47 protein-coding genes and 1 other RNA gene (1 of these 48 cut by a window edge) are annotated in these 57,294 nt (G+C 64.4%); 16 read left to right on the top strand and 32 right to left on the bottom strand.

Going from position 1 to position 57,294, the window contains the following annotated elements; all coding sequences use genetic code 11:
• Both BLT66_RS01830 and BLT66_RS01835 read left to right on the top strand, forming a co-directional pair.
• Positions 1-56, top strand: the end of a protein-coding gene (locus tag BLT66_RS01830) for a universal stress protein (protein ID WP_092755056.1). 367 nt of this gene lie to the left of the window's left edge; 56 of the gene's 423 nt are visible here — the last part of the coding sequence; its start codon lies off the left edge, out of view; it ends in the stop codon at positions 54-56.
• A 323-nt stretch (positions 57-379) separates the two neighbouring features.
• Positions 380-1,600 (top strand): GAF domain-containing sensor histidine kinase, encoded by a 1,221-nt coding sequence (locus tag BLT66_RS01835; RefSeq protein WP_092755059.1) that lies wholly within the window; start codon positions 380-382, stop codon positions 1,598-1,600.
• 105 nt (positions 1,601-1,705) lie between these two features.
• Here the strand turns inward: BLT66_RS01835 and BLT66_RS01840 are convergent, their stop codons facing one another.
• Complete coding sequence (locus tag BLT66_RS01840) at positions 1,706-2,071, bottom strand: hypothetical protein (protein WP_092755062.1); 366 nt, start codon at positions 2,069-2,071, stop codon at positions 1,706-1,708.
• A gap of 318 nt (positions 2,072-2,389) precedes the next feature.
• On the opposite strand from BLT66_RS01840, the gene BLT66_RS01845 reads away from it, so the two are divergent.
• Positions 2,390-3,388 (top strand): AraC family transcriptional regulator, encoded by a 999-nt coding sequence (locus BLT66_RS01845; RefSeq protein WP_092755065.1) that lies wholly within the window; start codon positions 2,390-2,392, stop codon positions 3,386-3,388.
• Positions 3,389-3,543: 155 nt separating this feature from the next.
• Positions 3,544-4,560 (top strand): helix-turn-helix transcriptional regulator, encoded by a 1,017-nt coding sequence (locus BLT66_RS01850; RefSeq protein ID WP_092755068.1) that lies wholly within the window; start codon positions 3,544-3,546, stop codon positions 4,558-4,560.
• 99 nt (positions 4,561-4,659) lie between these two features.
• On the opposite strand, the gene BLT66_RS01855 is transcribed toward BLT66_RS01850, so the two are convergent.
• The 7 genes from BLT66_RS01855 to BLT66_RS01885 form a co-directional block, all read right to left on the bottom strand.
• A complete protein-coding gene (locus BLT66_RS01855) occupies positions 4,660-5,613 on the bottom strand; it encodes a branched-chain amino acid ABC transporter permease (RefSeq protein ID WP_176954944.1) in 954 nt (317 codons plus the stop codon).
• A 27-nt stretch (positions 5,614-5,640) separates the two neighbouring features.
• A complete protein-coding gene (locus BLT66_RS01860) occupies positions 5,641-6,525 on the bottom strand; it encodes a branched-chain amino acid ABC transporter permease (RefSeq protein ID WP_092755074.1) in 885 nt (294 codons plus the stop codon).
• Between the two features lie 70 nt (positions 6,526-6,595).
• Positions 6,596-7,810 carry an ABC transporter substrate-binding protein gene (locus BLT66_RS01865; protein WP_092755077.1) on the bottom strand — a complete coding sequence of 405 codons (1,215 nt, stop codon included), beginning with the start codon at positions 7,808-7,810 and terminating at the stop codon, positions 6,596-6,598.
• A gap of 36 nt (positions 7,811-7,846) precedes the next feature.
• Entirely contained in the window at positions 7,847-8,560 is a 714-nt protein-coding gene (locus BLT66_RS01870; protein ID WP_092755080.1) for an ABC transporter ATP-binding protein, read from the bottom strand.
• Positions 8,557-9,309, bottom strand: a complete 753-nt coding sequence (locus BLT66_RS01875) for an ABC transporter ATP-binding protein (RefSeq protein ID WP_092755083.1) — start codon at positions 9,307-9,309, stop codon at positions 8,557-8,559. Before BLT66_RS01875 ends, BLT66_RS01870 begins: the two co-directional genes overlap by 4 nt.
• Before the next feature lie 30 nt (positions 9,310-9,339).
• Positions 9,340-10,974 (bottom strand): acyl-CoA synthetase, encoded by a 1,635-nt coding sequence (locus BLT66_RS01880; RefSeq protein ID WP_092755086.1) that lies wholly within the window; start codon positions 10,972-10,974, stop codon positions 9,340-9,342.
• 195 nt (positions 10,975-11,169) lie between these two features.
• Complete coding sequence (locus BLT66_RS01885) at positions 11,170-12,033, bottom strand: LysR substrate-binding domain-containing protein (protein WP_092755089.1); 864 nt, start codon at positions 12,031-12,033, stop codon at positions 11,170-11,172.
• A 105-nt stretch (positions 12,034-12,138) separates the two neighbouring features.
• Between BLT66_RS01885 and BLT66_RS01890 the strand changes: the two genes are divergently transcribed.
• On the top strand, positions 12,139-12,858 hold the full coding sequence (locus BLT66_RS01890; RefSeq protein ID WP_092755092.1) for a haloacid dehalogenase type II: 720 nt from the start codon (positions 12,139-12,141) through the stop codon (positions 12,856-12,858).
• A 56-nt stretch (positions 12,859-12,914) separates the two neighbouring features.
• Here BLT66_RS01890 and BLT66_RS01895 read toward each other — a convergent pair whose 3' ends face one another.
• From BLT66_RS01895 to BLT66_RS01910, 4 genes are read right to left on the bottom strand one after another with little or no spacing between them, the layout of a single operon-like run.
• Positions 12,915-14,075 carry an extracellular catalytic domain type 1 short-chain-length polyhydroxyalkanoate depolymerase gene (locus BLT66_RS01895; protein WP_092755095.1) on the bottom strand — a complete coding sequence of 387 codons (1,161 nt, stop codon included), beginning with the start codon at positions 14,073-14,075 and terminating at the stop codon, positions 12,915-12,917.
• A 38-nt stretch (positions 14,076-14,113) separates the two neighbouring features.
• Positions 14,114-15,559: an exodeoxyribonuclease I gene (sbcB, locus tag BLT66_RS01900; protein WP_092756971.1), complete on the bottom strand. Its 1,446-nt coding sequence runs from the start codon at positions 15,557-15,559 to the stop codon at positions 14,114-14,116.
• Positions 15,560-15,572: 13 nt separating this feature from the next.
• Positions 15,573-16,022 (bottom strand): ribonuclease HI, encoded by a 450-nt coding sequence (gene rnhA / locus BLT66_RS01905; protein WP_092755098.1) that lies wholly within the window; start codon positions 16,020-16,022, stop codon positions 15,573-15,575.
• Between the two features lie 49 nt (positions 16,023-16,071).
• The gene (locus tag BLT66_RS01910) at positions 16,072-16,866 is read right to left on the bottom strand and encodes a methyltransferase domain-containing protein (protein WP_176954945.1); all 795 of its coding nucleotides are present in this window, start codon (positions 16,864-16,866) and stop codon (positions 16,072-16,074) included.
• On the opposite strand from BLT66_RS01910, the gene gloB reads away from it, so the two are divergent.
• Together gloB and BLT66_RS01920 are read left to right on the top strand one after the other, a co-directional pair.
• The gene (gloB, locus tag BLT66_RS01915) at positions 16,865-17,632 is read left to right on the top strand and encodes a hydroxyacylglutathione hydrolase (RefSeq protein WP_092755104.1); all 768 of its coding nucleotides are present in this window, start codon (positions 16,865-16,867) and stop codon (positions 17,630-17,632) included. The two genes, BLT66_RS01910 and gloB, sit on opposite strands and share 2 nt — an antisense overlap.
• A complete protein-coding gene (locus tag BLT66_RS01920; protein ID WP_092755107.1) occupies positions 17,632-19,146 on the top strand; it encodes a transglycosylase SLT domain-containing protein in 1,515 nt (504 codons plus the stop codon). Before gloB ends, BLT66_RS01920 begins: the two co-directional genes overlap by 1 nt.
• Positions 19,147-19,150: 4 nt before the next feature.
• Here the strand turns inward: BLT66_RS01920 and BLT66_RS01925 are convergent, their stop codons facing one another.
• From BLT66_RS01925 to gudD, 8 genes are all read right to left on the bottom strand, one after another.
• Positions 19,151-20,197, bottom strand: a complete 1,047-nt coding sequence (locus tag BLT66_RS01925; RefSeq protein WP_092755110.1) for an ABC transporter substrate-binding protein — start codon at positions 20,195-20,197, stop codon at positions 19,151-19,153.
• 365 nt (positions 20,198-20,562) lie between these two features.
• The gene (recR, locus tag BLT66_RS01930) at positions 20,563-21,153 is read right to left on the bottom strand and encodes a recombination mediator RecR (RefSeq protein ID WP_092755113.1); all 591 of its coding nucleotides are present in this window, start codon (positions 21,151-21,153) and stop codon (positions 20,563-20,565) included.
• An 83-nt stretch (positions 21,154-21,236) separates the two neighbouring features.
• Positions 21,237-21,569, bottom strand: coding sequence for a YbaB/EbfC family nucleoid-associated protein (locus tag BLT66_RS01935; protein ID WP_092755116.1), 333 nt, complete (start codon positions 21,567-21,569; stop codon positions 21,237-21,239).
• 20 nt (positions 21,570-21,589) lie between these two features.
• The gene (dnaX, locus tag BLT66_RS01940) at positions 21,590-23,389 is read right to left on the bottom strand and encodes a DNA polymerase III subunit gamma/tau (protein WP_092755119.1); all 1,800 of its coding nucleotides are present in this window, start codon (positions 23,387-23,389) and stop codon (positions 21,590-21,592) included.
• Positions 23,390-23,431: 42 nt separating this feature from the next.
• On the bottom strand, positions 23,432-24,709 hold the full coding sequence (locus tag BLT66_RS01945; protein WP_092755122.1) for a glycerate kinase type-2 family protein: 1,278 nt from the start codon (positions 24,707-24,709) through the stop codon (positions 23,432-23,434).
• A 1-nt stretch (position 24,710) separates the two neighbouring features.
• Positions 24,711-25,622 (bottom strand): 2-hydroxy-3-oxopropionate reductase, encoded by a 912-nt coding sequence (locus BLT66_RS01950; RefSeq protein ID WP_092755125.1) that lies wholly within the window; start codon positions 25,620-25,622, stop codon positions 24,711-24,713.
• A gap of 51 nt (positions 25,623-25,673) precedes the next feature.
• A complete protein-coding gene (locus BLT66_RS01955) occupies positions 25,674-26,462 on the bottom strand; it encodes an HpcH/HpaI aldolase family protein (RefSeq protein WP_092755128.1) in 789 nt (262 codons plus the stop codon).
• A gap of 248 nt (positions 26,463-26,710) precedes the next feature.
• Entirely contained in the window at positions 26,711-28,045 is a 1,335-nt protein-coding gene (gene gudD, locus BLT66_RS01960; RefSeq protein WP_092755131.1) for a glucarate dehydratase, read from the bottom strand.
• 175 nt (positions 28,046-28,220) lie between these two features.
• Here gudD and ffs point away from each other — a divergent pair.
• Positions 28,221-28,316, top strand: an RNA gene (gene ffs, locus BLT66_RS01965) — signal recognition particle sRNA small type.
• A gap of 456 nt (positions 28,317-28,772) precedes the next feature.
• On the opposite strand, the gene BLT66_RS01970 is transcribed toward ffs, so the two are convergent.
• Together BLT66_RS01970 and BLT66_RS01975 are read right to left on the bottom strand one after the other, a co-directional pair.
• Positions 28,773-29,618, bottom strand: coding sequence for a THxN family PEP-CTERM protein (locus BLT66_RS01970; protein ID WP_092755134.1), 846 nt, complete (start codon positions 29,616-29,618; stop codon positions 28,773-28,775).
• A 599-nt stretch (positions 29,619-30,217) separates the two neighbouring features.
• A complete protein-coding gene (locus BLT66_RS01975) occupies positions 30,218-33,913 on the bottom strand; it encodes a patatin-like phospholipase domain-containing protein (RefSeq protein WP_092755137.1) in 3,696 nt (1,231 codons plus the stop codon).
• Between the two features lie 159 nt (positions 33,914-34,072).
• Between BLT66_RS01975 and BLT66_RS01980 the strand changes: the two genes are divergently transcribed.
• Both BLT66_RS01980 and BLT66_RS01985 read left to right on the top strand, forming a co-directional pair.
• Positions 34,073-34,963, top strand: a complete 891-nt coding sequence (locus BLT66_RS01980; RefSeq protein ID WP_092755140.1) for a DMT family transporter — start codon at positions 34,073-34,075, stop codon at positions 34,961-34,963.
• A 188-nt stretch (positions 34,964-35,151) separates the two neighbouring features.
• Positions 35,152-36,186, top strand: coding sequence for a sensor domain-containing diguanylate cyclase (locus tag BLT66_RS01985; protein WP_092755143.1), 1,035 nt, complete (start codon positions 35,152-35,154; stop codon positions 36,184-36,186).
• 52 nt (positions 36,187-36,238) lie between these two features.
• Here the strand turns inward: BLT66_RS01985 and BLT66_RS01990 are convergent, their stop codons facing one another.
• The 3 genes from BLT66_RS01990 to BLT66_RS02000 all read right to left on the bottom strand — a co-directional run bounded on the left by BLT66_RS01990 (position 36,239) and on the right by BLT66_RS02000 (position 40,108).
• Positions 36,239-38,437, bottom strand: a complete 2,199-nt coding sequence (locus BLT66_RS01990) for a cadherin-like beta sandwich domain-containing protein (RefSeq protein WP_092755146.1) — start codon at positions 38,435-38,437, stop codon at positions 36,239-36,241.
• A 195-nt stretch (positions 38,438-38,632) separates the two neighbouring features.
• Positions 38,633-39,076, bottom strand: a complete 444-nt coding sequence (locus BLT66_RS01995) for a type II 3-dehydroquinate dehydratase (RefSeq protein ID WP_092755149.1) — start codon at positions 39,074-39,076, stop codon at positions 38,633-38,635.
• Positions 39,077-39,100: 24 nt separating this feature from the next.
• A complete protein-coding gene (locus BLT66_RS02000) occupies positions 39,101-40,108 on the bottom strand; it encodes a TRAP transporter substrate-binding protein (protein WP_092755152.1) in 1,008 nt (335 codons plus the stop codon).
• Between the two features lie 215 nt (positions 40,109-40,323).
• On the opposite strand from BLT66_RS02000, the gene BLT66_RS02005 reads away from it, so the two are divergent.
• Positions 40,324-41,106: an IclR family transcriptional regulator gene (locus BLT66_RS02005; protein ID WP_092755155.1), complete on the top strand. Its 783-nt coding sequence runs from the start codon at positions 40,324-40,326 to the stop codon at positions 41,104-41,106.
• 41 nt (positions 41,107-41,147) lie between these two features.
• On the opposite strand, the gene BLT66_RS02010 is transcribed toward BLT66_RS02005, so the two are convergent.
• Positions 41,148-42,392 carry a TIGR03862 family flavoprotein gene (locus tag BLT66_RS02010; protein WP_176954946.1) on the bottom strand — a complete coding sequence of 415 codons (1,245 nt, stop codon included), beginning with the start codon at positions 42,390-42,392 and terminating at the stop codon, positions 41,148-41,150.
• Between the two features lie 124 nt (positions 42,393-42,516).
• Between BLT66_RS02010 and BLT66_RS02015 the strand changes: the two genes are divergently transcribed.
• Both BLT66_RS02015 and BLT66_RS02020 read left to right on the top strand, forming a co-directional pair.
• A complete protein-coding gene (locus BLT66_RS02015) occupies positions 42,517-43,290 on the top strand; it encodes a response regulator (protein WP_218922545.1) in 774 nt (257 codons plus the stop codon).
• Positions 43,291-43,295: 5 nt separating this feature from the next.
• Positions 43,296-45,254, top strand: coding sequence for a hybrid sensor histidine kinase/response regulator (locus BLT66_RS02020; RefSeq protein WP_092755164.1), 1,959 nt, complete (start codon positions 43,296-43,298; stop codon positions 45,252-45,254).
• A gap of 9 nt (positions 45,255-45,263) precedes the next feature.
• On the opposite strand, the gene BLT66_RS02025 is transcribed toward BLT66_RS02020, so the two are convergent.
• Positions 45,264-45,704 (bottom strand): globin family protein, encoded by a 441-nt coding sequence (locus BLT66_RS02025; protein WP_092755167.1) that lies wholly within the window; start codon positions 45,702-45,704, stop codon positions 45,264-45,266.
• Positions 45,705-46,056: 352 nt separating this feature from the next.
• Here BLT66_RS02025 and BLT66_RS02030 point away from each other — a divergent pair, with 352 nt between their 5' ends.
• On the top strand, positions 46,057-46,347 hold the full coding sequence (locus tag BLT66_RS02030) for a hypothetical protein (RefSeq protein ID WP_092755170.1): 291 nt from the start codon (positions 46,057-46,059) through the stop codon (positions 46,345-46,347).
• Positions 46,348-47,065: 718 nt separating this feature from the next.
• Here BLT66_RS02030 and BLT66_RS02035 read toward each other — a convergent pair.
• The 4 genes from BLT66_RS02035 to BLT66_RS02050 form a co-directional block, all read right to left on the bottom strand.
• Positions 47,066-47,854: a transporter substrate-binding domain-containing protein gene (locus tag BLT66_RS02035; protein WP_092755173.1), complete on the bottom strand. Its 789-nt coding sequence runs from the start codon at positions 47,852-47,854 to the stop codon at positions 47,066-47,068.
• A 72-nt stretch (positions 47,855-47,926) separates the two neighbouring features.
• Entirely contained in the window at positions 47,927-51,196 is a 3,270-nt protein-coding gene (locus BLT66_RS02040) for a UvrD-helicase domain-containing protein (RefSeq protein WP_092756972.1), read from the bottom strand.
• 5 nt (positions 51,197-51,201) lie between these two features.
• Positions 51,202-52,413, bottom strand: coding sequence for an MFS transporter (locus tag BLT66_RS02045; RefSeq protein ID WP_255406722.1), 1,212 nt, complete (start codon positions 52,411-52,413; stop codon positions 51,202-51,204).
• A gap of 11 nt (positions 52,414-52,424) precedes the next feature.
• The gene (locus tag BLT66_RS02050) at positions 52,425-53,057 is read right to left on the bottom strand and encodes an HAD family hydrolase (protein WP_092755179.1); all 633 of its coding nucleotides are present in this window, start codon (positions 53,055-53,057) and stop codon (positions 52,425-52,427) included.
• Between the two features lie 214 nt (positions 53,058-53,271).
• Between BLT66_RS02050 and gcvA the strand changes: the two genes are divergently transcribed.
• Entirely contained in the window at positions 53,272-54,234 is a 963-nt protein-coding gene (gcvA, locus tag BLT66_RS02055; RefSeq protein ID WP_092756973.1) for a transcriptional regulator GcvA, read from the top strand.
• A gap of 2 nt (positions 54,235-54,236) precedes the next feature.
• Here the strand turns inward: gcvA and BLT66_RS02060 are convergent, their stop codons facing one another.
• Positions 54,237-56,771 (bottom strand): PD-(D/E)XK nuclease family protein, encoded by a 2,535-nt coding sequence (locus BLT66_RS02060; RefSeq protein ID WP_255406723.1) that lies wholly within the window; start codon positions 56,769-56,771, stop codon positions 54,237-54,239.
• Between the two features lie 136 nt (positions 56,772-56,907).
• On the opposite strand from BLT66_RS02060, the gene trxA reads away from it, so the two are divergent.
• On the top strand, positions 56,908-57,240 hold the full coding sequence (gene trxA, locus BLT66_RS02065; protein ID WP_092755182.1) for a thioredoxin TrxA: 333 nt from the start codon (positions 56,908-56,910) through the stop codon (positions 57,238-57,240).
• Positions 57,241-57,294 lie beyond the last annotated feature (54 nt).

The following is a 57,294-nucleotide window of genomic DNA, read 5'->3' on the forward strand; positions in this document are numbered from 1 at the left end:
CGGTGGCCACCCAGGTGCTGGCGCACTGCAACGTGCCGGTGCTGCTGGTGCGCTAAAAACAGCGCATTTTTTAAGCATTAAATCACCCTCTAGCGCAGGTAACACCTGCACCAGACGCTCCTGTTTTTGACATCAAAAACAGGAGCGTTTTTGTTTTGGCCTTGGCGCGAGCCGCATCGTACGATCCGTCCACCGATACCTGCGCTTTTTTGCCAATGCTTGCGCTTTTGCCGCATAGCGTTTGCCGGCATGGCGGAGAATGAATCTGCTGACCGGTCTGTGCAGGTGTATGCAGCTTTTCCTTATCTTTGGGAAAGCCGCAGCTGGCGTTTTACATACCAATGTTGTTTGCTATAAAAATAGAAAGCTAGTGCGCGGTATGGACGATTCTGCTGAAGAAATAAGTCGTGACGTAGCCTTGGTAGGCCGGATTGAATCAGTTCCAACGCTGCTGCGGGTGCTGTGCGAGATCACCGGCATGGGCTTTGCCGCAGTGGCCCGGGTGACCGATGGCACCTGGATCGCCTGCTCGGTACGCGATGAAATCAGCTTCGGGCTGCTGCCCGGCGGCCAGCTGGATGTCAACACCACCCTGTGCAAGGAAGTGCGTTTTTCCCGCACCCCGGTGGTGATCGACCAGGCCAGCACCGACAGCCGGTACTGTGACCACATCACACCGCGCACCTATGGGATTGAAAGCTATGTGTCAGTGCCCATCGTGCTGTCCGACGGCAGCTACTTCGGCAACCTCTGCGCCATCGACCCCCGTCCGGCCAAGGTGTCCGAGCCGCGCATCGTGGCCATGTTCCACCATTTCGCGACGCTGATCGCGGTGGAGTTGGAAAACGCGCGCCGCCAGTACCTGGTACAGGCCGCGCTGCTGGGCGAGCGCGCCGCCAGCGAACTGCGCGAGCAACTGATCGCCATCCTGGGCTACGACCTGCGCACGCCCATCAGCCTGATCGCCCTGAACAGCCAACGCTTGCTGGCCAAGGCCCAAGACCCTGCGGCGGTGGCCCGTATTGCGGGTGATATCCACGCGGGGGTGAAACAGGTCTCCACCCTGATCGACCACGCGCTGGACTTTGCGCGGGGCCGCCTGGGCTGCGCGATCCATGTGAAACCCGCGCTCGTGGAGCGCATGGACGAGGCCTTGTTCAGCGTGGTCACTGAAATACAGACGGGTTTTCCTGGCCGTGAGATCGAATGCCAGTTCGACATATCCCGGCCCGTGCAGGTGGACCGTTTCCGGGTGCTGCAACTGGTGGCGAATCTGCTCAGCAACGCGCTGGTCCATGGTGCGCCCGACAGCCCGGTGCAACTCAAGGCCACCACCACGGCAGACAGCCTGGTGCTGCAGGTCAGCAACCAGGGCCCACCCATTCCGCACGGCAGCCTGGACAAGGTTTTTGCCCCGTTCTGGCGCAGCGGCACCTCGGCGCAGCGCGAAGGGCTGGGCCTGGGTTTGCACATCTGCGCGCAGATCGTCCAGGCCCACCAGGGTCGCCTGGGCGTAAGCTCTTCTGCCGACGCGGGCACCGTGTTCACCGCCACCTTTCCGCAAGCAGCCGCAGGCCCGGCCAACGCGCTGCTGCAATAAGAAGGTTCTACGGTTGAAGCAGCTGCTCCGGCACGTGTGCGGCGTCACGTGCGCTTGGATAGGAACGGCCATTTCTGGCTGTTCTAAATCGATGTTGCGGCCTACTTAAAGCGGCTCATCCGGCATCATAAAGATGAAAGGCCGGTCCGTTGAAGGCGCGTCGATATTCAGGATCTCGTCGGTCTGGCCATCTTGTCGCACCATGAAAAGCTTGCATCCCAGTGCCCCCGCACGCCCAACCGAGAACTGAAAATTCGACGTGCATCCCTGTGCCAGATGCAGGTCGAGCTCTAGCAGCAGCCGCGGATCAGAGTCCGCTGCAAGGTTTGCGAAATCTCGCACCAATTGCGTCAGTGCAGCAAATAAAGCGGTGTGCTGGGCGTGGTCTAGATGGAGGACGCGTCGTGGCATGGTACTGAAATCAATCGAGCCCTTGAACGGAGGAACTGGAAATTTGCTATCTCCGCCCATGGTCTAAAACCTCGCCCATTCTTGGACGCTCCAAAGCTACTGAAGAAATGCATTTTTTGGTGGCCTTTAAAGGTTCTAAATGGTTTGAGGACGCAATCGGTCATCTGGGTGAAAACGGCGCCTACGTCTGGGCGGGTCAAATGCCTGGATGCCGCGCTGGCAGTGTCTCAAGAGGCGCAAAGCGCGCCTAGCGCCGAGTGACCAGGCAGCAACAACCATCTGCGAAATTGCGTATTCGCTTTCGTTTTCACGCAAGTTTTTTTACCCAGGCCTGGAGGCCACTCCCGTGGCAGGCCGGGGCGCTAACATGGCCCGACCATGACCGAAACCGATGCACCAGCACCCAGCCAAGTCTTTCGTCTGAACTACCGCACGCACGATGTCGACGAGTTCAGGGGCTTTCTGTCCTCACACCATGCTGTCGTAAAGGTCGAGCCATTCGGCCCAGAGCTGTTCACGGCTGAAGCCCATGCCGTCATGATGGATGGCCTGTGTATTTCACGATCCATGCACTCCACCGGCATGGGGCTGACTTTCGACGGTGTGTTTGATGGCTATGGGCTCACGCTTCCCGGATCGGGATTACTGGCAGTCCATGTAGCACGGCGGGGCTTTCTGGAAAGCAAGCCGGATGGGGGACTGATGGTGGATTCCACCTCCGTCACGCGCACCGTGTTCGGGCCGGATACCACCTTGAACCGGATAACGGTTGGCACCAACGAGATGCATCGCAGGCTGACCGACATGTTGGACCAACCCATCCTGCGACGCATTCGGTTCGCACCGGACGTAAGCCTTGCATCGCCCGCAGCCGGTTTGGCCGCCACCCTGTCGCAGCTGGTCCATGAAGGTGTCGACGGTGATGCCGTTTTACTGAAATACCCCGCAGCCCTCACCAGCTTGCGTGAGGCCATCCTGCATTTGCTGCTGGAGGGCATGCCGCACAGCTATTCCGAGCAAATGTCCCGTCAGGCGCGCATGCCCAGCCCGGGGCACGTCAAACGCGCCATTGACTTCATGGCGGCCAATGCCGCCAGCCCCCTGCGCCTGAGCGATATTGCCTTGGCATCGGGCACCAGCGTGCGGTCATTGCAGGGTGGCTTCATGCGGTTTCGCGGCATGTCGCCCATGGCGCATTTGCGCCACATCCGCCTGCATGGGGTGCGGTCGGATCTGTTGGCGGCGGGCGCGGGTGCGACGGTATCGCACATTGCCCACACCTGGGGCTTCCCTCACCTGTCGTCGTTTTCTACCTTGTACATGCGCGCTTTTGGCGAGCTGCCCTCCGCCACACTGCGTCGCGCCAGCAAGGGCTAGGAACCCTAGTGTGGTTTACAGGGTTCTGCTGCCCAGTGACCTGCCCCCAACAAGCATTTGTGAAATTGCGCATCAGCTATCGTTTTTGCGCAATTTATCCCCGTTCCGCTGGGGGTTTTTAAAGCTGGCGGCTTGGGTGCCGGTATCGTCTACGCATGCCTGACACCGCAGCACCAACCCAACCCCTTCGCCTGCGCTTCCAATCCCAGGATATCGACGAGTACCGGGCCATCGTATCCGCGCACCACGCGCCAGTGCGTGCCGGTTCGCTGAGTCCCTCGGGGTTCACCGTGCAAGCGGATGCGGTGATGACGGAGGGCATTTGCGTGTCGCAGGTGGTCTGCCCCACCGGGGTCGAATGGGCTTTCGAAAGCGAGTTCGATGGCTACTGCCTGGCGCTTCCCACCGCCGGGTCATTCGCTGTTCGCATGGCGGGGCGTGGCAGCCTGCAGACCCGGCCTAGCGTGGGCGTGATGATGGACTACAGCGCGGTAACCCACTCGGTGCTGGGGCCGGGCACCAGCCTGCCTCGCATTACCATTACCACGCAAGAGATGCACAGCAGGCTGGCAGACATGATTGACCAGCCTGTGCTGCGCCGCATCCAGTTTGCGCCAGAAGTGTGCCTGGTGTCCCCCGCCGCCCATCTGGCCGCATCCCTTTCACGTTTGATTTTTCAGGGCGTGGAGGGTGATGCCCCCTTGCGCAAATACCCTGCCGCGCTGACCAGCCTGCGCGAAGCGATCCTGAATTTGATCCTAGAAGCCGTTCCGCATAGCTACGGCCAGCAGATGTCGCGCCAGGCGCATCTGCCCAGTCCCGGCCACGTCAAACGGGCCATTGACTTCATGGCAGCCAATGCGGCCAGGCCCTTGCGCCTGAACGACATTGCCATGGCATCGGGTACCAGTGTGCGCTCGCTGCAAGGCGGGTTTATGCGCTTTCGCGGCATGTCGCCCATGGCGTATTTGCGCAATATCCGGCTGCACGGCGCCAGAGCCGAACTGCTCGCGGGGGGTGCCGGTACTTCGGTGTCACACATCGCCTACACCTGGGGCTTTCCCCATCTCTCGTCGTTTTCTACGGTGTACGTGCGGGCCTTTGGCGAGCGGCCATCGACCACTCTGCGGCGGGCCACAGGCGGCACGCACCAGGAGTTTGGCCGACGCTAGAAAAAGGGCCAAATTTCCGGCATGAAATAAGGCTCTTGCGCTTACTTGGTGTGCATGAGACGCTCCTGTTTTTGACTTCAAAAACAGGAGCGTTTTGCTTTAATGACCGCTGTGGTTGGCCGCCGGCTTCTTGCCGAACAAGGCGCCGATCTCGCCCACCACGCCACGGCGGAACAGCAGCACGCAGACCACAAAGATCGCGCCCATGATGACGGTGACCCAGGAGCCCACCTTGTCGGCCAGCAGGTTCTCCAGGCTGACGATGGTGAAGGCCCCGGCCACCGGCCCGAGTATCGTGCCCAGCCCGCCCAGCAGGGTCATCAGCACCACCTGGCCCGAGGTATGCCAATGCACGTCGGCCAGCGAAGCCAGCTGGAACACCAGCGATTTCATGGAGCCCGCCAGGCCGGCCAGCGAGGCCGAGATCACAAAGGCCAGCAACTTGAACCGGGCCACGTCATAGCCCAGCGAGATGGCCCTCGGCTCGTTGTCGCGGATGGCTTTCAAAATCTGGCCGAACGGCGAGTGGATGGTGCGATGGATCAGCCAGAAGCCGGCCAAAAACACCGCGAACACAAAGAAGTACATGGCGATGTTGTCGTTCAGATCGACCACCCCGAACAGCTTGCCGCGCGGAATGCCCTGCATGCCGTCTTCCCCGCCAGTGAACGGCATCTGCAGCGCCACAAAGTAGACCAGCTGCGCCAGGCCCAGCGTAATCATGGCGAAGTAAATGCCCTCGCGGCGGATCGCCAACAGGCCAAACAGCGCTCCCAGCACGCCGCCAAACGCGGCCCCCGCCAGCAGGCCGAGTTCGGGCGACAGGCCCAGGTCGCGGCACAGGTAGCCGGTGATGTAAGCCGAGCCGCCGAAGAACGCAGCATGCCCGAACGACAGCAGGCCGGCAAAGCCCAGCAGCAGATTAAAGGCGCAGGCAAACAGGGCAAAGCACAGCAGCTTCATCAAAAACGTGGGGTACAGCACAAAGGGTGCGACGCAGCCCGCGGCGATCAGCACCGAAAATAAGGCAATAGTGCGCTGGCGTTCAGTCATAGCGTTCATTCCAATCCATCTCGACTTTTAGGCTTGCTTGCCAAACAGGCCTGCGGGTTTGACCAGCAGCACCAACACCATGACCACAAAAATCACCACCGCCGAGGCCTCGGGGTAGAACACCTTGGTCAGCCCTTCGACCACGCCCAGCCCCAGGCCGGTGAGGATGGCGCCCAGGATCGAGCCCATGCCGCCAATCACCACCACCGCGAACACCACGATGATCAGGTTCGAGCCCATCACCGGGTTGACCTGCATGATGGGCGCCGCCAGCACGCCGGCAAACGCCGCCAGTGCCGCGCCCACCGCATAGGTGGCGGTCAGCAGCACCGGCACATTGATGCCCAGGGCCTGCACCAGGTCGGGCCGCTGGGTGGCGGCGCGCAACGTGGCGCCCAGGCTGGTGCGTTCGATCGCATACCAGGCGCTGAAGCACACGGTGAGTGCCGCCACCACCACCCAGGCCCGATAGATCGGCAGGTACATGAAGCCCAGGTTGAAGCCGCCCTGCAGCAGCTCGGGCACCTCGTATGACTGGCCCGACACGCCAAAGTAATTCTTGAAAACGCCCTCGGCAATCAAGGCCAGACCGAAGGTCAGCAGCAGGCCATACAGATGGTCCAGCTTGTACAAATGGCGCAGCATGGTGCGCTCGATCAGCACCGCCACCAGCCCCACCACCAGCGGCGCCAACAGCAGCGCCACCCAGTAGTTGATGCCCAGGTAGGTAAAGGCCAGCCAGGCCACAAAGGCCCCGACCATGTACTGCGCGCCATGGGCGAAATTGATGATGTTGAGCAGGCCGAAAATGATGGCCAGGCCCAGGCTCAGGATGGCATAGAACGAGCCGTTGATCAGCCCCAGCAGCAGCTGGCCAAAAAACGCGGGTGACGGTATGCCGAAGATGTCCATAGCGGGTGTTTCCCTCTTGCCTGGTGTTGCAAAAAAATCCGGGACCGCGAGCGGCCCCGGGGGAATCAACTTATTTCTTGATCAGGGCGCAGCGCGATGCCGACAAAGGCTGGAAGGCCTCGGCCGCGGGGATCACCGCCTTGACCTTGTAGTAGTCCCACGGCGTCTTGGATTCGGCCGGGGTCTTGACCTGCATCAGGTACATGTCGTGCACCATGCGGCCGTCTTCGCGGATGCTGCCGTTCTTGGCGAAGAAATCGTTGATCGGCGTTTTCTTCATCTGCGCCATCACCTTGGCCGTGTCGTCGCTGTTGATGGCCTTGACCGCCTTCAGGTAGTGCATGGTGGACGAGTACTGGCCCGCCTGCACCATGGTCGGCATGCGCTTGTGCTGGGCGAAGAAGCGCTTGGACCAGGCCCGGGTGTCGTCGTTCAGGTCCCAGTAAAAGCCTTCGGTCAGGTACATGCTCTGGGTGGTCTTCAGGCCCAGCGAATGGATGTCGGTAATGAACATCAGCAAGCCGGCCAATTGCTGCTTGGGCGTGATGCCGAACTCCGCTGCCTGCTTGATGGAGTTGATGGTGTCGCCACCCGCATTCGCCAGGCCGATGATTTGCGCTCCCGAGGACTGGGCCTTGAGCAAAAAGGACGAAAAGTCCGAGGTGGGGAACGGATGGCGTACACCGCCCACCACTTCGCCGCCATTGGCCTTGACCACGTCCGATGCGTCTTTTTCCAGCGCATGGCCAAACGCGTAGTCGGCCGTCAGGAAGAACCATTTCTTGCCACCGGCCTTGGTTACCGCCTTGGCCGTGCCATTGGCCACCGCATAGGTGTCGTAGGCCCAGTGCACGGTCACGTCGTTGCAGCTCTCGTTGGTGATGGCGGTAGAGCCGGCGCCGTTGATGATGGCGATGCGGTTCTTTTCCTTGGCGATCTTCTGTACCGCCAGCGCGGTGGAGGACGTGACCAGCTCGGTCACCACGTCGACCTTGTCGCGCTCGATCCACTCGCGCGCCTTGTTGCTTGAGATATCGCCCTTGTTCTGGTGGTCGGCCGACACCATTTCGACCTTGAACGTGGGCTTTTCTGCGGCCACGAAGTCGTCGATAGCCATCTTGGTGGCGATCACCGCGCCGTTGCCGGCCAGGTCGGAATAGGTGCCCGACAAGTCGGTCAGCACGCCGATCTTGACGATGCCATCCGACACCTGGGCCTGGGCCGCGGTTGCCAATAGCAGCGACAGACCTGCAGCTTGGGCAAGGGGTTTGAGTTTGAATTTCATGGGGAGTCTCCTCTGGTCAACATTGAAAAAATGGAATCACACCCCTAGCAGGGCTTGCATTGCACTGGTCTTGGCTGCCAGCTCATCTTTTTGCACCACCATGGCCACCTGGCCATGCTCCAACACATAGTGCCGGTCCGCCAGGGGCGCGGCGAAGCGGAAGTTCTGCTCCACCAGCACGATGGTGTAGCCACGGGTCTTCAACAGGCGGATCACCTCGCCGAGCTTTTTGACGATCACCGGCGCCAGGCCTTCGGTGATTTCATCCAGCAGCAAGGTCTTGGCGCCGGTGCGCAGAATCCGCGCCATGGCCAGCATCTGCTGCTCGCCACCCGACAGCCGGGTGCCCGGGCTGTTGCGGCGCTCGTGCAGATTGGGGAACAGCGCGTAGATCTCGTCCAAGGTCATGCCACCGGGCGCCACCACCGGCGGCAGCATCAGGTTTTCTTCGGCCGACAGGCCGGCAAAGATGCCGCGCTCTTCGGGGCAAAAGCCCACACCCAGGCGGGCAATGCGGTGCGGCGCCAGGTCGGTGATCTCCTTGCCATTGAACAGTATGGAGCCGGTGCGCTTGCCTACCAAGCCCAGAATCGCCTTCAGCGTGGTGGACCGGCCCGAGCCGTTGCGGCCCAGCAAGGTAACCAATTCGCCGGTGTTCACATGCAGGTCGATACCGTGCAGTATGTGCGACTCGCCATAGTAGGCATGCAGGCCTTTCAGGCGCAAAACTTCTTGGGAGGTATCGCTCATGCTTCCACCCCCACATAGGCTTCCAGCACGCGCGGGTCTTTGGACACAGTGGCGTAGTTGCCCTCGGCCAGTACGCTGCCGCGCTGCAGTACGGTGAGCGTGTCGCACAGCGACTCGACCACCGACAGGTTGTGCTCAACCATCAGGATGGTGCGGTTGGCGGATACCTTGCGGATCAGTTCCACCACCCGGCCCACGTCTTCGTGGCCCATGCCCTGGGTGGGCTCGTCCAGCAGCATCAGCTCCGGGTCTAGCGCTAGCGTGGTGGCGATCTCCAATGCGCGCTTGCGACCATACGGCATCTCGATGGCCACGGTATCGGCAAAGCTTCGCAGGTCGACCTCTTCCAGCAAGGCCATGGCCCGGTCGTTCAGCGCATCCAGCCGGCGCACCGACGACCAGAAGTTGAACGAGTCGCCGCGCTTGCGCTGCAGCGCCACGCGCACGTTCTCCAGCGCGGTCAGGTGGCCAAAGGTGGCCGAGATCTGGAACGAGCGCACCATGCCGCGGCGTGCTACCTGCACGGAGCTTTCGCGCGTGATGTCGATGCCGTTGAACTGGATGTGGCCCTGGGTGGGCTGGATGAACTTGGTCAGCAGATTGAAAACTGTTGTTTTACCGGCACCATTCGGGCCGATCAGCGCATGGATGCTGCCGCGTTTGACCTGCAGGTTCACATTGGAAACGGCGGCAAAGCCCAGGAACTCCTTGGTCAGACCCTGCGTCTGGAGAATGGTGTCGTCAGGCAATGTTTTAAGCAAAAGTATTTCCTTTCTGACTCAATCTGCAGACTTTACTTGCGCGCGCAGCACAAATTTCTGGATTTTCCCGGTTGACGTTTTGGGTAATGTGCAGAACACGATTTGCTTGGGCACCTTGAAGCGGGCCAGATGGGTGCGGCTGAAGTCGATGATGTCCTCGGCCGTGGCCTGGACGCCTGGTTTAAGCTCAATAAACGCACACGGTACCTCGCCCCATTTTTCGTCCGGCTGGGCCACTACCGCGGCCAGCATCACCGCCGGATGCCGGTGCAGCACGTCTTCGACCTCGATGCTTGAGATGTTCTCGCCGCCCGAGATGATGATGTCCTTGCTGCGATCCTTGATCTGGGCATAGCCGTCGGGGTGCATCACCGCCAGGTCACCGGTGTGGAACCAGCCGCCGGCAAAGGCCTCTGCCGTGGCGGCCGGGTTCTTCAGGTAGCCCTTCATCACCACATTGCCACGGAAGAAGATTTCGCCCATGGTCGTGCCGTCGGCCGGTACCGGCTGCAGGGTCTCGGGGTCGAGAACCGCAATCGCCTGCTGCAGCGGGTAGGCCACGCCCTGCCGGCCGTTCAGGCGGGCGCGCTCGTCCAGGGGCTTGCTAGCCCAGGATTCCTGCTTGGCGCAGACGGCCGCCGGGCCATACACCTCGGTCAGGCCATAGGTGTGGGTGATGTCGATGCCGGCTTTCTCGCAGCCTTCGATCACCGCCGCTGGCGGCGCAGCGCCCGCCATCAGGCCCAGCACGGTGTGCGTGATGCCCTCGCGCAGCGCGGCCGGCGCATGGACCAGCATGTTGAACACAATCGGCGCGCCGCACAAATGGGTGATGTGGTGTTCGCGGATCAACCCAAAAATGGCGGCCGGATCGACCCGGCGCAGGCATACGCTGGTGCCGGCCACCAGGGCCATGGTCCAGGGGAAGCACCAGCCGTTGCAGTGGAACATCGGCAGCGTCCACAGATAGACCGCGTGGTGCGGCATCTGCCAGGCCAGCACATTGTTGGCCGCGTTCAGGTAGGCGCCGCGGTGGTGGGTGACCACGCCCTTGGGGTTGCCGGTGGTGCCGGATGTGTAGTTCAGCGCAATCGCATCCCACTCGTCGCCCGGCAGCTGCCAGGCAAACTGCGGGTCGCCCTGGGCGATGAAGGCCTCGTAGCCGGTGTCGCCCAGCGCCTTGCCTTCGGGCGCCAGCGGGTCTTCGACCTCGATCACATAAGGCCGCTGCGCGCCCAGCAGCGACAGGGCTTTCTCCACCACCGGTGCAAATTCGCGGTCGATCAGCAGCACCTTGGCCTCGCCGTGCTGCAGCATGAAGGCGATGGCTTCGCCGTCGAGCCGGGTGTTCAAGGTGTTCAGCACCGCGCCCGACATGGGCACGCCGAAGTGGGCTTCCAGCATGGCCGGCACATTGGGCAGCATCACCGCCACGGTATCGCCCTCGCCTATGCCGCGGGCCTGCAAGGCGCTGGCCAATTGCCGGCAGCGCGCATAGGTTTGGGCCCAGGTCTGGCGGTGGTCGCCGTAAATGATGGCTAGGCCGTCGGGATACACATGGGCCGAGCGTTCGATATAGCTCAGCGGCGACAAGGCCACAAAGTTGGCAGGGTTCTTGTCCAAACCCTGTTGGTACGGGTGGGTGCTGCGCATGGATGCCTCCAGTTCCTGTTCACCGAATACCGGTCCAGGCTTATTTTGTTGACGGGATTATGAGCACAGCTTTTTGACAAGTTACTGACGGGTTACCCAGCCGATCACAGGGAGTTTCCCGTAGCCCGAAATGTATAAAAAATAGGGCTCTAGCGCACATTCCACCTGCGCCACCAGCTATTCAAACCATAGCAACTAGGCCGTTGCCGCGTCGCTGCTGATCGCGTTGCACAGGTAGTCGGCCAGACTGCGCTGGGCGGCGCTCAGCGGCAGTGCGGCCCCCACCAGGGCCAGTTCGCTGGGCGACAGCGCGGGGTAGCCATCGGCCGGGCCCAGCACGCGGTGCTCGGCCAGCACCGCGCTGGTCGGCAGCACGCTGACGGCCAGGCCCGATGCCACCGCCGCCTGGATGCCGGCCAGGCTCTGGCTGCCAAACACAATGCGCCAGCGCCTGCCGGCTTTGTCCAGGCTACGGGTGGCGCGCAGCCGGTAGATGCAGCCCTGCGGGTATAAGGCCAGCCGCACCTCGTCCGCCGGCGGCACATGGGTGGTGCCGGCCACCCACACCAGGGGCTCGGGCCAGGACGCAATACAGGGGCCGCTGCCGGGCTCGCGCTTGAGCAAAGCCATGTCGATGCTGCCGGCGGCCAACGCACGCTGCAGGTCGACGCTCATGCCGCTGGTGGTTTCCAGCCGCACTTGGGGGGCGATGGCCATGTAGCCGGACAAGATGGCCGTCATGCGGCGGGCATCAAAATCCTCGGGCAAGCCAATGCGCACCGTGGCCAGCGCGCTGGGGCTGGCCAGCGCGTCCTCGGCCTCCTGGGCAATGGCCAGCAGCCGGCGCGCATAGCCGGCCAGCATCTCGCCGCGCTCGGTGGGGGCCACGTTCTTGCCGGTGCGGTCGCGCTGCAGCAAGGCGTGGCCCACGCTGTCTTCCAGCCGCAGGATCTGCTGGCTCACGGTGGACTGCGTGCGGTGCACCCGCTCGGCCGCACGGGTGAAGCTGCGCTCGTCCACCACGCACACCAGAGTCTTCAGCAGGTCGAGGTCGAGCATGGCTTCGTTAGTGGTTATTCAAATCAATATTCAATAATAAATCAATTTGCAAATATATAAGCCCTGGTCCACAGTGCGAGCTCGATCCAACCACCACACACCACCATGTCCCTGCACCACACACCCCGGCCGCAATGGCTGACCTTCGACTGCTATGGCACCCTGATCCAGTGGGACGAGGGGCTGCAAGCCGTCTTCGCCGAGATTCTGCAGGCCAAGAACGCCCCCCACATCGACCCGGCCACGCTGATCGCCGTGCACGACCGGCACGAGCACGCGCTGGAGCAAACCCCACCGCACCGCTCGTTCCGCGAGGTCTCGGGCACGGCGCTGCGCCTGGCGCTGGCCGAGCTGGGCCTGCCAAGCCAGGCCGACGACAGCCAACGCCTGACCGAGCGCATAGGCGCCATGCCGCCGTTCCCCGAGGTGGTGGGCGCGCTGCAGCAGCTGAAGACGCGCGGCTTCCGCCTGTGCATCATCTCGAACACCGACGATGACATCATTGCCGGCAACGTGGCCCAACTGGGAGGCTGCATAGACCGCGTCATCACCGCCCAGCAAGGCGGCGCCTACAAACCTGCGCGCCAGCTGTTCGAATATGCGTATGCCCAGCTGCAGGTGGCCAAGGAGGATGTGGTCCACATCTGCGCCAGCCCGCACCTGGACCACGCGGCCGCCCGCGACATCGGCTTTCGCTGCGTCTGGATCGACCGCGGCCGGCGCAGCCCGCTGCCCGACTACAGCCCCGACGCCATACTGCCCACGCTGGAGGGCGTGCCGGCACTGTTCGACACGCTGGGCTGGTCCAACCCAGCTTATGAATAAAAAGTGCCTTTAGCGCAGGATTTATATGCGCCAGCAGCTACTTAAAAAATAGCAAACTACTTGGCGGTCCGCAGCCGCCGGTGCTTGGCAAAAAAGGCCCACAGCAGCGCGCTGGCATCCGGCCCAACGCTGTTGTTGAAGCGCAGCGTGCCGTCGCCGCCGCTCCAGGCGTGATCCAGCCCAGCGATGCGGCAGACCGAGACGATGGGTTTGCGGCCCACGCGGTAGTCCTGCGTCTGGAACGCATGGCGCGGGTTGCGGCCCTTGGGGCGGGCGGGGCTGAGTAAGGTGACCGGGGCCAGGTCGGCGATGCCATTGACCCGCAGAAACTGCTGCGCCACCTGCTGCTGGTTGACGATGCGCACCACCTTGTCGGCCTCGCCGTGCAGGATGATGGCGGGCATGCGCGGGAAGCCACCGCCGTCCACGGTGGCCTGCACCGCCTGCGCCACGTGGGTGCCGCCGCCGGTCTGCATGGCGCCAAAGGCGCTCATGCGGTTGTCCGCGGTGCCAAACACCGGGCCGGAATGCAGGCCCACGGCGGCAATGCGAAAGGGGTAGCGCAGCGCAATGATCTGGGCCAGCGCCGCGCCGGCCGAAAGGCCGGCTAGGTAGACCCGGCTTGCGTCCAGCCCCAGCCTGGCCACCACCTGCGTGACCATGCCCGCCACCAGCCCGGCCTCGCCGCCGCCGTTTTGCGTGGCGCGCTGGTACCACTGCCAGCAGCGGTGGGCGTCGATGGTCACCAGTTGCTGCGGGTACAGCACCGCAAAGCCCTTGCGCTGGGCCAGCTGGTTCATGCGCGTGCCCTGGGCGAAATCGGGCGCCGTCTGGGTGCAGCCGTGCAGCATGACGACCAACGGCAAAGGCTTGAGGGACTGCACCATGTCGCGCTGCGGCAGGTACAGCCAGTAAGTCATGCGCTGGCCATTGGGTGCAGCGAAGAAGGAACGGGTCCAACTGCCGGGCAGCGCCGCCGGTGGCGCGGATTTAGCGGCGGGTTTGGCAGCAGGTTTGGTTCTTGTCTTGGCAGTGGGCTTAACGGATCGTTTGGCGGCAGGCTTGGGCGCAGGTTTCGGAGGCGCGAGCGCCTGTTTGACCGCGGCCTTGGTCGCTTTCTTGGTGGCTGCCGTCAAACTTCTGACCAGCTTATTCTGCTGGGTCTTGGCGATACGGGTCAGGCTTTTCAACCACAGACTGCTGAGACTTCGGGCCATGTGTGCAATCTTTCGTGGTGGTGGCGTTGGCCGGGTGGTCAATCTCGATCGGGGGCGATCGCTTCGGCGTAGTCGTACAAGGCGCCCAAGATTTCTTCACCGCGCTCGTCGGCGGTTTCCGACAGGGTATCGATCTCGCTGAACAGCGTGTCGATGGTGCGGGCACCGCCCTCGCCTTCGAACAGGCGCGCGGCGCGGTGTTCTTCCCAACGCTGCAGCTCTTCGGGCGCCAGGCTGGCCGGAAAGTTACGCGCACGGTAGCGGAACAGCAGCTCGTCCAGCCGGCTGTCGTCAAAGCTGCTGCGCACCTGGGCCAGCTTCTCGGGCGACAGCGCACGCAGATCGTTCAGGCGGCGGCGGTCATGGTCGCCCACAAAGCCGCCGTACAGGTCTTCATCTACATCGCGCGCCGGCTCGGCCGGGCGGCTGAACACCTGCGGCCAGATCGCGCTCAGGTCGGGCAGCGCCCGGATCTCGGCCGCGTGGGCGCGCAGCGTATCGCCCACCAGGCCCCAGCGTGCGGCCAGCTCGGGCGACAAGGTCTTCAGGTTGGACACCACCATCGGCGATTTGTTCAGGTGGATGGTCTTGATCGGCAGGCGCTCTACCCCTTCGGGCAACTCATCGGCCTTGCTGAACAGGCGCAGGCGGATCTCGTCGGCATTCATGCTGCCCAGGACGGCGGGGCTGTGCGCCAGGTCCCAGGCGATCAGCTCGTTCTTGTTGTTGGGGTGCATGGCCAGCGGCCACATCAACGCCAGACAGCCGCGCTCAGCCGGGAACATGCCTGAGATGTGCAGAAACGGCCGTGCACCCTGCACTGTGGTCGGCAGGCCCAGCTCGGCAGCCACCCGGTCCTTTTTATGCAGCCCCAGGCAGAAGTCAAATAGCTTGGGTTGGGCGTTGCGGATCAGCCGGGCCAATGCAATGGTGGCGCGCACGTCGGACAAGGCATCGTGCGCAGCCTCGTGCAGCAGGCCGTTGGCGCGGCTCAGGTCTTCCAGGCGAAAACTCGGCCCACCTTCGGGTTTGGTGGGCCATGCAATGCCATCGGGGCGCAACGCATAGGTGGTGCGCACCACATCCAGCAGATCCCAGCGGCCGCAGCCGTTTTGCCATTCGCGCGCATACGGGTCGATCAGGTTGCGCCAGAACATGAAGCGCGTGATCTCGTCGTCGAAACGGATGGTGTTGTAGCCCACGCCTATGGTGCCGGGCTGGCTGAAGGCCTGCTCGATCTGGGCCGCAAACTCGCTCTCGGGCACGCCGCGCTGCAGGCAGATTTGCGGGGTGATGCCGGTAATCAGGCAAGACTGCGGATCGGGCAGAAAGTCCGGCGCCGGCTGGCAGTACAGCATCATCGGCTCGCCGATCTCGTTCAGCTCGGCATCGGTGCGGATGGCGGCGAACTGGGCCGGCCGATCACGCCGCGCATTGGCACCAAAGGTTTCGTAGTCGTGCCAGAGGAAGGTGTGCTCGGACATGGCCAATCGGGGTTCAGCGCTTGGCCAGGGCCAGGTCGACGCCGCGGTTCGCCAGCGCGTCGGCACGCTCGTTGCCCGGGTGACCTGCATGGCCCTTGACCCAGCGCCATTCGATCTTGTGGCCGGCGGTGTTCACCAGCGTGTCAAGCCGCTGCCACAGGTCGACGTTCTTCACCGGTTCTTTGGAGGCGGTCATCCAACCGCGGGACTTCCAGCCCTTGAGCCATTCGGTCATGCCCTTAAGCACGTACTGGCTGTCGATGTACAGGGTGATGCTGCATGGCTGCTTGAGCGCGCTCAGGCCTTCGATCACGGCCATCATTTCCATACGGTTGTTGGTGGTGGCCAGCTCACCGCCAAACAGTTCTTTCTCGGTACCGCCCCAGGTCAGCAAAACGCCCCAGCCGCCTGGGCCAGGGTTGCCCTTGCAGGCGCCATCGGTATACATGTCAACGTGGTTCAAACACAGCTTTCTAAATCAATCAAACAAGGGTTCGTTTTTACCAGATGCCTTAGCGGCCATCGTGGGCGTCGCGGTGGGCTTTGCGGTTGGCGATGGGGACCGGCGCGTTGGCCAGTACCTTGGGCGCCTTCCAGCTCGGCCCCAGCAAGCGCATGCCGCGCACCCGCTTGACCGCCACCACGAAATACACCGCACCCAGGATCGGCCAGGAGCGCTCGCCCACGCGCTCCATCCAGGCAAAACGCTGCAGCCAGGCCTCGCTGCGCACCGACGGGCGGTAGCAGCCAAACTGCACCGATTCCACCTCGAAGCTCAGCAGGCGCAACCAGTCGCGCAAGCGCCAGTAGCCAATGAATTCGCCGGCCTCGGGCAGGTACAGGTCGCCCACGCCCAGGCGGCGGTACAGCCGGGCCCGGGTTTGCCGCAGGCCCCACAGGCTAACCGGGTTGAAGCCGGAAATCACCACCCGGCCTTCGGGCACCAGCACCCGCTCGGCCTCACGCAAGGTGGTGTGGGGGTCGGGGCTGAGCTCCAGCGCATGCGGCAGCAACAGCAGGTCCAGGCTGCTCTCGGGGAAAGGCAGGGCCGCGAAATCGGTGACCAGGGTGGCCCTCGGGTCCACCGCCCCGCCTGCAAGAGGCGCGCGGAACGCATTGGCGGCCAGCCAGCGGTGCGGTATGCGGTTATTCTGCAGGGCTGGCAACTCTGGCAGCCCGAGCTGGAGTGCATGGTAGCCAAACACGTCGGCCACAGCCTGGTCGAAGCGGCCGCCCTCCCAATCCAGCAGGTAGCGGCCGGGCGGGGTCTTCAACCATTCGTGCAAACTTATAATTTCACTACCCATGAACTTGCTTGCCCTGCCTGCTTTTACCGACAATTACATCTGGATGTTGCACGATGGCCACCGCGCGCTGGTGGTGGACCCGGGCGACGCACAGCCCGTGTTGCACGCGCTGCAGCAGCATGGCCTGCAGTTGGAAGCCATTTTAGTCACCCACCACCATGCAGACCATGTCGGCGGCGTGACCGTCCTGCGCGAGGCCACGGGCGCCAGCGTCTACGGCCCAGCGCGCGAGCGCATTCCAGAGCCCTTGCGCCGGCTGAGTCAAGGGGACCGTGTAACAGCGCTAGGCCTGGAATTCGCAGTCATCGACGTGCCCGGCCACACCGCCGGCCATATTGCCTACTACTGTGCCGACTACGAGGGTGCGCCGCTGCTGTTTTGCGGCGATACCCTGTTCTCGGGCGGCTGCGGCCGTCTGTTTGAAGGCACACCCGCGCAAATGCTCGCGTCGCTGAGCGCGTTGGCCGCGTTGCCGGGCGCGACCCGGGTTTGCTGTACCCACGAATACACTCTTGGTAACCTGAAATTTGCCCGCGCGGTGGAACCGGACAATACTGCGCTGGCTCAGTACCAGGCGCAATGTGTCGCCTTGCGTGCGGCCGACCAGCCGACGCTACCGTCCAGCATTGCGCTGGAGCTACAGATCAACCCTTTTTTGCGCACCCGCCAGGCCACCGTCCAAGACGCGGCCCGGGCGTTTGATGCAACCACCTCTGATGAAGCCAGCGTTTTAGGCGCGCTTCGCACCTGGAAAAACCAGTTCTAATGAAACTTCTCTCTCTTGTCGGTCTGTCGGCGCTGTTATGGCTTACCGGCTGCGCCACGGTTGGCCCCAAAACCGATGCCTCGCTGGACACACCGGCGGCCCGCACTGACACTGCGGCCAAGCCCGGTGCCACAACCGCGCCGCACACCGCGGTCTACCCACGCGGCAGCCTGCAGCCCATTACCGCGGCCGAGGCCAGCTCACGCGGCGTCGCCCAGCTGAAGCCTCCCGTCGATCTGTGGGAACGCATCCGCCGCGGCTTTGCCATGCCCAACCTGGAGAGCGACCTGGTGTCCGACCGCGAGCAGTGGTACGCCACCCGCCCGGACTACATCCAGCGCATGACCGAGCGCTCCAGCAAGTACCTGTTCCATGTGGTCGAAGAGCTGGAGCGCCGCGGCATGCCGACCGAGCTGGCCCTGCTGCCGTATATCGAGAGCGCCTTCAACCCGCAGGCCGTGTCCAGCGCCAAGGCGGCCGGCATGTGGCAGTTCATGCCGGCCACCGGCAATTATTTTGAACTCAAGCAGAACCTGTTCCGCGACGACCGGCGCGACGTGCTGGCCTCGACCCGCGCCGCGCTCGACTACCTGCAAAAACTGTACGGCATGTTTGGCGACTGGCAGCTGGCATTGGCCGCCTACAACTGGGGCGAAGGCAGCGTCAGCCGGGCGATTGCCCGCAACCAGAAGCTGGGCCTGGGCATCAGCTACAGCGAACTGAACATGCCGGCCGAAACCCGGCTGTACGTACCCAAACTGCAGGCGGTGAAGAACATCATCGCCAACCCGGACATGTTCCGCACCGAGCTGCCGCTGATTGAAAACCACCCCTACTTCCAGACGGTGGACCTGTCGCACGACATCGACGTGGCGCTGGCCGCCAAGCTGGCCGATGTGCGGCTGGAAGACTTTAAGGCCTTGAATCCCTCCTCGCACCGGCCGGTGATTCTGGCCGCCGGCACGCCGCAGATTCTGCTGCCATGGGACAACGCGAATATCTTCACCCGCAACCTCGAAGCCTACAAGCAGGGCCAATACGCCAGCTGGACCGCCTGGACTGCACCCAGCACCATGAGCGTCAGCGCCGCAGCCCAGCAGGTCGGCATGAGCGAATACGACTTGCGCAGCGTCAACAATATTCCGCCGCGCATGCTGATCAAGGCCGGCTCGGCCTTGATCGTGCCGCGCTCTGCCGCCATGCAGGATGTGAGTGGCAAAGTGGCCGATACCGCCTACCTGAGCCTGGCGCCGGAAATCGTCAACCGCAAAACTTCGGTGAAAGCCAGCAAGCGCGATACCGTGGCCAGCATCGCCAAACGCTATGGCGTGAGTGCCAGCAATGTGGCCGACTGGAACGACATCAAGACCAGCACCGCATTAAAGGCCGGGCAACAGGTCGTGCTGTTCCTGCCGGTGCGACTGAGCACCCCCAAGCAGCGTAGCAACAGCACAGCCCAGGTGGTCAAATCACCCCAGGCCAAGAAGGTCGTCAAAACGCCGCGCAAGCGCTAAGGCTTCAGGCCCGAAAGCGCTGCTTGGCGCGCAGCGCAAATACATTGGTATAGGTTTTGGCCAGGTCGATCTTGGCCGCCTTGACCACAGGATCGAAGCTGCCCAGGGCTTTCAAAGCGGTCTTGGGCCCATCCTCCGGCAGCAGGCCGTCGATGGAAATCGTCTCGCGCGACTTGTTGAAGGCCGCCAGATAGGTCGCGCGGTCCCCCAGAAAATAGCTTTCAGGCACCAGCTTGATGATGTCGCTGGGGCCAGCGGTTTGCAGCCATTTCAGGCCATGCACCATGGCATTCGTGAGCGCCTGCACGGTGTTCGGGTTCTTTTGGATGAACTCTTGTGAGGCGTACAGGCAGGCGGCGGGCATGGCACTGCCAAACACCTCCAGCGTGCCTTTGAGGGTGCGGGTGTCGGCGATGATTTTGACCTCGCCCTTTTGCTCCAGCATGCCCATCACCGGGTCGATATTGCTGATCGCATCCAGCTGGCCGGTACGCAAGGCCTGCAAGGCGCCGGCGGCTGTGCCCACACCGATGAAACGCACCTCTTCGGATGGCACGCCGGCCCGCGCCAGCACCACGTTCGCCAGCATGTGGGCCGGTGTTCCGAGCGCCGGCACGCCTATCAATTTGCCGCGCAGATCGGCCACCGACTGGTAAGCCGGCAGATTGCGTGCGCTGATACCCAACGCAATCTGCGGCGCCCGACCCTGCTGCACAAAGGCCTGGTAAAACTGGTTCTTGCTTTGATGGCTGATGGTGGACTCGAAGGCGCCTGCGAACACGTCCACCGCACTGCCCGGCACGGTTTGCGGCGAACGCGCGCCGCCCACCAGATCGCTGATCTCCAGCTCCAGGCCCTCGGCCCGGAAGTAGCCGAGCTGGTCGGCAATCGTCAGCGGCAAATGGTAGAGCGCAGCCTCGCCGTCCACCGCCAAAGCCAGCTTCACCTTTTCCAGCTTGTTTTGGGCGCGCAGAGCCGGCGCCACCACCGCGGCGGCAACCAAGGCGGTGGAGGCTAAGAAACTGCGTCGGTGGAGTGAAGGTAAAAGCATGCGGGCGGTGTTTGCCCCAGCTTAGTGCGTGCCCGCCGAATGCACATCGGGACCATCCCCGTGCGGGTTTGTCCGTAACGATGAGAACGTGTTTGCGATTTCTTTGGGGTCGCGTTGGGGTGCAATCGGGATGAGTTGATCGTCAGAGCCCGCAGCATGGGCTCCCTGCCCATGCAAGGGATATGGCGGACAAATCGCCCGATTGCACCCCAACCCGAAGGGCAGGTACCTTTTCGGGCGCTCTGCGTTGTTACAAAACCAGCCAAGGCAGACGCCTTGGCTTGGGTTTTGCGCCTAGCAGCGCATCCCGAAAAGTTACCTGCGCGCCCCCAAAGAAATCGCAAACACGTTCTCAGGCCTACGGGTTAACGCCGATCTACAAACGCATGGGCGATGGTGCCCAGATCCACGTATTCCAGCTCGCTGCCCACGGGCACGCCGCGCGCCAGCCGGGTTACTTGCAGGCCGCGCGCCTTCAGCGCCACGCTGATCACATGGGCCGTGGCCTCGCCCTCGGCGGTGAAATTGGTGGCCAGAATCACCTCTTGCACCAGGCCATTGCTGGCGCGGTCAATCAATTTCTGCAAACCAATATCCTTGGGCCCCACGCCATCCAGAGGGCTGATCTTGCCCATCAGCACAAAGTACAGGCCCTTGTAAGCCGCCGTGCGCTCTACCGCCGACTGGTCGGCCGGGTTCTCGACCACGCACAGCTTGGAGGCATCGCGGCCCTCGTCCTGGCAGGTATCGCAGATGTCTTCTTCGGTGAAGGTATGGCAGAGCGCGCAGTGCTTCACATTGCCGGCCGCCTGCATCAAGGCCTGGGCCAGCATCTGCGCGCCCTCGCGGTCGTGCTGCAGCAAATGGAAAGCCATGCGCGAAGCCGACTTCACCCCCACGCCCGGCAAGCGGCGCAAGCCCTGGATCAAGGCATTCAGCGCACTGGTATCAGCCATCCAGCCCTTTCGTCCGGGATGCTACATTTTCAGTAGCTTCCCCCGCAGATTCCATAAGCGCTAGCGGCCTGAAAAGCATGCAATCAGAACGGGAACTTCATGCCGCCGGGCAAACCAGGCATGCCTGCTGTCAGCTTGCCCATTTTTTCCTGGCTGGTTTCTTCGGCCTTGCGCACGGCAGCGTTGAAGGCGGCGGCCACCAGGTCTTCCAGCATGTCCTTGTCGTCGGCCAGCAGGCTGGGATCGATGGTGATGCGCTTGACATCGTGCTTGCAGGTCATCACGACCTTGACCAGGCCGGCGCCGGATTCGCCGGTGACTTCGATGAAAGCCAGTTCGTCCTGGGCCTTCTTCATGTTGTCCTGCATCGCCTGGGCTTGCTTCATCAGGCCGGCGAGTTGTCCCTTGTTGAACATGGTATTTCCTTAGATAAAAATTAAAGTGGTTTGAGGGTGCCGGGCACGATTTTCGCGCCGTAGTCGCGCATGAGGGACTGCACCAGCGGATCCCCCATGATGATCTCTTCCGCGATGCGCTGCTTTTCATTCGCCGCCGCCGCATTGCGCTTGGCCGGGCTGTCGGCGACGCTGCCGACTTCGACCTCCAGCGTGGCATTCGGCGTGATGGCGTCCAGGGCCACGCGCAGGCGCTCGCGGCTCATGGGCTGGCTCAGGGATTCGCGTTCGATGCGCAGCCGCCAATGGCTGCCGTCTACCGCCACCAGCTGGGACTGCAAGGCCAGTTCGCGCACCAAGCCGCCCACGGCATCGGCCGCCACCAGTTGCTGCACCGTGGCGTACCAGTAGTCGCCATCTGCGGTGTGCACCGGCGCCGCGGCAACCGGGACGGGGCGCGCTTGCAGGCGCTCGCTGGGTTCGCTCTGGACGCGCACGGGCAGTTCCTGCACCGCTGGCGCTGGCGCTGGAGCCGGCACAGGTGCGGGGGCGACCGCTACCGGCGCTGCAGGTGGCGCTGGAACTGGGGATATCGGGGTCGGTGTCGCCTCGGCCACGGCGGCTTTGGCCGCAACCACCGGAGCTGCCACGGGGGCCGGTACAGGAGCTGGCAAGGGCAGCGGCGCGCGCGCCGCTGGTTCAATCAGAGTTTTTTTTTCCGCTGAAGCCCGTACCGCGCTGCCCGGCTTGAAAGCCAGCAGCCGCAGCAGCACCATGGTCAGCGCCGCGTATTCGTCCGGGGCCAGGCCCAGCTCGGCACGGCCGTGCAGGCACATGCTGTACAGCAGCTGGGTCTCATCGGCCGGCATGGCAGCGGCCAGCCGGGCGGTGTCGGCGGCTTCGGGGTCGCTGTCATCGGCTGCGGTACCAGGCACGGCCTGGAGCACCGCCATGCGTTGCAGCACAGCGGTCATTTCTTCGAGGGTGGAGGCGGCGCTCAGGCCGTTCAGGCGCAAGGCCTCGGCCGTTTCGACCACGGTTTTACCGTCGCCCTGGGCCAGCGCATCGATAAGGCGGAGCACATAGCTGCGGTCCACACTGCCCAGCATCTGGCGCACCGTGGCTTCTTGCAGCTGGCCGTTGCCAAAGGCAATCGCCTGGTCGGTCAAGGACAAGGCGTCGCGCATCGAGCCGCGTGCGGCCCGCGACAGCAGACGCAAAGCCCCGGTTTCGGCCTGCACGCCTTCGGTTGCCAGCACCTGGGTCAGGTGCGACAGCACGGTTTCAGGCGCCATGGGGCGCAGGTTGAACTGCAGGCAGCGCGACAGCACGGTGACCGGCACTTTCTGCGGGTCGGTGGTGGCCAGCACGAACTTCAGGTATTCGGGCGGCTCTTCCAGGGTTTTCAGCATCGCGTTGAACGCGGTGTTGGTCAGCATGTGCACTTCGTCGATCATGAAGACCTTGAAGCGGCCCTGCACCGGCTTGTAAACCGCCTGCTCCAGCAGGGCCTGGACTTCGTCCACCCCGCGGTTCGAGGCCGCATCCAGCTCGGTGTAATCAACAAACCGGCCGCTATCAATATCAGTGCAGGCTGTGCAGACTCCACAAGGGCTGGCAGTTATTCCGCCTGTGCCGTCTACGCCCTGGCAGTTGAGCGACTTGGCCAGAATCCGCGACACCGTGGTCTTGCCCACGCCGCGGGTGCCGGTGAACAAATAGGCGTGGTGCAGGCGCTGGGTGGTGAGCGCATTGCTTAGGGCCTGCACCACGTGCTCCTGCCCCACCATTTCAGTGAAATTATGCGGACGGTACTTGCGGGCGAGCACGAGATAAGACATGCGGGGATTCTAAAGGGCTGGCCGCCCCGTTTCGGCGCGTGGCTAGCCGTCGATCAGGATCGCACGAAAGTCGTTCACATTGGTCAGGGTGGGCCCGGTGATGACTGAATCGCCCAAGGCCTGGAAGAAGCTGTGCGCGTCGTTGTTGTCCAGGCTGCTGCGCGGGTTGGTGCCCAGCGCCCAGGCGCGCTGCAGCGTGTCGGGGGCCATACTGGCGCCGGCGATCTCCTCGGCACCGTCCACGCCGTCGGTATCTGCCGCCAGGGCGTACACCCCGGCCAGACCGTCCAGGGCGATGGCCAGCGACAGCAAAAACTCCACATTGCGCCCGCCTCGGCCCTTGCCGCGCAGGGTCACCGTGGTTTCGCCGCCGGACAGCAACACGCAGGGTGTGCTGAACGGCTGGCCATGCACGGCAACCTGCCGGGCGATGCCGGCCAGCGCCTTGCCGATGTCGCGGGCTTCGCCCTCCAGGCTGTCGCCCAGAATGTACGGGGTGACGCCCGCGTCGCGCGCCACCCGGGCTGCAGCCTCCAGCGCCATCTGCGGCGCGGTGATCTTCCGCGTCTGGTTGCCCTGCAAGCGCGGATCGCCGGGTTTGACGGTCTCGCCCTCGCCGCTTTCCAGCAAGGCGCGCACTGCCGGTGGAATGTCGATTTGGTAGCGCTGCACGATGGCCAGCGCGTCGGCGCAGGTCGTCGGGTCGGCCACCGTGGGGCCGGAGGCGATGTCGATGGGGTTGTCGCCCGGCACGTCGGAAATCAGCAGGGTCAGCAGCTGCGCTGGATGGCAGACCGCGGCCAGGCGCCCGCCCTTGAGGCTGGACAGATGGCGGCGCACGCAGTTCATCTCGGCAATGCTGGCGCCGCTTTTCAGCAGCGCGGTATTGACGGCCTGCTTGTCGGCCAAGGTCAGGCCCGCGCCCGGCGCCACCAGCAGCGACGAGCCGCCGCCAGAGATCAGCGCGATCACCAGGTCATCCGCCGTCAGGCCCGTGACCAGTTGGCGGATGCGTTCTGCCGCCTGCATCCCGGCCGCATCCGGCACCGGGTGCGCGGCCTGCACGATCTCGATACGCTGGCACGGCACCTCGTAGCCGTAGCGGGTGACCACCAGGCCTTCCAGCGGGCCGGCCCAGTGGTCTTCCAGCGCCCGCGCCATCGCGGCCGAGGCCTTGCCCGCGCCGATGACGATGGTGCGGCCCTTAGGTGGCGACGGCAGATGCGGCGGCAGACACAGCGCAGGCTGGGCCGCGGCCACGGCCGCATCGAACATGCGGCGCAGCAGCTGGGTCCGGTCCGTTGCGGGCGTGGCCGCCATATCAGGTCCCGGCGACGGCGTGGCCGGCCATCAGTTCCAGCGCCTTGACCAAGGCCGAGTGGTCCAGGTCGGCCATGCCATTGGCCGCGCAGACCTGCATCAGCTGGGCCGCGCCGGCGGTTTGCGGCAGGGCCACGCCCAGCTCACGCGCGCCCTGCAAGGCCAGGCCCAGGTCCTTTTGGTGCAGGCGGATGCGGAAGCCGGGGTCGAAGGTGCGCTTGACCATGCGGTCGCCGTGCACTTCCAGAATCCGGCTGGAGGCGAAACCGCCCATCAGCGCCTGGCGCACCTTGGCCGGGTCGGCGCCAGCTTTGCTGGCAAACAACAGGGCCTCGCCCACGGCGGCGATGTTCAGCGCCACGATGATCTGGTTGGCCACCTTGGTGGTCTGGCCGTCGCCATTGCCGCCGACCAGGGTGATGTTCTTGCCCATCAGCTCCAGCAAGGGGCGCACCGTCTCGAACGCCGCCTCGGGGCCGCCGCACATGATGGTCAGCGAAGCGGCCTTGGCGCCGACTTCGCCGCCCGATACCGGCGCATCGATGTAGTCGGCGCCCAGGGCGTTGATCTTCTGCGCGAAAGCCTTGGTGGCGATGGGCGAAATCGAGCTCATGTCGACGATGATCTTGCGGCTGCTGCCGTCTTCCATCAGGCTGCCGGCGGCCAGGCCTGTGGCGATGCCGTCCTCGCCAAACAGCACAGATTCCACGTCGGGGGTGTCGGGCACCATGGTGAACACGATGTCGGCATTGCGCGCCACCTCGGCGGCGCTGGCGCAGCGCGTGGCGCTGGACTCGGCAATGCTGGGATGCACCTTGCGCGGCGCGTGGAAGAACACCTGGTGGCCGGCATTGACCAGATGCAAAGCCATGGGCGCGCCCATGATGCCGAGACCGATAAATCCTAATTTCATAGCTACTCCTGCAGATAGATAGCGCGCTAGCGCCTGTTTTGGTTTAAAAAATTAGTAGCCACCCGCGCTGGCGGGCGCTGTCTTGGCGCGCATCTTGGCCACCACCTGCTGGGCGCCGGCCGCCATCAGCCGCGCGTCCGAGCTAACGGTGACAAACTGGAAGCCCTTGGCAATCCGCGCCAGCGCGCCTTCGGGCGTGCCGTTGTGGATGCCGGCCACCACGCCATGGGCTTTGGCCCGGGCCAGGATGTGGTCGATGGCCTCGGCGGCCTTGGGATCGACTTCGTCGAACACCGGGCGGCAGCCCAGCGCCAGCGACAAGTCCGACGGGCCGATGTAGATCGCATCCAACCCTTCGACGGACAGGATGTCGTCCAGGTTGTCCAGCGCCTTGGCGGTTTCGATCATGGCGAAGGTGACGATGGTGTCGTTGGCCTGCTCCGGGTAGTCGGCGCCGCTGTACAGCAACGCCCGCACCGGGCCAAAGCTGCGCGTGCCGCGCGGTGCATAGTGTGTGTAGGCGACCAGCTTTTGCGCATCCTCGCGGGTGTTGACCATGGGGCAGATCACGCCGTAGGCGCCCGCGTCCAGCGTCTTCATCAGGATGCCGGGCTCCAGCCAGGGCACGCGTACCACCGGCACGGTGTCGGTCGTCGAGATGGCTTGCAGCATGGGCAGCATGGCCTGGTAGTCGACCATGCCGTGCTGCAGGTCGATGGTGAGAGAGTCCCAGCCCTGGTGGGCCATGGTCTCCGCCGAAAAGCTGTTCGGTATGGCCAGCCAACCATTGACGGCGGCGCCACCCGACTTCCACAGCGTGCGTAAGCGGTTCTCTCTCATGGATGCTCCTTGGTAAAAAAGCCGGGTGTGTAGCGCGTATGCAGCTTTCAACTCATACGTCGTCTGACAACATGATCAACTATCACCGATTTTGATCCAAATTTATTTAAGGGTTTCTACTTAAAAACCTTCATTTTTAGTAACAAACCCCATCAAACCCCATAAGTTGTACGATGACATAAGAAATAAAAAAGCCACGCACACCGCTACTGGGCGTGCGTGGCTGATAACGGTAGCGAGCGCGGCGCTTAACGGTCGAGCGCCGGGCGCTTGGGGTCGAACTTCCAGCCCGGCACCAGGTATTGCATGGCCATGGCGTCGTCGCGCGATCCCAGGCCGTGCTGCTTGTACAACTGGTGGGCTTTTTCCACCTCGGCCATGTCCAGCTCTACGCCCAGACCCGGCTTCTTGGGCACCTGCACCAGGCCGCCGACGATTTGCAGCGGGTCCTTGGTCAGGCGCTGGCCGTCCTGCCAGATCCAGTGCGTGTCGATGGCGGTGACCCGGCCCGGCGCGGCCGCGCCGACATGGGTGAACATGGCCAGGGACACGTCGAAATGGTTGTTCGAATGTGAACCCCAGGTCAGCCCCCAGTCGCGGCAGGTCTGCGCCACGCGCACCGAGCCGGCCATGGTCCAGAAATGCGGGTCGGCCAGCGGAATGTCCACCGACTGCAGCGACAGCGCGTGGCTCAGCTGGCGCCAGTCGGTGGCGATCATGTTGGTCGCGGTGGGCAGGCCGGTGGCGCGGCGGAACTCGGCCATCACCTCGCGGCCCGAAAAGCCGTCTTCGGCACCGCAGGGGTCTTCGGCATAGGCAACCACGCCGCGCATATCGCGCATCAGGCGGATCGCATCCTTCAGCAGCCAGCCGCCGTTAGGGTCCAGCGTGACGCGGGCTTGGGGGAAGCGCTCGTGCAAGGCGACGATGGCCTCGATCTCCTCGTCAGCCCGCAGCGCGCCGCCCTTGAGCTTGAAGTCGTTGAAGCCGTAACGCTCGTAGGCTGCCTCGGCCAAGCGCACGATGGCCTCGGGCGTCATCGCCTTTTCATGGCGCAGGCGCGACCAGGCGTTGTCGGCACCGGGCTCGCTGGCATAGGGCAGATCGGTCTTGACCTTGTCGCCCACATAGAACAGGTAGCCCAGCATCTCCACCGCATCGCGCTGCTGGCCTTCGCCCAGCAAGGCTGCCACCGGCACCTCCAGGTGCTGGCCCAACAGGTCCAGCAAGGCCGATTCGATGGCCGTGACCGCATGGATGGTGGTGCGCAGGTCAAAGGTCTGCAGGCCGCGGCCGCCGCTGTCTCGGTCGGCAAACTGCTTTTGCACCTGCTGCAGCACGCGCTGGTGCGAGCCAATCGGCTGGCCGACGACCAGGGGGCGCGCATCTTCCAGGGTCTGGCGGATTTTCTCGCCGCCGGGCACTTCGCCCACGCCGGTGCGGCCGGCGTTGTCGGTCAGTATCAGCAGATTGCGGGTAAAGAACGGGCCGTGGGCGCCGCTGAGGTTCAGCAGCATGCTGTCGCGCCCGGCGACAGGGATTACGCGCAACTCGGTAATGACGGGGGTGGAATAAGTGGACATAAGTAATCTCTGCTGCTTCTAATGGGAGTAGTTTGGAAATCCTGAATGCCGATGTTAACGATAACAAACCTACAAAGCAAGGCTTGCTGCGTACGCATTCTCAGGACAAGAGAGACTTACAGGGAGATACAGCCCAAAAAGCAGATGGGCTCGCGCGTCGCTTACAATACTGCTTGACGGGCCTTCCCGCATGGTGAAGCGGCCAACCGGGTCAGGTGGGGAACCAAGCAGCCCTAACTGTGGAGCCAGTGCCGGGGTAAGGTTCGTCAACTTATTTTCAAGATAGTCAGCGATGGTGCGGAGCTAAGGCCGCACGTCACCTCCCTACCCTGACTGTCCGTACCTTAGCTTCGTTAATGCCCACCAAGAGCGCAAATCTGTAAGATTTACAGGCGCTGTACGGTGTACCAGCTGCACCCATTTGGCTAATGGGCAATCAAGCACTCCACTACCTCAAAGATCAGTTTCCTGGCCCCTGGACACGCCTGTTCAGTCGAAACTGCGAAGCTTTCAAGGTCAATATCAAAGTCGTAAAACTCCACATCAATGACGTGGATAACCTTTTAAACCCCAGCAATCAGCGCGCTTTTCGCTTCTTGGGCACAGAAAGCTAAAAATTCTTAGTTGTCACGAAGTAAGAAATTAACTCCCCAAAACTGACTTGGGGGCGTCAATATTTCTACCTCAAAATATAGAAGAGCTATTAGAAACAGCTCTATCTATACTTTTACCGACTTGCGCGGCGACGAGTCAACCAGCCCAACACCGCCAATGCAGCCCCCATCAAAGGCAATGTACCTGGCTCAGGGACATCGGTAAATGGAGTGGACGTAATAAGAATCTTAAAGTCGGCGATCGTGCTTTGATTCTCTGCCGTTTCAAAACCCCGGCAACCAATAGCAGCCCCCGCCGATAAACAAGCCGCATTCGACAAAGTCCCAAAGCCATCCGCAAAGAAACTCACGAAGTAGGGTTCAGGATCAATACCACCGATAGCTCCATCGGAATCATAGAAAAGCGGAAAGTTGAGTGCGTTATTACTGATAACGAAAATGTCTGCGCAACCATTCGTATTGACGCCACCAGAGCCCACCAGCGCACCATCGGCGCAAACCCCACCCGTACCACCATTCGGTGTTTCGAGGAACTTGACGCCAAAAACAATATTGCCAGCCTCAACGCCTCCCACGCTCGGAGTCAAGGACTGCAGCGTTATCGAAGCCAGAATATCCACAGAGGAAAGAGAGTTGGATGGAGTAGCCGCCGGGATCGGAAAATTGTCGTGGGTGATCTGAACAGTGGAAGTCAAGACCCCCGTAGGCACGACGATCGGCACTACCGAATTGGAGATGATCAGTCCACTTTGGGGTGACGCATTACCCCAATGCAGCTGTGTATTGCCCGCGCTCAGAACAGGAAAAGGGAAGGTATTGGAGCCAGGCAGAACCGACCCTGGCACAAATGTAGCCGTATCGGTGACGCTCCATTGGGTGACTACCGGCGACGCTTGCGCGAAACCTGCGCACAACGCGAGAGCCACTAGCGTTTTGCTGGCGAATTTTAGAGTTTTCATTTTGTCTCCGATCACGTCCTACGCGTTGAAATAAACCACTGTTTATCTACATAGACGTCGCAGTAGTCGCCCGACAAAAATGAAGCATATCCTGTGCCAAAATACAACCAAAGAAAATTCACCAATAAAATCATAGTTTTACAAAATTATTCTGCAAAACATAAATAATCAAAAATTTCAAATGGAAAGAAATTCGACACGTTCCTCAAAAATGTAATTTTTGTAAAAATTCCTTAAATCGTTATTTAAAATAACAAAACCCAAGCCACCAAAAATTTATATACAGGGCTCATTTTCCACACCTGTATTTTTTGTTATTGAAAACGTATTTATTCTTATTTTTATTCACCCTCATCTTTAGAGCATTAATTAAACCAAATAGATAGTTGAAACGTGCAAAAACAACCAGTTTTTGAACATATAGGCTTGCGCAGCACTTGAAGTGCCAGTAACTGGAGTACGTCTGTGAGGCGCATCCATTGCATGCGGCCGGGTCCAAGCTGTGCGCGAAGATGGCTACGCACACGCCATGGCCAGGGCGGGAGGCAAGGACGTCAGTTGTTGACGCGCCGTTCGCGGAGAAGGTGTCCGCCAGTCCGTCAATGCTCCATCGCCGTGGCGATGGCTGTGCTTTGCACCGCTATCGGCGGTAACCACAGCTCGATCACCCCTGGCGTGGGTATAAGGCGTCTGGGCAGGTCGCGCAGCCACACGGCGTCTTTAGCCTCAACCCCCAGCTGCGAACCCCAGGCCGAACGCACCCAGGGAATCAGCGCCTTGGCGCAATCCTGGTAATGCGCTTGCTGCTCCGGGTCGGCCGCGTCGTGCAGCACAAATGTGGGCTTGGCCCAGGGGATGGGCCGGCGCTGCTGGCGCACATCGGCGCTGCGCACCACGTTTTCCACCGGCGCTACCTGGACCGCCGGGCCGGCCACGCCCTGCAACAGCGCACGCAACCTGGCGGCCACCGACTGCGAGGCTTCGTCGTAGACCTGGATATAGAGCGTGGTTTTCCGGCTGGCGCGGGCGCAAGCTGCCACCACGGCAGGGTCTTGCGCCACGGGTACTGGCGCGGTCAGCGGCGGTACGGGCGTACCGGTGGGCGGCGGTGTGCCGGCTGCAACAGGGGGCGGATACATATTGAAGGGGTCGACGCCGGCCGTCGCCAGCGGACGCGGCCCCAGCAGCGCCTGCAAGCTGTCCATGTTCCAGCCGCTGCGCAAGGCCTGCAACACCTTGTCTCCGCTCCTGGCCTGGCCTTCCGGCTTCTCGCTCGGCTGCCAGTAGTCCATGGCGGTGTTCTGCACTTTCTTCAGGATGCCGGTGCATAGATCGGTTTGCATGCGCTTGTAACTGGCCTGGCACAGCTCGGACGGGGTGATGCCCGACGCCGGCACTGCACATTCTTCTTCCATCAGCACCGCAAGTCGGCCGACGGCCGCTGCATCCTGTTTGCGCAGATTGGGCGAACCGCGCCGATCCAGCAAATCCTGGATCTGCGCCAGCGCGTGTACCGACGGATTCGGGCAGGCCCGGGTCTGCTGCAGTTTGCCGACGCTGTCCGACACCTTTTCCAGCAGCCGGCTGGTTTCGGTCTGGTCGTCGCGGTTTTGCCGCACCAACTGGTCCTGTACCTGCCACAGCGACAGCACCAGCGTGCCGGACGCGCCCACACCCAGCGTGGTGCCGATGGCCGTGGCCCGCGCGCCGCGCCGCCACAGGGGCTCAGTCTTGACAGCTTCGGCGGGTTTGGCGCCGCCCAGCCGGGCCGCCACTGCCAGGCTGTGGTGGGCCGGCCGGCTCCAGCCGGGCAACAGGGTCAGCCAGGTGTCGGTCAGCGCGCGGCCGAAGTCCTCGCCCAGACGGTGGTAGCTCTCCCACTGGGCTTCGTCAAACGACTGGTCGGAGGTGGACTCGTGCGGGAACGTGCTGTGCTTTTGCGCGTAGGCCAGCACATCCACATCCAGCGCGTCGTGCAGATTCGGCTTGACCACCAGCAGCGTGCCTTCAGGTCGCACCAGCGTGCCATCCAGGCCCGGCCGCTCGCGGTAGCGTATGCGCGCCAGCAGCACGCCGCGGCAGGAATGGTTGTTGGCCATGTCCTCGGGCGACAGCACCGTGACCTCGCGGTTCTCCTGCACCAGGGTGCGCACCGCCTCGGCATGGCTGTAGAACTCGATCTCGGCGCCGAAGTCGATGCGCGCCTTGCGCACCAGGTTCTCCAGGTCGCCGAACTCGTAGTCCACGTCGCAGCTGGCGTCGGACAGGATGATGAAGTCCAGCTCGCGCTTCAGCAGCGCATACACGCCGGTGTTCTCAAAATGCCCGCCATCGGACAAATACCACCAGGGCCGGTCCTCGCCGTAAAACTCGGCAAACACCTCGCTGGCCAGCATCACCGGCTTGGGGCACCAGTGCCAGCCCATATGGCTGCCCAAACGCAGCTTGGGCGATGGACGCGGCGCCTGCATCCAGTGGCCCAGGCGCACGCCCAGCAGATACAACAGCAGAGCCAGCCCGGTCGAGGTGTAAGAGCCCGCACCCGGCGAGGCCGCCGCGCCCGACACCGCCACCCAGCGCCCCAGCGTGCCCACGTCCTGCTCGTCGCGCAGCGGGATGAAGGCGCGTGGCCCGACCTCGAAGCCGCGGCAGGTGGCCGTCATCGCCGTGCCCTTGCGGTCGGCGTTGTACAGGCCGCTGCGGTCATCTACCGTCTGGTTCAGGCAGGCGTTGACCAGGTGGATAGGACCGCCCTGCTGCTCGGGGCTGTAATGCTGCAGGCCCAGATCATCGCCCTCCACTACCGTGGTCACGTCTGGGCGCGGCACGCCGTGCTGGTTCAGCTGGCGGGCCGGGTTGCCCACGGCCATGTAGGCGCGGGTCAGCCGGGCCCGGTAGAAGCTGTGCAGCGACGAGGCATTGGCCATCTGCGCATTGCCGGCCGTCAAGCCCACCCACAGCAGCACCAAAATCAGTAGCAGCAGCGCGCGCAAGGTCGGCGGCACATCCACAAACGGGTCGAAGGTGTTCTGCGCAAACACGAACCACTGCACCAGCACCACCCAGCCAAACACCAGCAGCGCGCAGCCCAGCAGGCTCACCAGGTTGACCACCCGCGGCAGCCAGTCGCGCCCCTGCTTATTGGTTTCTGCCGCCATCTGCTGCAACGGCTGGACCAGGTTGCGCAGCACCAACAAGCCCACGCCACCGGCCCCCACGCTGCCCAGCAGCCAGGATTTGTCCGGCTGCAGCACCACGGTCAGCAGGAAGTTCCAGCTCAGCCAGTCGATCACGCCCAGGGCGATCAGGCCCAGCACCACCTTCAGGTACAGACGCAAGGCTGTTGTCAGCACATGGCGGATGCGCGCCACCAGCAGCGACTGCGACTGGCGCGAACCCCATTGCCAGAACATCACCACCGCCTGCCCGACGGCCAGCGATGCCAGGCCTACCGCGCAGGCCGATAACCAGCTTGGCCCCTCGCGCACCGAGGTATGCAGCCCCACGCTCCAGGCCACTGATCCCACCCCCACGGCCACGCCGCCGGCCACCAGCAGAAACAACACCTCGCGCAACCGCGGGCCCGGGTGCATGGTGCCGCCGTGCAGTGGCGGTTCGCGCGCCGCCCAGTAGCCGGCGATCAGCCCCGGCACGCCCAGCAGGGCCACCAGCAGCGCCAGCACCCACCAGGGCGTGCCCCAGGGCTCCCAGGCGCCCCACCACTGCCAGCGGTGGTGCAGCAAATGCGGTAACACCACCAGCAGCCCGCCGAGCACGCAGGCAAACATGAACTCCATATGGATCGCCATCCAGGCGCGCAGATAGGTGGCGATGGCGATGCCGGTATCGCGCGATCCGGCCGGGTTCAGGTAACGGCCGTTGCGGCGCAGCCAGTTCAACACCGGCGAGCCGCTGTCGGCCATCAGCTGCTGCGCCACCCGCATGCCGTAGGTGGCCACCAGCCGGCCCCACATCGCCCCGATGTAGCCGCCGCCAGAGACGGTGGACAAATAATCCAGCCGGCCCAGCAGGCCGTCGCGCGACAGGCTGGGTGGCGCCGTCGGGTCGGCCGTGCGGTTGTGCGACAGGCCGCGCATCAGCCCCAGCGCGAAGGTGGCGCTGCGCACCCCGCCGCCCGACAAGGCCAGGCCGACCCGAGGCAAGCCATGCTCGCCCGGCGGCTTGGTCTCGTCCGCGCCCGGCGTGCCCAGCAGCAGCTGCCGGCGCGCCACAATGGCGGCCTGTTCCAGCGCCGTCAAGGCTTCCAGGCTGTCTGCGGGGGCGGGTGTGGGCATGGTGGTCTCCAGCGGTCGCACAGGCTCACCATTCTGAACCTGCACCCGCGCCAGCGCATCCCCTGAATGCGCTACGGTCGCAGCCGATAATCGCTATACATTAGATAGCTACCCGCGCAGTTGCAATCAGCGCCAACTGCTTAAATTTCATATAAATCCATGTTCTCAAGACTCCAAGCCCGCTGGCGTGCGCTGGCCGGCAATACCCGCGGCGTGCTGTTTGTGATGCTGGCCATGCTCTGCTGGTCGGTGCTAGATGCGTGTAACAAACAGTTGATGGCCACCGGCATCACGCCCAAGCAGGTGCTGTTTCTGCAGGCCACCGTGGTGCTGCTGATGGTGGCGCCCATCGTCGCCTGGACCCGCGGCCGGGTTATCAAAACCCGCAATCCGCGCATGCACCTGCTGCGTGCCGGCTTCATCGTCACCTCGGCCGCCTGTGCAGCCTGGGCGGTGTCGCACCTGCCGCTGGCCGAGGCCAGTGCCTACCTGATGACCGGCTCGCTGTTCATGCTGCCGCTGGGCGTCTGGCTGCTGGGCGAGCAGCCGCACTGGCTGCGCTGGCTGGGTGTTGCGGTAGGCTTTGGCGGCGTGCTGACCATCGTGCAGCCCGGCTCGGCCGCCTTCCAGCCGGCGGCGCTGGTGGCTTTGTTCGGCGCGCTGATGGAGGCCATGCTGGGTGTGGTGCTGAAGAAATATTCGAACCACGAACACCCGATGGCGGTGTTGACATGGAGCCAGACCGCCTGCTGGCTGTGCTTTGGCGTGCTCAGCGGCTTCGCCCTGCCCAGCGTGCCCATGGACTTGTGGCCGCTGCTGCCGGTAATCGGCTTGTCGGCATCCGGCATCTACCTGGCCTACTTTTACGCCTACCGTTCAGGCGACGCCTCGGCAGTCGAGGCCGGCAGTTTTTCGCTGCTGCTGTTCAGCCCCACCCTGGGTTATGTGTTCTTTGCCGAAACCCCGGCCGCCGCCTTCTGGGCCGGGGCCGGCCTGCTGGTCTGTGGGATTGCGCTGGTGATCATCGAGCCCTCGGGCCACGCAAAGTAGCCTATTTGCTACCATTTATATAGCTGCCCGCGCAATATTTATAAGCGCTAGAGGCCTAAAAAGCATCTATTCCAACCCGAGAGACTCGGTAATTTTTGCTTACCATAATCGCTGCAAACTACGGAGAGATGCCTACCCCATAGCAGGGGTATATGAGGGAAAATATCCCCAATATTAGGGATGTTTCTATGGATTCGTTGCTTAACCGGCTCTCACAGTCTATGTCCTCGGCCAAGACCCTGGAGGACCTCACACGCCCACTGCTGGAAATGCTGGAATCGGTCACCGGCATGGAGTCGACCTACCTGACCACGATTGACCTCGACAAAGGCCTGCAGCACGTGCTGTTCGCCCGCAATTCCCAGCAGTTGGTGATTCCCGAAGGCATCAGCGTGCCCTGGAACGATACCTTGTGCAAGCGCGCGATGGACGAAAAACGCTTCTTTACCGATGACGTAGCCGGCTGCTGGGGCGATTCGGAAGCCGCGCGGGCACTGGGCATACAAACCTATGTGAGCGTGCCGGTGACCATGGACGGCGGTGGCCTGTACGGCACCTTGTGCGCCGCCAGCTCCAGCCGGCAGCCCATGGCACCCAATGCCGAGCATGTGCTGCAGCTGTTCGCCCGCCTGATCGCCCAGCACATCGACCGCGAACGCCTGCTCGACCAGCTGGGCAAGGCGAATATCGAGCTGGCCAACTTTGCCCTGACCGACGCCCTGACCGGCCTGCCGAACCGGCGCTCCCTGGTTGCCGAACTCGGCCGCACCATGGCCCGCGCGCAGCGCGACGGCACCGGGGTGCTGGTGAGTTTCATCGATTTCGACGGCTTCAAGGAAATCAACGACACCCATGGCCACGATGTGGGTGACCAGTTTCTGGTGGCCATGGCCCACACCATCTCCAACGCCTTGCGTGCCGGCGATGTGCTCGCGCGCTTCGGCGGCGACGAGTTCGTCTACGTAGGCCGTGGCCCCCAACTGAGCGACCGCACCAATACCACCACCCTGCGCCAACTGCAGGAACGCATGACGCAGCAATGCACCACCCGTCTACTACTGGGCAATGTGGCCATCGACTGCAGCGGCGCCAGCGTCGGCGTAGTGCTGGTCGACCCGCATACCACCAGCGCCGAAAAAGCCTTAACCCAGGCCGATGCCGCCATGTACGAAGTCAAGCGCGCACGCCGCATCGAGCGCGATTCGCAGCTGCAGGTCTTGTAGCCCCCTGCCCGCTGCGACGCGCCGCCACAGCAGGTCGGCCTACATCACACCATCACACCACCGCGACGGTGAAGGTGTAGCTGCTGGTTGCGCTGCCGTCGGGCGACACCACATCGATCTTGATGCTGCTGCCTGCGGCTACCGCCACCGTGGTGCTGGCCCCCTGCGCCAGCGCCGTGCCATTCACCTTCATCGAGCTGATCTTGTTCGACATGGCAGTTGGCTTGAGCACGATGCTGGTCGTACCGGTGGGCACGTTGATGGTGTAGCCGGTGGTCCAGGGGTCGAATTTGTTCGGCAGCTTGTTGGCCACGCCGTTGGCGGCGGCCGCCCAGTACACATCGACCCCCACCAGCGTGCCGCCGCTGACCTCGATATTGCTGAGCACCGAATACTTCTTGTAGCCGTCGGCCGCGTTGTAGTCGATGGCGGCTGCGCAGGGGTAGGCGCTGGTGGGCTTGGTCAGGTAGTCGACCGCGGCCGCGTACTTGCCTATCGGGCCGATGGCCATCCAGTTCTTGTCGCGCCACATGTCGCCGACGATGCTCATGCGGTCGCCCGTCTTGGTGCCGCCGCGGATCGAGGGTTTGGCCACGCCATTGCCCTCGTCGATCAACTGCTGGAAGCACTTGACGAAGTTGTTCACGCACTCCATGCCCACCGAGGCTTCCTGGTGCGCATTGGTGACCTCGACGATCTCGCCGCTCGTGCTGCTCTTCTGGTAGTTGACCACCAGCTGCTGCACCAGCGACAGGAACAGATCTACCTTGACACTCTGGTACTGGGTGGTGTCGGCGGTGTAGGCGCGGTTGCAGCCCCACATGTCCGAACCGAACACCCAGCCGGTCTGGTTGACGATGCAGGTCACCGTGCCATTGGTATGGCCGGGCTGCACATAGGCCGTGGCCTGCACATTGCCGAGGTTCAGCACCTGGCCGTCGGTAATGGCCACCGCCGCCGTACCGGCCGACTGGAAGTCGCTGCGACTGGAAGCCATGAAGGCGGCCTTCTCGATGGCCGACGCATACAGGGTCACGCCGGCCGAGGTGAAGTTGTAGATCTGCTCGGCGTGGTCCGGGTGGTTGTGGCCGACGATCACGTCGTAAGGTTTGGTGGCCAGGGTGTCGATGAAGGTCTTGAGATTGGCCTTCTGGTAGCCGTATTCGCCGGCGTCAAACACCAGGCCGCGCGTCGAGCCTTCGATATAGAAGACGAAGGCCTGGAAATACTCGGCCGGGTTGTTGATCTTCCACACCGTGGGCGAAGTGCTGGTGCCGGCATGCATCAGCTTGGCCTGGAAAGTGCCAACCTGCGGGCGCACAATGTTCCAGACGAATTCACGCACCGCACTGACCGCCAGGCCATTCTTCTTGGCCACGGTCTTCAGCCGGTACAGGCGCGAATCGGTGGTCGAACTCAAAGGGTTGACGAACTGCAGCACGCCATCGACCGTAAAGTCGTACATCGCGCCGGCGGTGGTCGGATCGGCCGGCTCGCTGCCGTCAAAGGTAACGGTGTAGTAAATGGTGGCCCCGGCGGTCGGGGTGGAGATACGCACATAGCGCCGCGGTGCAGTGGTGCCGGGCTTGCACATCACCTGCGGCGGCGCGACCAGGCCGGCGCTGATATTGGCCAGGATCGCCTTGGCCTCGTTCAAAGTGATGGTGCCAGCGGGCGCAAACAGGCTGGCGCTGCTGCCCTGCATGAGGCCTGCCGCCACGATGGCGTTGACGCTGGCGCGTTTGCTGGCGCTGATGCTGCTGGCATCGCTGAAGCCTGCCAGGGCATTGCCCGCCGCGGCCGGAATCTTGAATGCCTTCACATAGATGTCGGCCACGTCCTCGCGGCTCACCAGCTTGTCGGGATAAAAGCGCCCGCCGACGTTGCTGATGATGGCCTCTTCGAGGGCGGTTTCGATCTGCTTGGCGTACCGGGTGGCGCCGAATATCACGTCGACAAAGGTGGGCTGCACGGCCTTGTACGGGTCTACGTACTCAGAAGAATGCACCCAGTCGAAGTAATCGGAGATCGTGGCCACGAAGGCGGCGCGCGTCAGCACCTCGGTGCCGGCGTCGGCCGCGGAATCCCCCCCGCCGCAGCCCGACAGCGCCACCGTGGAAGCCATCAGGCCGGGCAACCCCAGCAGCTGCGCAAACCTGCGGCGCGAGATCTTGCCGGTGAGCAAACTGTCGGTGGCTACGGGCTGTAGCTGGAGTGGGAATGCGGGTTCCATTTGGCGTGTATTTGTCATGTCGTCCTCTGGGTGGTGGTAAAAATTCTTGTGCTATCGCTTACTTAAAACAAACTAGTCCGTACATTTTTGGCAATGTTGTTTCCTCGATGTGGTTACGGTGACTGGGGTGGAAACGGAAACAGGTGCCGCAGCCTGTGCTGGGCTGCGGCACGCCCGGCCAGACTGGCCAGGGTTGAAAGAAGACCAGACCGATCAGCCCGGCGCAGGCTGCTGCAGCTCCACCAGCGCGCGCAAGGCGGCCAGGTAGGAGATCGGCCCCAGGCCTTGCACCGTGCCTTTGACGGCCGGGGAAATGATGGAATGCGCGCGCCAGGTTTCACGCGCGGCGATGTTCGACATATGCACTTCAATCGTCGGGAACGGCATGGCCTTGATCGCGTCGTGCAGCGGCACGCCGTGCTGGGTCAAACCCGCAGGGTTGACCAGGGCGCCCTGCGCGGTGTCGATGTTCTTGTGCAGGAAGTCGATCAAATCGCCTTCGTGGTTGGACTGCAGTATCTCCAGGGTCACGCCCAGCCCCTGCGCCAGGGTTTCCAGGCGGGTATTGATCTGCGCCAGCGTGGTGGTGCCGTAGATATGCGGCTCGCGGCGCCCGAACAGGTTCAGGTTGGGGCCGTGTAGAACGAGGATTTTCATGGTGTGTGTCTTGCGCCCAGAGGCTTATTTGAGGATGCGGGCCAACTCGTCGTTGTAGAGCTTGACCATGGCCGGGTCGTAGCTGGCGGCCAGCTTCTCCACCACGGGCTTCACCTGCTGCCGCATGCGCGCCATTTCAGGTGCGGCAATCTCGTTGAACTGGATGCCCTTGGCCTGCAGCTCGCCTATCGACTTCTGGGCTGCGGCGCGGCTCACCTGGCGCTGGTAGGCGCGCGACTCGTCGGCCGCCTCGTGCATCATCTTTTGCTCGGCCGGGCTCAGCTGGTCCCAGAACTTCTTGCTGACCAGCACGATGTTGGCCGCGTACACATGGTTGGTGGCGCTCAGGTACTTCTGCACCTCGTAGAACTTGTTCGACAGGATCACCGCGTACGGGTTCTCCTGGCCGTCCACCGCCTTGGACTCCAGCGCGCCGTACAGCTCGGCAAACGGCATGGGCACGGGGTTGGCCTTGAAGGTGCGGAAGGTCTCCAGGAACACCGGATTCGGGATCACCCGAATCTTCAAACCGTCGAGGTCTTCGGCCTTGGTGATCGGGCGCCGGCTATTGGTCACGTTGCGAAAGCCCAGGTCCCAGTAGCCCAGTGCGACCAGCCCTTTCTCGGGCAGCTTGGCCAGCAAGGTCTGGCCCAGCGGGCCATCGAGCAAGCGGTCCGCCTGGGCGAAAGTGCTGACGGCAAACGGAAAATCCACCAGGCCGAATTCCTTGACGATGCCGGCCAGCGAGGTGGTGGCCGGTGCCGACATCTGCTGGATGCCGCCCTGCAATGCGGACTGCTGCTGCAGCTCGTTGCCCAGCTGCGAGGCCGGGTATTCCTGCACCTTCAGCTTGCCGCCGCTCTTGGCGGCCAGCAGCTCGGCAAAGCGCTTCACTCCAAAGCTCACCGGGTGGTCGGCATTGTTCAGATGGCCGAAGCGGATGATGCGCTCCGGTGCGTCCTGGGCCAGGGCCGCGGCCCCCAGGGCCATAGCCAGGCCGGCCACGGCCAGCGAACGAATCAGTGTTTTCAAGTTTGTCTCCAATCGGGTGGGGAGTGCTCTTTATGCCGTGTGGCGTGTCTGGCACCTTGGTTTCGGCGCCATCATAGCAATTTGTGGAAATGTTTTCCACTTTTTTAAAAACCCAGCCAGCACAGCGAAAGCTCGCCCATTTCTGTTGCACACTCGGCGCAAACACAGCGGCCCACCGCGCCGAAAAAACGACCACAGCACACCAGGTAGATGACATGAGCGGAATCCTCGAACGCAGCTTCAAAGTCCTGGAGCATCTGGCAGACCATCCCGAAGGCACGGCCTTGTCGGCCATGGCGCAAGAACTGGCCATGCCCTTGAGCGCCACCCACCGCCTGCTCACCGAGCTGATCCGCTGCGGCTATGTGCGCCAGGAGCAAAGCCACAGCGTCTATGTGCTGAACATCAAACTGGTATCGCTGGGCCTGCGCTTCCTCAGCAACAGCGGCATCGTCGACGTGGCCCAGCCGCTACTCGACCGGCTGGCCGCCGAGTCCGGCGAACTGGTGCGCCTGGCCGTGGTCGATGGCGACGAACTGACCTTCGTGGCCAAGGCCCAGGGCGCGACCAAGGGCCTGCGCTACGACCCGGACATGGGGCTGTCGGTCAACCTGTCGTGCAGCGCGGCAGGTCACGCCTGGCTGTCCACCATGGACGACAAGCAGGCGCTGCAACGGGTCAACCAGCAGGGCTTTGGCAAGCCCGAAGACTTCGGGCCGAACGCGCCGAAGAACGCCAAGGCCTTGCTGCCCTTTCTGCACAACGCGCGGGCCCGCGGCTTCAGCATGATCAACGAGGTTTTCGCCCCCGCCATGACGGCCATGGCCGCACCCTTGCGGGGCAATAACAATGTGGTGCTGGGCGTCATCACCATCGCCGGGCCGCTGGTGCGCCTGACCGAGAAACGCATGGAGGCGCTAGGCCCCAATCTGCTGGCCACTGCCGACGAGGTGGCCCACGCCAGCGCTGCCTCGGCGCTGTTCAAGCGCAGAGCTTGATGCTATCTTTTAAATAGCTGCCCGCGCACATCCCACCTGCGCTACAGCCCTAAAAATCTTAAAACGCCCTGCCCCGCGCGCTGGCCACTGGCCATGCTGGCGGTCAGCAGGTAGCCGCCGGTCGGGGCTTCCCAGTCCAGCATCTCGCCAGCAGCAAACACACCGGGCAAGGGTTCAAGCATCAGGTCGGCATTCAAGGCTTCGAAGGCCACGCCGCCAGCGCTGCTGATGGCTTCGTCGATAGGTCGGGTGGCAACCAGGCGGATAGGCAGCGACTTGATCGCCGCCGCCAAAGCCGCGGGGTTCTGGAAGCTGGCCTTGTCCAGCAGCTCGTGCAGGATGCCGGCCTTGATACCCTCCAGGCCGAGACGGCTCTTCAGGTGGCTGGACAGCGAACGAGTGCCGCGCGGGTGCGTGACCTCGGCCAGCACGCGCTCAGCCGACAAGGCCGGCAGCAGATCCAGGTACACCGTGGCGCTGCCGTTCAAGGCGATCTCGTCGCGCACCAAGGCCGACGCCGCATAGACCAGGCTGCCTTCGATGCCGCTGGCGGTGGCGACGAACTCGCCCTGGCGGCGGAAGGTATCGCCGGCCGCATTGGTGAACGACAAGGCCACGGTCTTGAACGGCTGGCCGGCAAAGCGGCTGCTGAAATGCTCGGTCCAGCCCGCCACGTCAAAGCCGCAATTCGCCGGCAGCAGCGGCACCACCGGCACCCCCGCGGCCTGCAGCAAAGGCACCCAGGCACCGTCCGAGCCCAGCCGGGCCCAGCTGCCACCGCCCAGCGCCAGCACCACCGCATCGGCCGTGGCCTGCACCGGGCCTTTGGGCGTGTCGAAACGCCAGGTATTCGCCTCCAGCCCGACCCAGCGGTGCCGCATATGGAACTGCACGCCGGCCACGCGCAGCCGGTGCAGCCAGGCGCGCAACAGCGGCGCCGACTTCATATCGGTGGGAAACACCCGGCCCGAGCTGCCGACGAAAGTATCCACGCCCAGTTCCTTGGCCCAATCGCGCAGTTGGGCCGCACCCAGATCCTGCAGCCAGGGGCCGACTTGCTCTTGCCGCGCGCCGAAGCGGGTGGTAAACAGCTCGGCGGGCTCCGAATGGGTGAGGTTGAGCCCGCCCTTGCCGGCCAGTAAAAACTTGCGGCCTACCGAGGGCATGGCGTCGAACAGCTGCACCGCCACGCCGGCCTGGGCCAGCACCTCGGCCGCCATCAAGCCTGCAGGGCCACCGCCGATCACCAGTGCGGTCTTGCCCGTGGGCTTTACTTCTTTTTGCATTGCATCTTTCATGATTGATGCCCCGATTTCACCACGCGCGCGACAGCCTTCCGCAAATGCCCGGTTTGCCGGCCTCGCTCGTTACACTGGACTACCGGCCCCGGCCCTCCGCCCATCCTCCATGATGACCCAGACTCCTCAGACTCCTGGTAGCGCCAGCCCTGCGGTGCTGGTCGTCGACGACGAACCCGAGCTGCGCGCGCTGCTGGCCGAGTACCTGGGCCGCCACGGCTTCCAGGTGCGCACCGCGCCCGATGCCACCGCAGCCCGCACCCTGGTGGCCGAGCAGGTGCCGGCGCTGGCGCTGCTCGACATCCACATGCCTGGCGAAAACGGCTTGTCGCTGGCGCGCTGGCTGCGCGACAACCATCCGCGCATGGGCCTGGTGATGCTGACCACCGCAGTCGATGCAGTAGACCGCATCGTCGGGCTGGAGTTGGGCGCCGACGACTACGTGCCCAAACCCTTCGACATGCGCGAGCTGCTGGCCCGGATACGCGCCGTGCTGCGCCGCGCTGAGGTGACGGCCGCCGCCATCGCCGCAGCCAGCGCGCCCGCCCCGGCGCCGCTGGACAGCAGCCCTGTCACACGGCGCGTAGCCTTTGGCGACTGCCTGCTGGACCTGGACCAGCGTCGCCTGTTGAACGCCGCGGGTGCCGACATCGAAGTCAGCGCCGCCGAGTTCGACCTGCTGGCGCTGTTTGCCCGCCACCCGCACCGCCCGCTGGACCGCAACCAGATCATGGAACAGGCGCACAACCGCGGCTGGGATGTGTTCGACCGCTCTATCGACCTGCGCATCATGCGTTTGCGCCGCAAGATCGAGCGCAACCCCGACAAGCCCGAGCTGATCAAGACCGTGCGCAACGTCGGCTACGTCTTCGTGCCCGCGGCCTGAGCGCCATGCCTGGCAACCGCAGCCCACACCCACTCGACCCGCAGCTCAGCAGTCTGCTGCTGGACAACATCACCGCCCAGCTGGGCGTGCTGGACCGCAACCACCGCTACGTCTACGCGAACCGCGCGCTGCTGGACTTTCTGGGCCGCAGCGCCGACCAGGTGCTGGGCCGCTCCATCGCGGAAGTACTGGGCCCGGCCGCGCATGCCACCTACCTGCCGCTGGCCGAGCGCCTGTTCCAGGGCGAATCGCGGCGCAGCGAAGGCTGGGTGGAACTGCCCGGCCGGGGCCGGCGCTACCTGGTGGAGACCCTGCTGCCGTATTCCCCCGATGGCGGGCCCGTGCAGCTGGTGGCCAGCTTTGGCCAGGACCACAGCGCGCTTAAGCAACACGAGCAGGAGCTGTCCGACAAGCTGGCCCAGTTGCACGCGGCGGAAGCGCTGAAGTCGGCCATCGTCGACCATGCGCTGGCGGCACTCATATCCACCGACGCGCTGGGGCAGATCGTCGAATTCAACCCCGCGGCCGAGGCGATGTTCGGCCACAGCCGGGCCCAGGTGCTGGGCCGGCCGGTCAGCGAAGTGATGATTCCCCAGCGCTTTCGCGCCGCCCACCAGGCCGGCATGCAGCGCATGCAGACCGGCCAGCCCGCGCGGGTGCTGGGCAAGCGGCTGGAGATGCATGCGGTGCGTGCCGACGGCAGCGAGTTCCCGATGGAGATGGTGCTCTGGCGCACCGATGCAGAGGGCAGCAGCTTCTACACCGCGTCGATTGCCGACCTGTCCGAGCGGCACAACGCCGCCGCCCAGATCGAGCGCCAGCGCGAGGCCTTGCGGCAGAGCGAAAAGCTGTCCGCCATGGGCAGCCTGCTGGCCGGGGTGGCGCATGAGCTGAACAACCCGCTGGCCATCGTTATGGGCCGGGCCAGCCTGCTGGAAGAAAAATGCACCGACCTGCCCGCGCTGCAGGCCGACGCCCAGCGCATCCGCGAAGCCGCCGAGCGCTGCGGCCGCATCGTCCGCACCTTTCTGAACATGGCGCGCAGCCGGCCACCGCAGCGCGGGCCGGTGGCCATCAACGACATGGTGCGCGCCGCCACCGACATGTTGAAGTACGGCTACCGCAGCCACGGCATCGAACTGGGGCTGGCGCTGGCCGACGGCCTGCCCGAAGCCAATGTGGACGGCGACCAGATCGGCCAGGTGGTGATGAACCTGCTGGTCAACGCCCAGCAGGCGCTGGCCGGCGCCCAAGGTGCACGCCGGGTGCTGGTGCAAACCGGGCTGGAGCCGCGACGCAGCCACCGCGAACCGCGCGTCTGGCTGCGCGTGGCCGACAACGGCCCCGGCGTGCCGGCGCTGGAGCGGGATCGGGTGTTCGAACCCTTTTTCACCACCAAGGCAGAGGGCATAGGCACGGGCATGGGCCTGGCGGTATCGCGCAGCCTGGCGCGCGACCACGGCGGCGACCTGTCGCTGGAGCCCGCGCCTGCCGAGGGCGGCGCCAGCTTCCGCCTGAGCCTGCCGATCAGCGGTCACGCCGATGCCCCTACAGACACCACGCCAGCGCCGTTACCCGAGCCACCGGCCGCACCCCCGCGGCGCGTGCTGGTGGTCGACGACGAGCCCGAGCTGGCGAAACTGATGCGCTACCTGCTGGAAAACGAGGGTTTTGACGTCGCCACCGCCGAATCCGGCGCCGTGGCCCTGGAGATGCTGGACATGGTGCGCTTCGACGCTATCGTCTCCGACCTGCGCATGCCCGATATGGACGGCGCCGGCCTGTGGCGCGCCGTGTCGGCCCAGCACCCGCGGCTGGCACGGGCCATGCTGTTCGTCACCGGCGACACCTTGTCGCCCGATGCGCGGGCCTTTCTGCAAAACTCGCAATCCGACTGGCTGGACAAGCCGTTTACCCGCGACGACCTGCTGGCCAAGGTGGCCGCGCTGATGGATCAGACTTAGCACACGTCCTCAGGCGACCACTGCCAGCCGCTCCAGCACCGGCGGCGTCTGCGCGCCCTCTTGCATGGTACGGCTGACCACGCCATACATCGCCGCCCAGGCATCGCGGGTCGGCGCAGTGAAGGCCTCGCCCAACCCCTGGCCCAGCGTCTTCAGCAGGGCGGCGCCCACAGTGTCGTAGTGCCGGTCTTGCACGCCATAGCCCGCATGCCGTGCGCCCAGATTGCGCAGCACCGGCAGCAAGGCCTCCGGCCGGTCCAGCAGGCCTACGGCGCCGCCAATCATCTTCATCAGCCGCTCGCCCTGGTGTTCCAGGCTGCCATGGAACAGCGGCCGCAGCTGCGGGTCGGCGGCAAACAGGTTGTCGTAAAACAGCGCGGCGGCCTGCGGGGCGATGGGCTGCACCAGCGCAAAGCTGCTGCGCACGAGGGAGATTTGTTCAGGGGTCATAGGTTTCCTTGGATGAAGGCCCAAGCATCCGGCCCGCGTGTTGCACGCCGGTTTCGGCGTGCGGCTGGATTTGTTTCGTTTGTTGCGGCTGCAATTGCTACATATTTCATAGCCTCTAGCGCTTGTATTACCTGCGCCAGAGGCCAAAAAGGCTTAAATTTTTGGTCCCAACGCCTCCACCCCGAAACGCGTCCGCCGCCACGCAACAAATGAAACCTGCACGCAGTGCGCATGAAACACGGGCTGGCGAACATTGCCCATCCGCCCACCGAGCCACCCAACGGCAAGGAGGCGGTAGTTAAGTCCACCGGCGCAGCCATCGCGGCGCGCCTCAACACCGATTGGAATCACCATGCATCTGAACACCCGTATCCAGTGGCCCCGCCACCACCTCGACCTGACCGCCACCGCACCCAGCACCCCGTCTCTGCTTGGCAACTATTACGCCCGCTGTCATCAGTGGCTGGCCAGCAAACTGGCGCGCAGCGCAGCAGCCCGGGCCCATGAGAATGAAACTACCGCCATGGCTGACCTGTCTCCACATCTGCTCAGCGACATCGGCTGCCCTGCACCGTTGCGCACCGACATGCGGGCGATCCGCAAGCAACTGCGCTCCAACAGCTACGCCACCCTCATCCATTGAGCCCAGGCCCCGCGGCGCAGAAGGAACTTCGCGTGGACATGGAAGTTCGGTTTTCTCATGGATGGGCGGGGCCTACTGAGATCCCCGGCCGGGTAGTGCGCCCGGCAGCGCAGTAACTTTCTTTAGCGTGGCCAAAAGAAAGTCACCAATGAAAAGGCCAGCCGAAGTCGTCGTCCCTGCGCTGCGCTACGGGCACGCTGCGTTGCTCGGTCTGAGCGGGGTCCCGCTCGAACTCGGCCTGCGGCCTCAAACAGTCGCGAGCCCTGATCCGCCCAGCCCTGTGCTACTCGCCGACGCCACACGGCGTGGGTGCGGACAGCCAAACAACCAACAGCCAATACCCAGCGCGGCGTAGCCGGGCTGCAACCCCTCGCGCCCTAGGCGCGATGTGGCGCTGCGCGTCACCGATCCCGCATCCAGGGGTCCCCCTCTGTATGCGCCGAGGAGCACAGCTTTGGGCGGAAAAGGGCTGGCGTTGTCTGAGCGCAGCGAGTTTAGCCAGACCCCGCACAAAGCGAGCACCGCAGGTTCCCGTAGCGCCAGCGGAGGGCGCAGACAGTGGGGGCGCCTTTCTTTTGGTGACTTTTCTTTTGCGCAAAAGAAAAGTTACTGCCCTGCCGGGGGCACAGCCCGGCCAGCGGCGTTAGCAGCATGAACAGCTTCAAAAACAAGAACAATCGCAAGGCAATCGGCCTAGCCTTCGGCCCGCGACAATCCCCTAGGGCAGATCCCCCACCGGCCGCCCCAGCCACCGCACCGCCATCTTGTCCAGGTCGCCGTTCTTGCGCGCGTCGGCGATGATGCCGTTGATCACCAGCCGCAGCTTGTCTTCCCCTTTGGCGACACCGATGTAGTTGGGGCTGTCTTTCAGCAGCAGCTTGAATTCGGTGCTCACCTTAGGGTGCTGTTGCATCATGTTGCCCGCCACAGAGGCTCCCACAGCGATCAAATCCACTTGGCCGTTGACGTAGGCGGACACGGTTTTGGTGTTGTCCTCATAGCTGCGGATCTCCGCACCCTGGGGGGCCAGCTTGCGCAGTTCGGCATCTTCCACCGAACCCTTGGTGACGGCAATCGTCTTGCCCGCCAGGTCGGCAAAGCCTTTAACCTGGCTGGTCTTGGCACCAAATATTGCCTGGAAGAACGGCGAGTAGGCCGCGGCAAAATCAATCAGCTTTTCGCGCTCGGGATTCTTGCCCAAGGTGGCGATCACCACGTCGGCCTTTTTGGTTTCCAGGTAGGCAATGCGGTTGGCGCTGGTCACCGGCACCAGATTGACCGTCACACCCAGCTTGGCGCCAATGTAGTTGGCCACATCCACATCCAGGCCCTGGATCTGAAAGTCCTTGCCCATGGAGCCATATGGCGGGTAGTCCGGCGGTACCGCGATGGTGACCTTTTTGTTCTTCAAGATCGTGTCCAGCGCATTTTGTGCCTGGGCCGTGGCGCCCAGCAGCAACAATGCGGCGCCCAAACCCAGTACGCGGCAACTTTTGCGGATGTTCATAGTGGACTTCAAAAAAGTAAAAGAGACGCAGAGAGCACATCGCGTGCCATGTGCGGTGGCCCACCGCAACGGTCAGTCCAATGCTATCAGCGTCCCTTGACCGGTCAGAAACGCGGCCTGCACCGGGGCATCGGGATACAGGGTTTGCAATGCGGCCCGGTAGCTGCGCAGCTGCTGCACCAGCCCCGGCTGGCGCTGCGGCGTGGCGGCGGACTTGTAATCCAGCACCCACCAGGCGCCCGTATCCCGGCGCCGCACCAGCCGATCCAGGCGCTGCGTCTGGCCCTGGTAGCTCAGGGCGACTTCGTTGCCATGCCAGTCTATGGCCTCCGGGCTCCAGGCCCAGGCGCCCTCACCGGCCAGGATGGCGGCAGCCATGTCGGCGGCTTGGCGCGCCTGCTCGGCATCCAGTGCGAATTCACGCACCACGGCCGGCAGGTGCTGCGGGTCCGGCGCGGCGCCGCCCAGCGGCACCCACTCCAGCAAGCGGTGCATGGCCTGGCCGACCCGCGACTCGGCGCCATCGGCCTCGGCCGGCACACGCGGCGGCGCGGCCGACAAACCGATCTCGGGCAGCACCAGCAAGCTGAAGGGCGCATCGGCGGCGGTATCGCCCAGCGGCTGGGCCTGGTCCAGCCCGGCCACATCGATAGGCTGGGCCAGGGGCTGCAAACGCTGCCACCACGAGCCATCGACCGCCTTGTGCGGCAGCACCGAGGAAATCACCAGCTGGCTGCGCGCGCGCGTCATGGCCACGTACAGGCCGTTCAGCTCTTCGCGCTGGCGCGCGGCCTGCTCGATGGCCAGCACCTCGACCACGCAAGCCGGCGGGTTCGATTCGCTGGCCAGAAACACCAGGCGCACCGGTGCCTCGGCCTCGCCCGGCCAATCGACCAGCACGCCCATGGTCTCGGCCTTGGCCGAGGGCGTGTCGGTGTCCAGCAGCAGCACCAGCGCAGCCTCCAGGCCCTTGGCGCCGTGCACGGTCAGCAGGCGCACGGCATCGGGAGCGCTGGTAACCGGGGCCTTGACGCCGCCGGCCTTGAGCGCGCGCACCAGCGCATACGGCGTGGCGAAGCGGCCTTCGTTGAGCTGCAGCGCCGTACCCAGCACTGCACGCAGATTGGCCAGCACCGAGCTGCGCAAAGCGGCCGGCGCAGCGGCGGCGAAGCGGGCCAGCACATCACCGTCGGCATAGATCGCATCCAGCGCATCGTGCGGCGGCAGCACGTCGAGCCAGCCCTTCCATCGCATCAAAACAGGCGCTAGCGCAGATAGCACGGGCGGAAGCTGCTCTGTATTGTGTAGCAAGCTCCACCAGCTGCTGTCGCTGGGGTTGTCGACATCGGCGCGGGCTGCACGCTGCAGCAGGGCCAGCTGCACCAGGTCGGCATCGGCCACGCCGAACAGCGGCGACTTCAGCGCCTGGGCCAGCGACAGGTCGTGGTGGGTGGAAACCAATGCGTCCAGCAGCGCGGCGATGTCCTGCACCTCTGGGGCGTCGGCCAGGTCGGCTTTTTCAGGCTGCTGGGTGGGGATGTGCAGGCTGCGCAGCGCGTCGCGCATCTGGCTCAGGCGGTCGCGCTTGCGGGCCAGCACCATCACGTCTTTGGGCTGCAGGCCATCGGCAAGCTGCAAGGCCAGCCACTGGGCGGCCTGGCGGCATTCCAGGCTGCGCAAGGTGTCCTCGGGTTCCTCGCGCGGCGTGCCCAGGCTGTCGCGCCAGGCCAGCTCGGCGCCGTCTTCGGGCAGCTTGGCGCCCTGGTTGGCGTCGCGCGGAATTGCCGGCAGACAGCGCAGAGCGCCCTGGGCGGTGGATTCCGTAGTGTGGTCGCGGAAGCCGTCATAGGCGCCGACCGCCTGCGCGGCCGACATCACGGCATTGACGGCAGCCATCACCGGCGGCGCATTGCGCCGGGTGTGGTCGCAGCTCAGCAAGTCGCCGCCCAGGCCCTCGACCACAAAGGCCTGCGCCGCGCGGAACACCTGGGGCTCGGCGCGGCGGAAGCGGTAAATGCTCTGCTTGGGGTCGCCCACGATGAACACGCTGGGGGCATTGCCGCCCGAGCCCGCATAGCCGCTGAGCCATGCGTGCAGCGCCTGCCACTGCAGCGGGCTGGTGTCCTGGAACTCGTCGATCAGCAAATGCTTGACCTTGGCGTCGAGACGCTCCTGCACCCAGCCGCTGAGGACAGGGTCGGACAGCATCACCGAGGCGGCGCGCTCCACGTCGTTCATGTCGACCCAGCCGCGCTCGAACTTGAGTGCGGCCAGCTCGGCGATCAGCACCCGGGTGAGCCGCGCCATGCGCTGCTGGTGGCTCCAGGCCGCGTGCTGCAGCTGGGCCTGGGCGACCTGCAATACGAGCTCTTGCGCAGCGCGTATGGTCTGGATGCCGACAATCTTTTCGCCGAACTTGCGCGCCGAGCCGGTGGCGGTGAGCAAGGCCGTGGCCACGCCGGCCGCATGCTGGGCGGTGATCGCCTGCTCCAGCTCGCCGCCCTTGGCGGAGAAAGTGGGTGCACTGGCCCGGCCCAGGTTGGCCGCCGCCTCTTGCAGCAGCGCACGTTGGGTCCACAAATAATCTTCCGGCGCGGCCAGGCCGGCGAAGGCCGGAAACTGCTCACCAAACGGCGGCACCGACGCATCGACCACGCCATGCATATCGGCCAACGCGAACTCGACGCGCTTGCTGATCGCGGCGGCCAGCGCCTTTTGCGCCTGGAAGCGGCCATGGACGGCCACCAGGGCCTCAAAGTCGGCACGCGCGTCGGGGTTGTCCACCACCGTGGCGTAAAAGCGCGGCCAGACCTCGCGCACCGCCTCGGCGTCGTCTTCCAGCAGGCTGTAGTTGGGCGGCAAGCCCAGGTCTTGCAGCACGGCCAGCGGCGCGGTGCGCAACAAGGCGGCAAACCAGCTGTGGAAGGTGCGTATCTGCACAGGCCGGGCGCTGGCCAGCAGCTGGGGGTACAGCTGCTTGAGCGCCGGCGCCTGGGCCGCGATCTGCGCCGGCGGCACGCCGCGGGCCTGCAGCTCGGCAGCCAGTTGCTCGGGGCTGGCCTGGGCGAATTCCACCAGCCATTCGTTCAGGCGCTGGCGCATCTCGCCCGCGGCCTTCTTGGTGAAGGTGATGGCCAGGATTTCATGCGCGGCCACGCCGTGGCCGTCGGTGGCCAAACTGCCTTCCAGCAGCGCGCGCAGAATGCGCGAGACCAGCATCCAGGTCTTGCCCGCGCCCGCGCAGGCCTCTACCGCTATGCTGCGCCGCGGGTCGCAGGCGATGGCGTAGAACGCCGCGCGCTCCACCGGCCGGCCGTTGTGCTCATACGCCGCGAGAGCCATGCGCGTCAATCCCGTTTAGCCAGCGAACCGGCCGCCAGCAGGCTCAGCAACACAAACGGCAGGCATACACCGTACAGGGTGCGCACGCCAAAGTGTTCGGCCACCTGGCCCAGCAGCGGCGGGCCGAGCAGAAACACTACGAAGGAAATCTGCGCCAGCGCGGCCACGTTGACCGCCGCCGGCCGGTCCACGCGCTGCGCGGCAGCCGACATGGCCAGCGGAAAGATGCCGCTGGTGCCCACGCCCATCAGCCCCAGGCCCAGCAGCGCCAGTGCTGGCGTAGGCGCCAGCGTAACCAGCAGCGCACCGCAGCCCAGCACGCTGAGCAGGCAGCGCGCAAACAGCACGGGGCTGAAACGCTCGACCAGGCCGTCGGCAAAAAAGCGCATCACCGCCTGGGCGAACGCGCCCGCCGCCACCGCCAGTCCGCAGACCCAGGGTGCGGCCGCGAACACATCGCGCATGTAGATGGCCGACCAGTCGGCGCCCGCGCCTTCGAGCAGCATGGCCGACAAGGTGACGCAAACCAGCGCCATGATGGCCCAGGTAGGTCGGGCGAAATGCGGGGGCTCTTCAGGCGCGGCTTGTCCGGCCTCGCGCAGCGGCGCCGGGCTGAAGCGGCCCAGCAGCAGCAGCGTGGCCACCAGCACCACGGGCACCATGCCCGCCAGGTGCAGCTGTGGGCTGATGCCCAGCTGCGACACGCCCGCGCCCAGCAGGCCGGCGGCAAAAAAGCCAAAGCTCCAGAAGGCATGCGCGCGGTTCATGATGCGCCGGCCCAGCTGGTGCTCGACCCGGTCGGCCTCCACATTCACCACCACCTCGACCAGGCCTATGCACAGGCCCGCGGGCACCAGGCAGAGGAACAGCATCAACGGCCCGGTGGCCCAGGAAGCGATGGCAAAAAACACAGCGATCATCGGCGTCAATGCCAGCAGCGCGCGGCGGTAGCCTATGCGCTCCAGCAGGCGGCTGGCCAGGGTCAGCGACACCAGGGTGCCGGCGGCTGTGCCGATCAGCGCCAGGCCCAAAGCGCCCTCGCCCACGCCCATGCCGCGCTGTATCTCGCCGAGCCGCGGGAAGATGCTGCCCAGGCCGAAGGCGTAGAGAAAAAAGGCTGCGAACACCCGCAGCGCGGGCGACAACGCCAGGCCGAAGCGGGGCTCGGTGCGGTAGCCGCCGGCAGCCAGGGCCATTTGTGTATTGGAGTCAACCATTTGTTGTGCCTTCAGTTCAACCAGCCGAGTGCCGTCAGATCGCGCTCGCATTGCGCCGCGTCCAGAAACTGCACAGCCTGCCAGCCCCGGGCCCGCGCCGTCACGATGTTGTGCGCGTTGTCGTCGATGAAGACGGTGTGCGCGGGCGACAGGCCGAACTGCTCTTCGGCCAGCGCATAGATCGCCGGCTCGGGTTTGACCAGGCCGACACGGGCTGAAAAAATCCCGTCTTCGAAGTGCTCGAAGAAACCGCGCTCGGCCAGCAAGCGGTCGGCGTAGGGGCTGGGCATGTTCGAGAGATAGACCAGGCGGTGCCCCTGTGCCTGCAGGCGCGGCAGCAGCGCGGCCGTATCGCCCTTGGTGTGCAGATGGTCGGGAATCGCGTGGATGAAGCGCAGCAGTTCGGCCGCCTCGACACCGCTCTGGGCCGACAGCAGCGCGGCCAGCGGCTCGGCGGCAACGCTGCCGCGGTCGAATTCGGCCCAGGTGGCGCCCGGGTGCAGGCCCTGGAAGATGCGTTCGCACAGCTGCTCGGCGGCGGCCGGATCGGGCGCGTGGGCGGGCAGCAGGTGCATGGCGAGTTCGATCGGCTTCCAGTGCAGCAGCACGGCACCCAGGTCAAAAACAACGGTTTGGGGAGTCACAGGGAATTCCTAATGGAGCGGCTGGGACGGTGGCGTCCGGCAGCCAGGCTGGGAGGTTAAGGCATTTTGACCAACGATGCGGCCGCGCGGCGCTAAAACCGGGGGCTCTTGGGAGCGCCGCACAATGAGCTGATCTACATGCCTGGTTTTTTGCATACCTGGGTATGCTAGAGAGATTGAAGCGCCAAGACTATCGATGAATTTTGTCAAAAGCATGAAACCAGCTCATACCAAACAAGTGACTTCGCCACAGCGCCGCCTGCCTTCCATGAACATGCTGCGGGCCTTCGAGGCCGCGGCGCGGCACGAGAGCGTGACCCTGGCGGCGCAGGAGTTGCACGTCACCCAAAGCGCGGTCAGCCACCAGATCAAGGCGCTGGAGGCCTGGCTAGGCGTGGCCCTGGTGCAGCGCAATGGCCGCGGCCTGGGGCTGACGGCCGAGGGTGCGGCCTACTTTCCCAGTCTGCAAAGCGCCTTCGACCAGATGGCCAGCGCCACGGCGCGGGTGCAGCGCCAGCCGCGCAAGAACGCGCTGTCGGTCAATTCCATGGCCTCGCTGTCGGCCGAGTGGCTGATTCCGCAGTTGGCAAGCTTCTGCGCCGAGGTGCCGGGCGTGGACGTGCAGTTGGCCACCACCGTGCATTTCACGGATTTCGACCCCGCGGCCTACGACGTGTCGATACGCTGCTTCACGGACCCCGAGCTGGCGGCGCTGCGCCAGCGCGCGCCCTGGCGCAGCATCCAATTCGGCCCGTTCTTACCCAACATCCTGACCCCCGTTTGCAGTCCGCAGCTGCTGCGCGGCGGCATGCCGCTGGCGACACCGGAGGATCTGCAAAACCATACGCTGCTGCACAGCCGCTCCACGGCCCTGGTCTGGCAGGACTGGCTGAGCGCCGCCGGCCTGCCCCAACTGCAAGCCAAGCACGTGGTGACCTTCGACCACGCCCACCTGGCGGTACAAGCCGCGGTGCAAGGCATGGGCATCGCCCTGGGCAATCCGCTGCAACTGCAGGCCGAGCTCGACAGCGGCCTGCTGCACATCCCCTTCCCGGACCTCAAGCTGAGCGACCGCACCAACTACTGGATCATGGCCCCGCAAGCCGCGCAGAACCCGCATGCAGTGGCCTTCTGCGAATGGCTGCAGCGCAATGGCGTAAACAAACCAGCGGTCTGAGCCTAAACCGACCACCAGTCCTTGCGGCACAGGCCGCGCGCGGCGCAGAAGGTGCAGGCCGCGCCCTCGCCCAGCGCCGCCAACACAGCACCATCGGCGATGCGCTGCATATCGTCCAGGATGCCGTGCACCAGCGCGTCGCGCACCTCCACCACCTCCGTCTGTTCGAACAGCTGGCTGCCGTCCTTCTCGCCCACGTTCAGGTAGGCGGCGCGCAAGGTGTCCTGCGGTAGCAGGGCCGCGTAAAAGGCCAACTGGGTGTCTTCCAGCGGCTGCTTGATACGCTTCTGGGTGGCCAGGGCGTTCTCGGTCTTGTAGTCGATCACCAAGGCCGTGGTGCTGCCATCGGCATGCACCTGGTCGACGCGGTCTATGGTGCCGATCAGGGTCAGCGGGCCCAGCGGCAATTCGAGTGCGCTCTCGGCCTGTTCGAAGCGGCCGCCCGCAGCCTCGTGCGGCGCCAGCCAGGCCAGGTAGCCGTCGCGCACCCGCGGCCAGGCCGAGGCAAACGGCAGGAACTCGCCGGGCTCCAGATGCATGTCGCGCGTGACCTGCTCAGATGCTAGGTTAATCATAGCTACCCGTGCAGATATATCCTGCACTGGAGCCGTATTTAATGCCTCATGGAAGGTTTTCAGCACCGCATGCAGCCAGGTGCCGAAATCACGCTTGTCGACCTCACCCGTCAGCTCCTGCGACTCCTGCAAGCCCAGCTGGCGCAGGCCGAAGAAGCGGTACGGGCAGCGGCGCAAATCCTCGTAGGCGCTGGCCGACAGGCGCTGCACCGGCAGCGCCGCGCCCACCGGCAAAGGCCGCAGACTGGGCTGGGGCGCCAGGCTGCGCGGCACCCGCGGGTCGGCGGCCGGCGCCAGTGCGGATTTGATCCACAGCGCCTGCACCAAAGGGCTGGCCAGCAAGGTCTCGCCGGAGGCATCGCTTTGCCGCCACAGCACGTCGGTATGCGGGGTTTGCAGCGCATTGGCCCAAGCAGCACGGCTGGCGGCCTCCAGCACGGCGCGCGACGGCAGGCCCAGGGCTTCACGCTGGCTGGCGGTCCAGGCGCCGGGCGGCTCGGGTGACACTGCCAGGCGCACCTCGTCGCAGCCGGGCAGCACCAGGGCCGGGAACGGCCGGGCCAGCAACTGGCTCAGCGGCAACACTACCACCTGCTCGTCCTGCGGGTGGTCGGGCACATAGCTGGCGGCCTCCAGCGCATCGCCAACCCAGCCGCTGAATTCGGCCAGGCGCAGACGGCGCGCGGCTTGCGGCAGCTGGGCGAATTCAGCCTCGGCGCCCTCCTCCAGGCGCAGCGCAGCCAGCAGCTTGGCGCCGGCCGCATCCGCCACCAATACCGGCCACTGGCCGCTGGCCTGCAGCAATGCGCGCACCGCGGCCAGCCACTGCACCAGCGGCCGGGCGGCTTGCAGCGTGGCGCGCAGCTGGTTCGCCAGTAGCACCGCATCAGATACCGCGGGCTGCCGGGGCGTGGCCTCGGGGCTCCAGGCCGACCAGCTCTGCACCGCGGCCTTGCGCAGGGCTTTTTCCAGGGCTTGAACGGTGCGCGGGCGGAAGGCCGGGGCGTTCTTCAGCCAGTCCAGCACGGCGTCGCTGCTCGCGTCCCACCGGGCGGCGCGCAGGGTCACCACCATCTGGGCCGCGGCCCGGGTGGTGGACAGCTTCCAGCCGGTTTCATCGCGGATGCGCACGTTCTGCGCAGCCAGCATGGCGCGGATGCGGCGGGTCAGCAGGCGGTCGGTGGCCACCAGGGCGACGGGCGTGCGCCCGGCTTCGATGTGGCGCAGCACGCAGGCGGCGGCGCGCAGGGCTTCGTCTTCGGAATCGCTGGCAGCATGCAGTGCGGGCAAGGCCGGCGCCGGTGGCTCGGGCCGGACCAGGCGCGCCACCTTGTCGCCCCAACTGCGGCACAGCGCCTCCACCAGCGGCTCGGTCTGGAAGCCATCGAGCACGATGATGCAGTCCAGCGCCGCGGGCACGGACGGATTCCACAGCACATCGGTGGCATAGGCCGAGGCCGCAGCCCATTCCAGCGCGATGCGGGCCACCACGCATTCGAGTGCCAGCACCGGCGCCTCCATGCCCAGGGCCACGGCATTGCGGGCCTGCGCGGCCCAGTCGGCGCGCTCGGCGGGCGGCACGGCGGCGGCCAGCGGCGCCAATTGGTGGGCGGCTTCAACCAGCCGCGCCGACAAGGCCTCGCGCTGCGCGCCCAGGCCTGCGCTTTCCAGCAGCACCGGGGCCTGCAGCATGTCCATGGCGGTATCGAAGCGCAGGTCGTGTGCGCCGACGGCCACGCCACCCAGGCCATGCGACCAGTTCAGCGTGGACTCGAAACGCGGGGCAAATCCATCGGGCTCAGCCTGGGCCCAGAACCGCTGCGCCAGCGGCATCAGCTGGGCATAAGGCAGCAAAACCACGGTGCGCGCCGGGTGGGCCTGGCGCTGCGCCATGGCCGCGCGCATCTGGGCCAGCAGGCCGGTGCCGGGCGCATGCCATAACGGGTCAAAAGAAGATGGCATAAGTGGAGCGGTGGCGCAGGGAGGGAAATGGTTTTTCGCTATGCCTGTGATAGCACGGTACACGGCGACGAGGACTCTTGCTTTCTGTCACAATGCCGCAACTTTAGTCGTATCGGCACTTGTTTAAGGAACCCCCATGGCCAACGAACTCATCAAACACATCTCGGACGCAAGCTTCGACGCGGACGTCTTGAAGTCCAACACTCCGGTACTGGTCGATTACTGGGCCGAATGGTGCGGTCCTTGCAAAATGATTGCCCCGATTCTCGACGAAGTGGCTACCGGTTATGCAGGCAAGCTGCAGATCACCAAGATGAACGTCGATGAGAACCGCGACATCCCCGCCAAGTTCGGCATCCGCGGCATTCCGACCCTGATGATTTTCAAGGGCGGCGAGCTGGCAGCCACCAAGGTTGGCGCCATGAGCAAGGCCCAACTCACCGCATTTATCGACCAGCAACTGGCCTGATAGCGTATTCCCTGAAGCCACCCCTGCGGTGGCTTCGTTTTTTCCTGTCATAAT

This window comes from Rhodoferax sp. OV413, assembly GCF_900104385.1.
Taxonomy (GTDB): Bacteria; Pseudomonadota; Gammaproteobacteria; order Burkholderiales; family Burkholderiaceae_C; genus Rhodoferax_B.

What these genes read in the sequence shown, in the direction of transcription:
- BLT66_RS01835 (WP_092755059.1), top strand. Translation starts at nt 380, where the DNA reads ATGGACGATTCTGCTGAAGAAATAAGTCGTGACGTAGCCTTGGTAGGC.
- BLT66_RS01840 (WP_092755062.1), bottom strand. Translation starts at nt 2,071, where the DNA reads ATGGGCGGAGATAGCAAATTTCCAGTTCCTCCGTTCAAGGGCTCGATT.
- BLT66_RS01845 (WP_092755065.1), top strand. Translation starts at nt 2,390, where the DNA reads ATGACCGAAACCGATGCACCAGCACCCAGCCAAGTCTTTCGTCTGAAC.
- BLT66_RS01850 (WP_092755068.1), top strand. Translation starts at nt 3,544, where the DNA reads ATGCCTGACACCGCAGCACCAACCCAACCCCTTCGCCTGCGCTTCCAA.
- BLT66_RS01855 (WP_176954944.1), bottom strand. Translation starts at nt 5,613, where the DNA reads ATGACTGAACGCCAGCGCACTATTGCCTTATTTTCGGTGCTGATCGCC.
- BLT66_RS01860 (WP_092755074.1), bottom strand. Translation starts at nt 6,525, where the DNA reads ATGGACATCTTCGGCATACCGTCACCCGCGTTTTTTGGCCAGCTGCTG.
- BLT66_RS01865 (WP_092755077.1), bottom strand. Translation starts at nt 7,810, where the DNA reads ATGAAATTCAAACTCAAACCCCTTGCCCAAGCTGCAGGTCTGTCGCTG.
- BLT66_RS01870 (WP_092755080.1), bottom strand. Translation starts at nt 8,560, where the DNA reads ATGAGCGATACCTCCCAAGAAGTTTTGCGCCTGAAAGGCCTGCATGCC.
- BLT66_RS01880 (WP_092755086.1), bottom strand. Translation starts at nt 10,974, where the DNA reads ATGCGCAGCACCCACCCGTACCAACAGGGTTTGGACAAGAACCCTGCC.
- BLT66_RS01885 (WP_092755089.1), bottom strand. Translation starts at nt 12,033, where the DNA reads ATGCTCGACCTCGACCTGCTGAAGACTCTGGTGTGCGTGGTGGACGAG.
- BLT66_RS01890 (WP_092755092.1), top strand. Translation starts at nt 12,139, where the DNA reads ATGTCCCTGCACCACACACCCCGGCCGCAATGGCTGACCTTCGACTGC.
- BLT66_RS01895 (WP_092755095.1), bottom strand. Translation starts at nt 14,075, where the DNA reads ATGGCCCGAAGTCTCAGCAGTCTGTGGTTGAAAAGCCTGACCCGTATC.
- sbcB (WP_092756971.1), bottom strand. Translation starts at nt 15,559, where the DNA reads ATGTCCGAGCACACCTTCCTCTGGCACGACTACGAAACCTTTGGTGCC.
- gloB (WP_092755104.1), top strand. Translation starts at nt 16,865, where the DNA reads ATGAACTTGCTTGCCCTGCCTGCTTTTACCGACAATTACATCTGGATG.
- BLT66_RS01910 (WP_176954945.1), bottom strand. Translation starts at nt 16,866, where the DNA reads ATGGGTAGTGAAATTATAAGTTTGCACGAATGGTTGAAGACCCCGCCC.
- BLT66_RS01920 (WP_092755107.1), top strand. Translation starts at nt 17,632, where the DNA reads ATGAAACTTCTCTCTCTTGTCGGTCTGTCGGCGCTGTTATGGCTTACC.
- BLT66_RS01925 (WP_092755110.1), bottom strand. Translation starts at nt 20,197, where the DNA reads ATGCTTTTACCTTCACTCCACCGACGCAGTTTCTTAGCCTCCACCGCC.
- recR (WP_092755113.1), bottom strand. Translation starts at nt 21,153, where the DNA reads ATGGCTGATACCAGTGCGCTGAATGCCTTGATCCAGGGCTTGCGCCGC.
- BLT66_RS01935 (WP_092755116.1), bottom strand. Translation starts at nt 21,569, where the DNA reads ATGTTCAACAAGGGACAACTCGCCGGCCTGATGAAGCAAGCCCAGGCG.
- dnaX (WP_092755119.1), bottom strand. Translation starts at nt 23,389, where the DNA reads ATGTCTTATCTCGTGCTCGCCCGCAAGTACCGTCCGCATAATTTCACT.
- BLT66_RS01945 (WP_092755122.1), bottom strand. Translation starts at nt 24,709, where the DNA reads ATGGCGGCCACGCCCGCAACGGACCGGACCCAGCTGCTGCGCCGCATG.
- BLT66_RS01950 (WP_092755125.1), bottom strand. Translation starts at nt 25,622, where the DNA reads ATGAAATTAGGATTTATCGGTCTCGGCATCATGGGCGCGCCCATGGCT.
- BLT66_RS01955 (WP_092755128.1), bottom strand. Translation starts at nt 26,462, where the DNA reads ATGAGAGAGAACCGCTTACGCACGCTGTGGAAGTCGGGTGGCGCCGCC.
- gudD (WP_092755131.1), bottom strand. Translation starts at nt 28,045, where the DNA reads ATGTCCACTTATTCCACCCCCGTCATTACCGAGTTGCGCGTAATCCCT.
- BLT66_RS01970 (WP_092755134.1), bottom strand. Translation starts at nt 29,618, where the DNA reads ATGAAAACTCTAAAATTCGCCAGCAAAACGCTAGTGGCTCTCGCGTTG.
- BLT66_RS01975 (WP_092755137.1), bottom strand. Translation starts at nt 33,913, where the DNA reads ATGCCCACACCCGCCCCCGCAGACAGCCTGGAAGCCTTGACGGCGCTG.
- BLT66_RS01980 (WP_092755140.1), top strand. Translation starts at nt 34,073, where the DNA reads ATGTTCTCAAGACTCCAAGCCCGCTGGCGTGCGCTGGCCGGCAATACC.
- BLT66_RS01985 (WP_092755143.1), top strand. Translation starts at nt 35,152, where the DNA reads ATGGATTCGTTGCTTAACCGGCTCTCACAGTCTATGTCCTCGGCCAAG.
- BLT66_RS01990 (WP_092755146.1), bottom strand. Translation starts at nt 38,437, where the DNA reads ATGACAAATACACGCCAAATGGAACCCGCATTCCCACTCCAGCTACAG.
- BLT66_RS01995 (WP_092755149.1), bottom strand. Translation starts at nt 39,076, where the DNA reads ATGAAAATCCTCGTTCTACACGGCCCCAACCTGAACCTGTTCGGGCGC.
- BLT66_RS02005 (WP_092755155.1), top strand. Translation starts at nt 40,324, where the DNA reads ATGAGCGGAATCCTCGAACGCAGCTTCAAAGTCCTGGAGCATCTGGCA.
- BLT66_RS02010 (WP_176954946.1), bottom strand. Translation starts at nt 42,392, where the DNA reads ATGCAAAAAGAAGTAAAGCCCACGGGCAAGACCGCACTGGTGATCGGC.
- BLT66_RS02015 (WP_218922545.1), top strand. Translation starts at nt 42,517, where the DNA reads ATGACCCAGACTCCTCAGACTCCTGGTAGCGCCAGCCCTGCGGTGCTG.
- BLT66_RS02020 (WP_092755164.1), top strand. Translation starts at nt 43,296, where the DNA reads ATGCCTGGCAACCGCAGCCCACACCCACTCGACCCGCAGCTCAGCAGT.
- BLT66_RS02025 (WP_092755167.1), bottom strand. Translation starts at nt 45,704, where the DNA reads ATGACCCCTGAACAAATCTCCCTCGTGCGCAGCAGCTTTGCGCTGGTG.
- BLT66_RS02030 (WP_092755170.1), top strand. Translation starts at nt 46,057, where the DNA reads ATGCATCTGAACACCCGTATCCAGTGGCCCCGCCACCACCTCGACCTG.
- BLT66_RS02035 (WP_092755173.1), bottom strand. Translation starts at nt 47,854, where the DNA reads ATGAACATCCGCAAAAGTTGCCGCGTACTGGGTTTGGGCGCCGCATTG.
- BLT66_RS02040 (WP_092756972.1), bottom strand. Translation starts at nt 51,196, where the DNA reads ATGGCTCTCGCGGCGTATGAGCACAACGGCCGGCCGGTGGAGCGCGCG.
- BLT66_RS02045 (WP_255406722.1), bottom strand. Translation starts at nt 52,413, where the DNA reads ATGGTTGACTCCAATACACAAATGGCCCTGGCTGCCGGCGGCTACCGC.
- gcvA (WP_092756973.1), top strand. Translation starts at nt 53,272, where the DNA reads ATGAAACCAGCTCATACCAAACAAGTGACTTCGCCACAGCGCCGCCTG.
- BLT66_RS02060 (WP_255406723.1), bottom strand. Translation starts at nt 56,771, where the DNA reads ATGCCATCTTCTTTTGACCCGTTATGGCATGCGCCCGGCACCGGCCTG.
- trxA (WP_092755182.1), top strand. Translation starts at nt 56,908, where the DNA reads ATGGCCAACGAACTCATCAAACACATCTCGGACGCAAGCTTCGACGCG.